Origin of the sequence: Kribbella sp. NPDC005582, from assembly GCF_040605415.1 — a bacterium.
In the GTDB taxonomy this organism is placed as follows: domain Bacteria; phylum Actinomycetota; class Actinomycetes; order Propionibacteriales; family Kribbellaceae; genus Kribbella.
Genome location: NZ_JBEXCU010000003.1, coordinates 626,719 through 684,389, shown reverse-complemented (window position 1 = coordinate 684,389; position 57,671 = coordinate 626,719). Strand labels below are relative to the sequence as shown.

41 protein-coding genes (2 of these 41 only partly in view) are annotated in these 57,671 nt (G+C 68.5%); 21 read left to right on the top strand and 20 right to left on the bottom strand.

Translation table 11 applies throughout. From position 1 onward, the window contains the following. The 6 genes in view from ABZS29_RS20850 to ABZS29_RS20825 are tightly spaced (each overlapping or abutting the next) and all read right to left on the bottom strand, a layout consistent with a single transcriptional unit that may run on beyond the window. Positions 1-170, bottom strand: the start of a protein-coding gene (locus tag ABZS29_RS20850; protein ID WP_355463916.1) for a DUF1702 family protein. The gene continues 784 nt to the left of window position 1, outside the view; the window shows 170 of its 954 coding nt (coding positions 1-170); the start codon lies at positions 168-170; its stop codon lies beyond the left edge, outside the window. Beyond that, entirely contained in the window at positions 154-5,688 is a 5,535-nt protein-coding gene (locus tag ABZS29_RS20845) for a type I polyketide synthase (RefSeq protein WP_355463915.1), read from the bottom strand. The genes ABZS29_RS20850 and ABZS29_RS20845 overlap by 17 nt, the downstream gene beginning before the upstream one ends. After that, a complete protein-coding gene (locus ABZS29_RS20840; RefSeq protein WP_355463914.1) occupies positions 5,681-6,565 on the bottom strand; it encodes an alpha/beta fold hydrolase in 885 nt (294 codons plus the stop codon). The genes ABZS29_RS20845 and ABZS29_RS20840 overlap by 8 nt, the downstream gene beginning before the upstream one ends. Beyond that, positions 6,562-8,274, bottom strand: coding sequence for a tryptophan 7-halogenase (locus ABZS29_RS20835; protein WP_355463913.1), 1,713 nt, complete (start codon positions 8,272-8,274; stop codon positions 6,562-6,564). The genes ABZS29_RS20840 and ABZS29_RS20835 overlap by 4 nt, the downstream gene beginning before the upstream one ends. Beyond that, positions 8,271-9,953: an FAD-dependent oxidoreductase gene (locus tag ABZS29_RS20830; protein ID WP_355463912.1), complete on the bottom strand. Its 1,683-nt coding sequence runs from the start codon at positions 9,951-9,953 to the stop codon at positions 8,271-8,273. Before ABZS29_RS20830 ends, ABZS29_RS20835 begins: the two co-directional genes overlap by 4 nt. Next, positions 9,946-11,757, bottom strand: a complete 1,812-nt coding sequence (locus ABZS29_RS20825; RefSeq protein ID WP_355463911.1) for a tryptophan 7-halogenase — start codon at positions 11,755-11,757, stop codon at positions 9,946-9,948. The genes ABZS29_RS20830 and ABZS29_RS20825 overlap by 8 nt, the downstream gene beginning before the upstream one ends. 188 nt (positions 11,758-11,945) lie before the next feature. Between ABZS29_RS20825 and ABZS29_RS20820 the strand changes: the two genes are divergently transcribed. Continuing rightward, entirely contained in the window at positions 11,946-12,755 is an 810-nt protein-coding gene (locus tag ABZS29_RS20820; protein ID WP_355463910.1) for a BTAD domain-containing putative transcriptional regulator, read from the top strand. Positions 12,756-12,771: 16 nt separating this feature from the next. Here ABZS29_RS20820 and ABZS29_RS20815 read toward each other — a convergent pair whose 3' ends face one another. Further along, a complete protein-coding gene (locus ABZS29_RS20815; protein ID WP_355463909.1) occupies positions 12,772-16,833 on the bottom strand; it encodes a carboxyl transferase domain-containing protein in 4,062 nt (1,353 codons plus the stop codon). Positions 16,834-17,153: 320 nt separating this feature from the next. On the opposite strand from ABZS29_RS20815, the gene ABZS29_RS20810 reads away from it, so the two are divergent. The 4 genes from ABZS29_RS20810 (at position 17,154) to ABZS29_RS20795 (ending at position 20,914) form a co-directional block, all read left to right on the top strand. Continuing rightward, positions 17,154-18,896, top strand: coding sequence for a DUF222 domain-containing protein (locus ABZS29_RS20810; protein WP_355463908.1), 1,743 nt, complete (start codon positions 17,154-17,156; stop codon positions 18,894-18,896). Positions 18,897-19,199: 303 nt separating this feature from the next. Beyond that, entirely contained in the window at positions 19,200-19,535 is a 336-nt protein-coding gene (locus tag ABZS29_RS20805) for a metalloregulator ArsR/SmtB family transcription factor (RefSeq protein WP_355463907.1), read from the top strand. Between the two features lies 1 nt (position 19,536). After that, positions 19,537-20,043 (top strand): SRPBCC family protein, encoded by a 507-nt coding sequence (locus ABZS29_RS20800; protein WP_355463906.1) that lies wholly within the window; start codon positions 19,537-19,539, stop codon positions 20,041-20,043. A gap of 43 nt (positions 20,044-20,086) precedes the next feature. Then, positions 20,087-20,914, top strand: a complete 828-nt coding sequence (locus tag ABZS29_RS20795; protein WP_355463905.1) for an alpha/beta fold hydrolase — start codon at positions 20,087-20,089, stop codon at positions 20,912-20,914. A gap of 36 nt (positions 20,915-20,950) precedes the next feature. Here ABZS29_RS20795 and ABZS29_RS20790 read toward each other — a convergent pair whose 3' ends face one another. Beyond that, positions 20,951-21,820, bottom strand: coding sequence for a hypothetical protein (locus ABZS29_RS20790; protein WP_355463904.1), 870 nt, complete (start codon positions 21,818-21,820; stop codon positions 20,951-20,953). Between the two features lie 168 nt (positions 21,821-21,988). Here ABZS29_RS20790 and ABZS29_RS20785 point away from each other — a divergent pair, with 168 nt between their 5' ends. The 4 genes from ABZS29_RS20785 (at position 21,989) to recD (ending at position 31,302) form a co-directional block, all read left to right on the top strand. Then, positions 21,989-22,882, top strand: a complete 894-nt coding sequence (locus tag ABZS29_RS20785; RefSeq protein ID WP_355463903.1) for a BTAD domain-containing putative transcriptional regulator — start codon at positions 21,989-21,991, stop codon at positions 22,880-22,882. Positions 22,883-22,949: 67 nt separating this feature from the next. After that, complete coding sequence (gene recC / locus ABZS29_RS20780) at positions 22,950-26,258, top strand: exodeoxyribonuclease V subunit gamma (protein ID WP_355463902.1); 3,309 nt, start codon at positions 22,950-22,952, stop codon at positions 26,256-26,258. After that, positions 26,258-29,545 carry an exodeoxyribonuclease V subunit beta gene (gene recB / locus ABZS29_RS20775; protein WP_355463901.1) on the top strand — a complete coding sequence of 1,096 codons (3,288 nt, stop codon included), beginning with the start codon at positions 26,258-26,260 and terminating at the stop codon, positions 29,543-29,545. Before recC ends, recB begins: the two co-directional genes overlap by 1 nt. Further along, on the top strand, positions 29,542-31,302 hold the full coding sequence (gene recD / locus ABZS29_RS20770; protein ID WP_355463900.1) for an exodeoxyribonuclease V subunit alpha: 1,761 nt from the start codon (positions 29,542-29,544) through the stop codon (positions 31,300-31,302). The genes recB and recD overlap by 4 nt, the downstream gene beginning before the upstream one ends. Positions 31,303-31,348: 46 nt before the next feature. Here recD and ABZS29_RS20765 read toward each other — a convergent pair whose 3' ends face one another. The 4 genes from ABZS29_RS20765 to ABZS29_RS20750 form a co-directional block, all read right to left on the bottom strand. Then, positions 31,349-32,140 (bottom strand): inositol monophosphatase family protein, encoded by a 792-nt coding sequence (locus ABZS29_RS20765; RefSeq protein ID WP_355463899.1) that lies wholly within the window; start codon positions 32,138-32,140, stop codon positions 31,349-31,351. Positions 32,141-32,194: 54 nt separating this feature from the next. Continuing rightward, the gene (locus tag ABZS29_RS20760) at positions 32,195-32,737 is read right to left on the bottom strand and encodes a hypothetical protein (RefSeq protein ID WP_355463898.1); all 543 of its coding nucleotides are present in this window, start codon (positions 32,735-32,737) and stop codon (positions 32,195-32,197) included. Between the two features lie 226 nt (positions 32,738-32,963). Further along, a complete protein-coding gene (locus tag ABZS29_RS20755) occupies positions 32,964-33,479 on the bottom strand; it encodes a GAF domain-containing protein (RefSeq protein WP_355463897.1) in 516 nt (171 codons plus the stop codon). 16 nt (positions 33,480-33,495) lie between these two features. Beyond that, entirely contained in the window at positions 33,496-35,181 is a 1,686-nt protein-coding gene (locus ABZS29_RS20750) for a SulP family inorganic anion transporter (RefSeq protein WP_355463896.1), read from the bottom strand. Between the two features lie 84 nt (positions 35,182-35,265). On the opposite strand from ABZS29_RS20750, the gene ABZS29_RS20745 reads away from it, so the two are divergent. After that, on the top strand, positions 35,266-37,008 hold the full coding sequence (locus tag ABZS29_RS20745; RefSeq protein WP_355463895.1) for a GAF domain-containing sensor histidine kinase: 1,743 nt from the start codon (positions 35,266-35,268) through the stop codon (positions 37,006-37,008). 93 nt (positions 37,009-37,101) lie between these two features. Next, positions 37,102-38,061, top strand: coding sequence for a hypothetical protein (locus ABZS29_RS20740; protein WP_355463894.1), 960 nt, complete (start codon positions 37,102-37,104; stop codon positions 38,059-38,061). Here the strand turns inward: ABZS29_RS20740 and ABZS29_RS20735 are convergent. Then, complete coding sequence (locus ABZS29_RS20735; protein WP_355463893.1) at positions 38,058-39,023, bottom strand: hypothetical protein; 966 nt, start codon at positions 39,021-39,023, stop codon at positions 38,058-38,060. The genes ABZS29_RS20740 and ABZS29_RS20735 overlap by 4 nt on opposite strands. A 108-nt stretch (positions 39,024-39,131) precedes the next feature. Between ABZS29_RS20735 and pta the strand changes: the two genes are divergently transcribed. Together pta and ABZS29_RS20725 are read left to right on the top strand one after the other, a co-directional pair. Next, the gene (pta, locus tag ABZS29_RS20730) at positions 39,132-41,216 is read left to right on the top strand and encodes a phosphate acetyltransferase (protein ID WP_355463892.1); all 2,085 of its coding nucleotides are present in this window, start codon (positions 39,132-39,134) and stop codon (positions 41,214-41,216) included. Next, entirely contained in the window at positions 41,209-42,402 is a 1,194-nt protein-coding gene (locus ABZS29_RS20725; protein WP_355463891.1) for an acetate kinase, read from the top strand. The genes pta and ABZS29_RS20725 overlap by 8 nt, the downstream gene beginning before the upstream one ends. Here the strand turns inward: ABZS29_RS20725 and ABZS29_RS20720 are convergent. Next, the gene (locus ABZS29_RS20720) at positions 42,392-43,051 is read right to left on the bottom strand and encodes a response regulator transcription factor (protein WP_355463890.1); all 660 of its coding nucleotides are present in this window, start codon (positions 43,049-43,051) and stop codon (positions 42,392-42,394) included. The genes ABZS29_RS20725 and ABZS29_RS20720 overlap by 11 nt on opposite strands. A 502-nt stretch (positions 43,052-43,553) precedes the next feature. Between ABZS29_RS20720 and ABZS29_RS20715 the strand changes: the two genes are divergently transcribed. From ABZS29_RS20715 to ABZS29_RS20705, 3 genes are read left to right on the top strand one after another with little or no spacing between them, the layout of a single operon-like run. Then, positions 43,554-47,183, top strand: coding sequence for a discoidin domain-containing protein (locus ABZS29_RS20715; RefSeq protein WP_355463889.1), 3,630 nt, complete (start codon positions 43,554-43,556; stop codon positions 47,181-47,183). A 45-nt stretch (positions 47,184-47,228) separates the two neighbouring features. Continuing rightward, positions 47,229-47,558, top strand: a complete 330-nt coding sequence (locus ABZS29_RS20710) for a helix-turn-helix domain-containing protein (protein WP_355463888.1) — start codon at positions 47,229-47,231, stop codon at positions 47,556-47,558. Positions 47,559-47,609: 51 nt separating this feature from the next. Next, positions 47,610-48,233 carry an NAD(P)-binding domain-containing protein gene (locus tag ABZS29_RS20705; RefSeq protein WP_355463887.1) on the top strand — a complete coding sequence of 208 codons (624 nt, stop codon included), beginning with the start codon at positions 47,610-47,612 and terminating at the stop codon, positions 48,231-48,233. On the opposite strand, the gene ABZS29_RS20700 is transcribed toward ABZS29_RS20705, so the two are convergent. Next, a complete protein-coding gene (locus ABZS29_RS20700; RefSeq protein ID WP_355463886.1) occupies positions 48,230-48,766 on the bottom strand; it encodes a CGNR zinc finger domain-containing protein in 537 nt (178 codons plus the stop codon). The genes ABZS29_RS20705 and ABZS29_RS20700 overlap by 4 nt on opposite strands. A 67-nt stretch (positions 48,767-48,833) precedes the next feature. On the opposite strand from ABZS29_RS20700, the gene ABZS29_RS20695 reads away from it, so the two are divergent. Further along, entirely contained in the window at positions 48,834-49,985 is a 1,152-nt protein-coding gene (locus ABZS29_RS20695; protein ID WP_355463885.1) for an MFS transporter, read from the top strand. Here ABZS29_RS20695 and ABZS29_RS20690 read toward each other — a convergent pair. From ABZS29_RS20690 to ABZS29_RS20680, 3 genes are read right to left on the bottom strand one after another with little or no spacing between them, the layout of a single operon-like run. Continuing rightward, positions 49,982-50,641 (bottom strand): response regulator transcription factor, encoded by a 660-nt coding sequence (locus ABZS29_RS20690; protein WP_355463884.1) that lies wholly within the window; start codon positions 50,639-50,641, stop codon positions 49,982-49,984. The genes ABZS29_RS20695 and ABZS29_RS20690 overlap by 4 nt on opposite strands. Beyond that, positions 50,638-51,777, bottom strand: a complete 1,140-nt coding sequence (locus ABZS29_RS20685; protein WP_355464411.1) for a histidine kinase — start codon at positions 51,775-51,777, stop codon at positions 50,638-50,640. Before ABZS29_RS20685 ends, ABZS29_RS20690 begins: the two co-directional genes overlap by 4 nt. Further along, entirely contained in the window at positions 51,777-52,604 is an 828-nt protein-coding gene (locus ABZS29_RS20680) for a CPBP family intramembrane glutamic endopeptidase (protein ID WP_355463883.1), read from the bottom strand. The genes ABZS29_RS20685 and ABZS29_RS20680 overlap by 1 nt, the downstream gene beginning before the upstream one ends. Positions 52,605-52,719: 115 nt before the next feature. On the opposite strand from ABZS29_RS20680, the gene ABZS29_RS20675 reads away from it, so the two are divergent. Together ABZS29_RS20675 and ABZS29_RS20670 are read left to right on the top strand one after the other, a co-directional pair. Further along, on the top strand, positions 52,720-53,736 hold the full coding sequence (locus ABZS29_RS20675) for a LacI family DNA-binding transcriptional regulator (protein ID WP_355463882.1): 1,017 nt from the start codon (positions 52,720-52,722) through the stop codon (positions 53,734-53,736). 101 nt (positions 53,737-53,837) lie between these two features. Next, positions 53,838-54,824, top strand: coding sequence for a glycosyl hydrolase family 18 protein (locus ABZS29_RS20670; RefSeq protein WP_355463881.1), 987 nt, complete (start codon positions 53,838-53,840; stop codon positions 54,822-54,824). An 82-nt stretch (positions 54,825-54,906) separates the two neighbouring features. Here the strand turns inward: ABZS29_RS20670 and ABZS29_RS20665 are convergent, their stop codons facing one another. Further along, entirely contained in the window at positions 54,907-55,713 is an 807-nt protein-coding gene (locus tag ABZS29_RS20665) for a LysR family transcriptional regulator (protein ID WP_355463880.1), read from the bottom strand. Between the two features lie 69 nt (positions 55,714-55,782). On the opposite strand from ABZS29_RS20665, the gene ABZS29_RS20660 reads away from it, so the two are divergent. Together ABZS29_RS20660 and ABZS29_RS20655 are read left to right on the top strand one after the other, a co-directional pair. After that, positions 55,783-56,673: an NAD(P)H-binding protein gene (locus ABZS29_RS20660; RefSeq protein ID WP_355463879.1), complete on the top strand. Its 891-nt coding sequence runs from the start codon at positions 55,783-55,785 to the stop codon at positions 56,671-56,673. Positions 56,674-56,687: 14 nt separating this feature from the next. Further along, positions 56,688-57,374, top strand: a complete 687-nt coding sequence (locus ABZS29_RS20655) for an SDR family NAD(P)-dependent oxidoreductase (protein ID WP_355463878.1) — start codon at positions 56,688-56,690, stop codon at positions 57,372-57,374. A gap of 4 nt (positions 57,375-57,378) precedes the next feature. On the opposite strand, the gene ABZS29_RS20650 is transcribed toward ABZS29_RS20655, so the two are convergent. Next, a protein-coding gene (locus ABZS29_RS20650; protein WP_355463877.1) for a ricin-type beta-trefoil lectin domain protein crosses the window boundary here: on the bottom strand, positions 57,379-57,671 show its 3' portion. The gene runs 1,000 nt beyond the window's last position; the window shows 293 of its 1,293 coding nt (coding positions 1,001-1,293); the start codon falls outside the window, past its right edge — the gene reads right to left on this strand; its stop codon occupies positions 57,379-57,381.

The window sequence follows — 57,671 nt, the reverse complement described above, 5'->3', positions numbered from 1 at the left end:
AGGTCGTCCAGCCGATGGCCGTCGAGCACCGCGTGGTACCCGCCGACGGCCGACCGGACAACGGTCTTGAGGTGGTTCCAGTTCGGCGTGTCACCGCGGCAGAACCCGGTGGCCTCGCGGTCCGGTACGCCCATCACCGCCCGGCGCAACCGGCTAAGAAGCTGGCTCATGATCCATCCCTTCTTCGCGCTCGAGCTCGGCGAGCAACGCGTCGAGCTCCTCGGGTGAGGCGTTGGCGAGAAGCTGCTCGAGCTCGTCGTCGCTCGGTGCCGCCGGGGCGGCAGTAGCGTCGGGGGCGTCCGGCTGCTCGTCCGGGGTCGCCGCGAGATCGAGCCGCGGCAGGATCCGGGCCGCCAGGTCGACGACGCTGACGCCCTGGAGGAGATCGAGGACCGGGATGTCGACGCGGAGCATGAGGTCGATCCGGGCCTTCACCTCGACGGCCATCATCGAGTCGATGCCGAGGGTGCTGAGGTTCTCCTCGTCGCCGAGCTCGGCGGCGTCGAGATTCAGCACGGTGGCGGCGATGTCGCGCAACAGGTCCCGGACCAGGCCGGCTCGTTCGCCGTCAGGGGCTTGGCGGATGCCGTCCAGGATCGAGTCCGCATCGACGGCCGACTCCGACGGCTGTTCCGCACCACTGCTGACTCCGAGCTCGGCGAACATCGGCGGGAGCTGTCCGGCGACCGACGCTGCCCGGGCGGCCGGCCAGTCGACCGTGATCGCCACCAAGTGCGCCGGCCGTTGGCTGAGAACCCGGGCCAGGATCTGGGTGCCCGACTCCGGCGTGATCAGCTCGATGCCTCGCCGCGCGTACATCTGCTCGAGGCCGAGCTTCTCCACCATGCCGACCGACCACGGTCCCCAACCGATCGTCAGTCCTGGCAGGCCTTGCGCACGCCGGTGCGCGGCCAAGGCGTCGAGGAACGCGTTCGCGGCGGCATAGTTCGCCTGGCCCGCCGACGCGATCACGGAGCCGGTGGAGCCGAACAGCACGAAGAAGTCCAGCGGTACGTCGGCCAGCAGCTGGTGCAGCAGCCACCCGGCGCGCAGTTTCGGCCGCATGACCCGGTCGAACGACTCGCGCGTCATCCGGACCATCAGCTCGTCCTCGACCACACCCGCGGTGTGCACGAGGCCGCTGATCGGCGGTCTGTGGTTGCGGCGATGGTCGTCGTACCAGGCTTGCAGCTGTTCCTCGTCGGCCGAATCGACCGCGGCGCATGTCACCGTGGCGCCGCTCGTCTCGAGCGACAGCAACTGATCGATCAGCCCGCGCTGCGGGTGGTCGGCCGGCAGATCGCGCCAGGTGTCGCGCGCCGGTACGGCGGTCCGTGCCATCAGGACCAGGTACCGTGCGCCGCGATCGACCAGGAAGCGGGCGACCAGAAGTCCGAGCGTCCCGAGCCCGCCGGTGATCACGTAGGCGCCGTGCGGACGCAGCCGGACCGGGAACGGCGGGGTCAGGTTGGTACTCGGCGCGAGCCGGGCCACGAATCGCCGGTCGTTGCGGTAGGCAACTTGGTCTTCACCGGTGCCCGCGTCGATCTCGTCGATCACTCGCCCGGCGTCGTCGTCCGGTCCGAGGTCCACGAGCCCGCCCCACAGGCTCGGGAACTCCTGGTGGCCGACGAGCCGGCCGATCCCCCACAGCGGCGCCCGCGAGACGGCCACCGGTCCCCCGTCGATCGCCTGCGCCTCGCGGGTGACCAGCCAGACCTGCGCGAGTTGATGATTGAGCTCGGACGCCAGGGCCTGCATGAGGTTGAGCACCGAGACCGCGCCGAGCAGCTGGCTGCGCTCCAGCTCGTCCGCCGAGATGTCAGCTTGCGAAGGCGCGTCCAGGCTCCAGAGGTGGAGTACCTTGCCGACGGACAGTTCCTGACCCAGCTTGCGGAACAGCTCCTTGTACTGCTCGGCATCCGCGGGATTCACGATGTAGTCACCAGGCCCGGTCTCGACCAGCTTCGACACATCGCCGTGCCCGACCCTGATCACCTGCCGGCCTGCGCCGCGCAAGCGCCGTACGGCGTCGCCGGAGGAGTCGGTGAAGACGACCCAGGCGGCATCGTCCGGCTCCGCGGCCTCGACGGCGTCGAGCGGCTGCTCGCGCCAGAACAGCTCGTGCAGGTTCCGGTCGATGCGGTCGAGGCTCTGGTTCGACGCCGCCTGGAGGGACTGGGCGCGGAAGCCACGGATCTCGGCCAGCACCGTCCCGTCCGCGGCACACAGCGCGAGATCACTGACGACCACGCGGGCGTCGGCCTGCACCACCTCGGCGACGACGAACATCTCGTCGCGCGGCGACTCGTGGACCGTGATGCTGTCCACGCCGACCGGAAGGTACGGCGTACCGAAGCCGTTGCCGGTCTGCGGCGTGGCAGCGGTCAGCAGGACCTGGAACGCCGCGTCGATCAACGCCGGGTGGAACCGGTACGACGCGAGGTCGCCGCGAATCTCCTCCGGAACGGTGACCCGGCCGACCGCCGAGCCCGGCCCACTGACGATGTCCTGCACCGCCTGAAACACCGGCCCGTACTCGAACCCCATCTGGCGAGATCGATCGTAGAAGTCGTCGCGGGACACACTCTGCTCGCAGCTCGCCCGGGCGGCCTCCAGATCCCGCCGAGCAGGCCCGGTCGTCCGCCGCCCGAGCTGGGCGGTGGCGTGGATCGTCCAGGTCCGATCGCCCGCGGGCGTGGCCGTGTAGCCGGCGATCTCGACCCGCCCCGACTCCTGGTGCAGAGTCGTCCGCAACCTCGGGTCAGCCGTCTCCGGCAGTACGACGGCCTTGCGGAACTCGAGGTCCTCAACCGTGTAGCAGTCGTCGCCGTACACCTCGTGGGCGGCCGCCATCGCCATCTCGATCATCGCGGCGCCCGGGACGAGCGTGGTGCCCTGGATCCGGTGATCGGCGAGATACGGCAGGACGCCGACGCCGAGCTCACGTTCCCAGGCCGGCTGGCTGCCGCTGATCCGCTGACCGAGCAGCGGGTGGACCTGCGTGTAGTGACGGTCCTCGCGCGCTTCGACCGACTCGTTCCAGTACCGCTTCTTCTGCCACGGGTACGTCGGCAGCTGGACATGCCGGCCGTCGCCGTAGAAGGCCTCCCACCGCACAACCTGCCCGTGCGCGTAGAGCGAGCCGAGCGATCCGAGCAGGACCGCGTCGTCGGCCTCGTCGCGGCGTAGTGACGGCACCACCAGTACGTCGGCCTGCTGCTCGGCGGCGAGCTCCCGCATCGAACCGGCCAGCACCGGGTGCGGACCGACCTCGACGAAGTGGGTGTAGCCGTCGGCAAGCATCTCCCGGAAGGCAGAGGCGAAAAGCACCGTCGCCCGGACGTTCTGCCACCAGTAGTGTCCGTTCACCCCGGCGCCGTCGATCCGGGTCCCGGTCACCGTCGAGTACAGCGGAACGGTGGCCGACTCACCCTTCAGGTCGGCGAGCCCGGCCAGCAGATCGTCGCGCAGCGGATCCATGCAGTGGCTGTGGTACGGCACCTTCACGGTCAAGAACTTGTGGAAGACACCGAAGGTCTCCAGTTGCGCGGCCATGCTCTCCAAGATGGCGGCGTCGCCGGACAGCGTGACCGCGGACGGACTGTTGACCGCGGCAACCGATACCAGTGGGCCCGCGTCCGCGACGGCCTTGTCGAGCGTCTCCGGAGTGAGCCCGACCGCGAGCATCCGGCCGGTGCCGGTCGCGCGCTGCTGCAGGCTGCTGCGGTAGTAGTTCACCTTCACGGCGTCCTCGAACGACAGGACCCCGGACAGGTACTGCGCCGCGACCTCGCCGGTGCTGTGACCGACGATGCCGTCGGGCTCGATGCCCCAGGTGCGCCACAGTTCGGCCAGGCCGACCTGGACGGCGAAGTTCGCCGTCTGCGCGATCCTGGTCTCCGCCATCTGCGACGCGTCCTCAGTGGCGAGCATCTCCTCGAGCAACGACCAGCCGGTGTACTTGCGCAGCTCTTCGTCGCACCGCTCGACCGCCGCCCGGAAGACCGGTTCCGTGGTCAGCAGCTGCCGCGCCATCGCCCACCACTGCGGGCCCATGCCGGAGAAGACGAACGCGAGCTTGGGCCGGCCGCCGGCCGGCGCCCGACCGGAGGTGACCGCCTTGGTGGCACGACCCGCACTGAAGTCACGCAGATACTTCGTGACGTCGGCCGGCGTCGATGCGACGACGGCGAGCCGGTGCTCGTGATGACTGCGTCGGAGGCCGGTCGTGTACCCGACATCCACCAGGTGCAAGGCGTTCTCGGACAGATGCTCGGCCGTCGAAGCGGCTGCGGCGGTGAGTGCCTCGGGCGATCGAGCCGACAGTGGTACGACGTACCGCCGGTCGTGCGGGCGCCGTACCGGGTGCTCCTGCTCAGGCGGTCCTTCGAGAACAACGTGAGCGTTGGTACCGCCGAACCCGAACGAGTTCACGCCCGCCAACCGAGGCCCCGACACGGCCGGCCAGTCGCCGAGCCCGGTCTGCACCCGGACCCCGAGCCGGTCGAAGTCGATCGCCGGGTTGGGATCGTCGAAGTGCAGCTGGCCAGGGATCTGGCCGTGCTTCAGGGAGAGGGCGGTCTTGATCAGCCCGGCCACACCGGCGGCGGCCTCGAGGTGGCCGATGTTCGTCTTGACCGATCCGATGACGACGCGGTCGGTGTCGGCCCGGCCCTCACTGAGCACGCGTCCGATCGCGCCTGCCTCGATCGGGTCGCCGACGGGCGTCCCGGTTCCGTGGGCTTCGACGTACTGGACTTCGCGCGGTGCGACACCAGCGCGCAGGTACGCCGCGCGCATGGCGGCGGCTTGCGCATCGCCGTTCGGGACGGTGATGCCGTTGGTGTGCCCGTCTTGCGAGACCGCGCTTCCGCGGATCAGCGCGTAGATCGGGTCGCCGTCGCGCTGCGCGTCGCTCAGCGGCTTGAGGACCACCACACCGGCGCCCTCGCCCCGGGCGTAGCCGTTCGCGGAGGCACTGAACGCCTTCGAGCGCCCGTCGGGCGCGAGGAATCCGCCCTTGGACTCGGCGATCGTCATGTTCGGCGCGATCATGACGTTCACCCCGCCGGCCAGTGCCATCGAGCACTCGCCGTTCGCGATCGCCTGCGCCGCCAGGTGGACGGCGACCAGCGAACCGGAGCAGGCGGTGTCCACGGCGAGGCTCGGGCCCCGGAAGTCGAACGAGTACGACAGCCGGTTGGCCAGCATCGTCATCATCATGCCGGTGGCCGAGTGGGTCTGAAGCTCGTAACGGCTGTAGACGCCGTAGTTCTGGAGCAGCTGGTAGTCGAGGGTGAAGCCGCCCATGAAGACGCCGACGTCGGTTCCGGCCAGCTGGTCCGGGACCTGGCCGCCGTCCTCCATGGCCTCCCAGGCGACCTGCAACAGCAAGCGCTGCTGCGGATCGAGCCAGATGGCTTCCCGTGGTGAGATGCCGAAGAACTGGGCGTCGAACTCGTCGATGCGGTCGAGGAATCCGCCGTGGAACGTGCTCATCTTGCCGAGCTTGCCGCCGGCCGGGTCGTAGAACTTGCCGGTCTCCCACCGGTCGGCCGGCAGGTCCCGGGTCGCGTCGACCTCGTTGCACAGCAGGTCCCAGAAGGCACCCGGGCTGGTCGCGCCGCCGGGAAAATGGCAGCCGATGCCTACGATCGCGACCGGTTCGCGGGATCGGTCAGTCATGAACCTCTGTCCCTTCTGTGATGAGCGACGCGGCCCCGAGGTCGCTGACGAGTTCGGTGAGCAGCAGGTCCTGGGCGCTGTGCAGGAAGAAGTGCGAGCCGGGGATCATCGCGAGCCGGAACGGACCGGCGGCCTGGTCGCGCCACGGCTCCAGATCGCTGCGGCCGACCCGCACGTCCTGGTGACCGCCGAAGACAGACACCGGCATCCGCAGTGGCGGCTCGGCGGCGTACTGGTAGGTGTCGCAGAGCTCGAAGTCGGCGCGCAGGGTGGGCAGCAACGCCCGCATCAGCTCGTCGTTCTCGAGAACCTGTTGCGGTGTCCCCTCCTTGAGCAGGACGGTCTTCAGCACCTCGTCCGGCAGGTGGTAGATCTTGATGTTCGGGTTGGCCAGCTGCGGTGCCCGGAACGCCGCCAGGAACAGGTGCGCAGGCTCCGGTAGGCCGGCCGCCCGCAACCGCCGGGCGAGCTCGAACGCGACCAGCGCGCCCATGCTGTGTCCGAAGAAGACGTACGGCAGGTCCAGCTGCGGCCGGATCGCGGCTTCGAGTGCGTCGATGACCGGAGTCATCCGGCGTACCGGCTGCTCTCCCACGCGCGTCTCGCGGCCAGGCAGCTGTGCCGCCCACACGTCGACATCGGCCGGCAGCCCATCGGTCCAGCCGCGAAAGATCGAGGCGCCGCTCCCGGCGTACGAGAAGCAGAACAGCCGAACCGTCGCTGCGTCGCTGCGCGAGAACCGGACGAGCCATGGCGACTCCGGACGGGCAGGTTCGGCCCGCAGCCGGGTGAGGAGCTGTGCGCGCTTGTCGGCAGTCAGGCGGGTGATCCGCTCCTGCAGCTGGGTGCTCTCGGGGATTGTCGTGTTGGCGGTCATCTACCGTCTCCGATACTGGTGTCGACGGTCGGCCTGAGGGTGATCCAGTGGTCGTCGACCGGGTTCGCCGGTTGTTCCTCGGTGTAGACCTGGACCAGGGACATCAGCAGCTCGTCCGCGCGCCAGCGCTTCGCCTGTTCCTGCTTCGCAGCGTTGCCGGCGTCGGCTTCGAACTCCGCGAGTACGGTCGCGATCAGCTGACCGGACAGCTGATCGATGAACCGGACATTCGCGTCGAACCGCTCCTGCAGATCGGTCTCACCCAGATCGGCGGTCATGCCGATGTGCAGCCGGGGCATGAAGTCGAAGTCGTAGAAGCGCGTGAACGGCGCCTGGTCCGGCGACTGCTCGTCGACCGCACCCCACTCACGGAAGAAGCGCTGGACTTCCTTGCTGGTGGTGCCGAACCGGGCCAGCCCCTCCAGCAGCCCGGGCCGATCTGCCAGCACCCGCCACTTGTCCTGGAAGTAGAGCAAACCAGGGACAGCCCAGTAGACGGCCGTGTCCCAGACCACCTTGCACGTCATCACCCGCGCGTTGCCCATCAGCGGGTACTGGTTCTCGTAGATGGTCAGCCAGCCGTCGGTGAGCAGGAAGAACACCGTGTTGTGGATCGCGGCCAGCTCCTCGACGTCCTCGCCGTCGAGCGCCCGGCCGACCAGGTCCACGATCAGACCGTTGCTGATGGCAATCAGGTCCAGGCCGGGCGAGTAGAACGGGTCCAGGAAGACGCCGGCCTCGCCCGCGAGGCACCAGCGGTCACCGGAGAACACCTGTTCGCTGCTGTAGGCGTAGTCCCGCATGATCCGGAAGTCCTGCAGCTTGTCGCGGTGCTCCTCGATCATCCGGGCGCACTGCGGCTCGTGCTCCGTCAGCCACTCCATCGCACGGTCGAACGTGTTCATCTCGCCGAAGGCGTGCGCCTCGGCGTCGGTGACGATGCCGATGCTGATTCCGCCGGAGCCGAGCCGGATCAGCCAGACCCAGTAGCCGGGCCCCATCAGGTGATTGGTCGACAGCTCGCGGCGACCTTCGACAACCCGGCCGCGCCACTCCGGGTCGTCGGACCACCGGTCGATGTCGATCGGGTGCGCGATCCGGAACCAGACCGCGTTCGCCCGGTGCCCGACCTTCTTCGCCAGGCCGAGCTTGCGCTTCAGCAGCGCACTCCGCCCGGTGCCGTCCACGACCCACTTCGCCTGGATCTCGCCGGTCACGTTGTCGGCGTCGCGAACCGTCACCCGGTGGTGCTCGGACTCCGGCTCGAGGTCCACCGCCTCGACCTTGACCCCGGACAGGAACTGAACGCCGTCCGCCACGAGCATCCGGCCGAGCGCGTTCTCCAGCCGGCCGCGGTCGAGCTGGTAGGTGCCGACCGCACCGGGCGGCCGCACGGAGTGGCCGAGCTCGACCCGGCGGGTGATGTCGTCGTTGCCCTCGTGCGAGAAGAAGACCCGGAGCCCGAACTTGTCCAGCTGCTCGGTCTTCAGGTGCTCCTGCAACCCCAGCACCTGGCGCAGGTAGTACCCGGCGATCTCGACGGTGGACTCCCCCACCTTGTGCGTCGTCTCCGGTACCGGGTGCTGCTGTCGCTCCAGTACGGCGATCCGCGTGCCCGGCCGTTGCCGATGCAGCTGCAGTGCCAGGGTCAGTCCGGCCACGCCTCCGCCGAGGATCGCGATGTCGACCTCGGTTGGCAGGGCCGTCACGACGCCACCGCCGCGGGCTCGCTGCCCAGCGTGATCCAGGCGCTGTCGATCGGGTTGATCGGGTCGTACTCCCGGAACCGCTCGACGACCTCCTGGAGCAACTCGTCGCTGCGCCACTTCTCGATCTGCTCCTGCGCGACACCGCGCGCCGAGAGTTGGTCGATGACCGTCGTGACCAGCTGACCGGCGAGCTGTTCGAGCAGGATCACGTTCTTTGTGAACTGGTCCTCGAGCTCCTCGTCGGGCAGGCCGGCCGCCATCCCGTTGTGCAGGTCGACGATCCAGTCCAGCAGGCTGTACGGGTCGGCGAAGGTATCCGAGGCCGGCTCACAGTCGACGGCATGCCACTCGCGCAGGAACTGCTGAACCCTGGTGTGCAGCTCCCAGGTCCGCTGCAGGTTCCCGAACGCGCGCGGGCTCTCGCCGAGCCGGCGGAGCTTGTCGTGGAAGAACAGCAGTCCGGGGACCGCCCAGTAGATGATCGTGTCCCAGATGACCTTGGCGACCATCACCTTCGGGTTGCCCATCAGCGGGTACTGGTTCTCGTACGCGACCAGCCAGATGTCGCTCAGCACGAGATACACCTGGTTGTGCGCGGCAGCGATGTCCTCGATCTCCTCACCGCGGCGATCCCGGACGACCAGATCGGTGATCAGCCCGTTGCTGATCGCCATCAGATCGCCGCCCGAGGAGTACAACGGGTCGATCGAGACTCCCGCCTCGCCGGTCAGGCACCAGCGGTTCTCCGAATACACCTGCTGGCAGCTGTAGGCGTAGTCCTTCATCACCCGGAAGTCCTGGATCTTGTCGCTGTTCCGCCGGACCTCCGCGGCGACCTGCGGCTCGTGGGCATCGAGCCATTCCAGGGCTCGTTCGAGCTTGTTGAAGTCCTGGAACGAGTGCGCGCTGTCCTCGGCCACGATCCCGACGCTGGTCGATCCGGACGCGAGCGGAATCAGCCAAACCCAGTAGCCGGGACCCATCAGGTGGTTCGTGGACAGCCGCCGCTGGCCGTCGCACACCCGCTCCTGCCAGGCCTCATCGGCCGACCAGGCCTGAACGTCCACGGGATGAGCGATCCGGAACCAGACCGAGTTCGCCCGGTGGCCGACCGGTTTCGCCAGGTCCAGCTTGCGTTTCAGCAGCCCGGCCCGGCCGGTCGCGTCCACGACCCAGCGCGCCGCGATCCGGCGTACGCCGTCGTCGTCCTGGACCTCGACGACGTGATCGGACCCGTCCTCGGCGAGCTCGGCGCCGAGAACCTTGCCGTGGGCAAAGGTCACCCCGTGCTCGGCGATCAGCTCGCCGAGGTGGTTCTCCAGCCGCCCGCGGTCCAGCTGGTACGACGGCAGCGGAGCGGCCTCGACCTGCCCGTACTCGACCCGGCGCGCGATGTCGGTGTTGTCGCCATGACTGAAGAACATCCGCAGACCGAACTTGTGCAGCTGGTCGTGGGTCAGGTGCTCCTCGAGTCCGAGGACGTCGCGCAGGTAGTGCGCCTGCACCTCGACGCTGGACTCACCGACCTTGTGCGCGGCCTCGGGAACGGGATGCTGCTTGCGCTCGATCACGGTGACCTCGAGGCCGGGATCGGTCCGCTTGAGCTGCAGTGCCAGCGTCAGGCCGGTGATCCCGCCACCGAGGATGGCGACGTCGTAGTGGCCGGCGATGTCAGGCATAGGTCACCTCTTCGATCTTCGGGTCAGGGTTGTTCACGCCGCCGGCGCCGAGCACCAGCCAGCCCTCGCTGGTCGGGTTGCGGTGCCGTTCGCGGCGGTACACGGCGACCAGCTCGCCGATCAGCGGATCGCGTTGCCAGGCCTGGATCTGGGCGACCACGTGGTCGTCGGCGTAGCGGTCGCCATGGGTGTCGATGACGGAGCTGATCAGCTGGCCGGCCAGCTGCTCGAACAGCCGGGTGTTGGCGGCGAACCGCTCGGCGAACTGCGCGGTGGACAGCTCGTCGGCCATCCCGGCGTGCAGCTTCACCATGAAGTTCAGCGGGGAGTACAGGTCCACGAACCGCGGTTCGAGCTCGCGGTCGTCGATCCCGGCCCACTCCCGGAAGAAGGCCTGGACCCGGTTGCTGACCTCGGTGAGCCGGGCCAGGTCGTTCGCGACCGACGGACTGGTCGCGACCTGGCGGAACTGGTCCTGGAAGAACAGCAGCCCGAACACACCCCAGTAGAAGGCGGTGTCCCAGATCACCTTCGAGCTCATCACCCGGGCGTTGCCCATCAGGGCGTACTGGTTCTCGTAGATCGCCAGCCAGATCTCGGTCACCCGCCGGAACAGCGAGTCGTGAATCGCGGCCGCGGCGGTGACGTCCTCGCCGTCCAGCGACCGTCCGACCAGGTCGGCGACCAGACTGTTGCCGATCGCGATCAGGTCCAGTCCGGGCGAGTACAACGGGTCGAGGAAGATCCCCGACTCGCCGGTCAGGCACCACCGGGCGTTGCCGTCGAACACCTTGTCGCAGCTGTACGAGTAGTCCTTCATGACGCGGAAGTCCTGCACCTTGTCGAGGTGCTGCTTGATCTCTGCGTGACACTGCGGTTCGTGCTCGGCCAGCCAGCTGAGCGCGCGATCCAAGGTGTTGAAGCCGTCGAAGCTGTGCCGCTTCGCGTCGGCGACGATGCCGATGCTGATCGACCCAGAGGCCAGCCGGATCAGCCAGACCCAGTACCCCGGACCCATCAGGTGGTTGGTCGACAGCTCACGCTTGCCCTCGACCCGCTGCTGCCAGTCCGCGTCGTCGGTCCAGGTACTGACGTCGATCGGGTGCGCGACCCGGAACCAGGCCGCGTTCGCCGCGTGCCCGACCTCCTTCTGCAGACCGAGCTTGCGCTGCAGCAGGTGGTTGCGGCCGGTCGCATCGACCACCCAGCTCGCCGTGACGTCCCGCTCGCTGTCACCGGTCGCCACCCGCAGGTGGTGATGCGTCCGCTCACCGTCGAGATCGACCTGCTGGACTCTGCTTCCGGTGACCAGCTCGACGCCCTCGTCCGCACAGCGGCGGCCGAGCTCGTTCTCCAGCCGGCCGCGGTCGAGCTGGTACGTCGCGTGCGGCGGGAAGACCGAACTGCCGAGCTCCACGCGCTTGGTGATGTCGGTGTTGTCGTGGTTCGAGAAGAACATCCGGAGGCCGAACTTGCGGATCTGCCGGGTCTCCAGGTGTTCACCCAGCCCGAGGACGTCCCGGAGGTAGTGCGCGGCGATCTCGACCGTCGACTCACCCACCTTGTGCGTGGTCTCGGGCACCGGATGCTCCAGCCGCTCCACCACGAGCAGGCGGGCCGCCGGACGCTCCCTGCGCAACTGGAGCGCCAGCGTCAGGCCGGCCACGCCGCCGCCCATGATCACCACGTCGTAGTGGTTCGGGCCGGCGCTCTCGGCGGCGGGCCTGGCCTTCAGCGCCTCGAGGAGCTGGGCCCGTTTCGCGGCCGGCAGATCGGCAATCCGGACTCGGGTCTGTTGCGTCATCGCATCCCCCTTGTCGTCATCCTGGTAACAGGCTGACGACCGGTGATTACGCATGACTTACCTGATTTGGAAGGTATTCGGAGGAAGGCCACGAAAATGACCCCGGGACCGTAGTAGGCTCGTCGCCGGGAGTAACTCGTTCGACCGGGCGCGAATACTTCGTCACCCCTTGTCATAAGGAGGCCACGGTGAGTGCCCGGTCCGAGAATCAAACGTTCGTGCCGCAGGAGCCCTTCCGGGCTTGGCTTTTCGGCCCTTTCCGCGTCGTGCGTGGCAGCACCGAGATCGCCGATCAGGCGTGGACCCGGAAAAGCGCCCGAACCCTTTTGAAATGGTTTCTGCTCAATCCCGGTCAGCCGTTCTCCGCCGCCGAACTGTGTGACGTTCTGTGGCCGAACGGAAACGGAAAGTCGAACACCAAGAATCTGCACGTGACGCTGCACTATTTGCGTCGCGTCCTCGACCCGGATTCACCCAGCCGAAGTCCGTCCCGGTTCGTCCGCAGCGACGACGGCGGGCGCTACTGGTTCGACGAGCGCGACTGGTGGACCGACGTCGGCGAGGTCGAGTGGCTGTGGCGATCGGTCCAGGCCAGCGCCGAGCGCGACGACCACGACGCCGCGATCGCGACCCTGCTGCAGCTCGTCGACCACTACCAGCGCGGTTTCCTCCCCGAGGAGCTGTACGAGGACGCCTTCGCGCAGTTCCGCGACCTGCACGAGCGCAAGCACGACGAAGCGCTCCACGCCCTCCTCAAGCTGTACGGCGATCTCGGCCGCCGCTACGAGGTGCTGGCGTTCGCGCAGCGCATCCTGGACCGCGATCCGTACTCCGAGTGCGCGGTCATGGCGCTCGCCGAGGTGCACCTGGCTCAGGGCAACCTGTCGACCGCGATGTCGGAGCTCGACCGCTTCGTGCGCACGCTCAACGACGACCTCGGTACCGCGCCGAGCCCCCGCGTCGTGGCGCTGCGCCGGCGGTTGTCCTCATCCGGCTGAGCGGGACCGGCCCGTCTCAACCACCGCGTCGCCATCCGGCGAAGCGGGCCAAAGCTCCTTCGACAGCCGCGATGACGGCGGGCCGGAGCTCGTGCGGCGGGATCACCGCGTCGACGGACCCCACTGCCACCGCGCGATCGACATCGTGGACCCGGTCGAACTCGTGCGCCAGCTCCTCCAGCTTCTGCGCCTGCACGGCGTCCCGGACATCCGCGAGGTCCAACCCGATCCGCAACCGCTCAGGCCCGCTGATCGACTGCAGATCCGCCTCCAGCGCCGCGACCCGGCCATCGGTTCGGGCCCGCCGTCTGGCTTCGCCGGACAGCACCACATTGGCCGCCGGAGCGCCGCCGATCACGGATGCCCGCGCCCCGGCAACCGCGAGTACGGTGAGGTCCGGGTTCAGCCGTTTGGAGAACACCACGAACGCACCACCGTGGTACCGGCCGACCACGCAGAACACGATCGGCCCCTGGAAGTTCACGACCGCGCGGCCGATCTCAGCGCCGTACTCGAGCTGCAGATTGCGCAGCGACTCCGGTGAACCGTCGAAGCCGGCCAGATTGGCGAGCACCACCAGCGGACGGTTGCCGGACGCGGAGTTGATGGCGCGGGCGAGCTTCTTCGACGCCTGCGGGAACAACGTCGCCGCGCTGTACATCGGCGGACCGTCCGCCGGCGCGACGCCGTGGCGACGAGTCGGCCGCGACTCGACGCCGAGCAAGCACACCGCATGCCCGCCCAGGCGCGCGTCGAAGACGACCGCGTTCTGCGCGTCGGCCATGTCGGCCCACCGCTCGAGCGGCGGGCGGTCCTGGTCGATCACCGCTCGCATGACGGTCCGGATGTCGAAAGCCTTCTTGCGCTCAGGATTGTGGTCGACGGAGAAGATCTCGCCGACCGTCCGGAAGTCGCATCCGTCCACGACATGCGGGTAGTCGCTGATCTCGCGGTCTACCGGGTCGGCCGTGGGTAGCCGTCGCGGAGTGTTCTCGCCAGGAGCGACGTACGTGTGCTCGTAGTGCCGCATCAGCAGACGCGCCGCGGCGGCCAGATCCGGGGCCCAGTACTGACCTTGGCCGTTCGGACCCATGACGCGCTCGTACCCGCCGATGCCGAGCTCGTTGTCCGCCGACACCGCCCCGGAGAAGTCGAGCGACCGCTTGCCGGTCAGCACCATCGCACTCGCCGGCGTCATGATCAGCACGCCTTTGGTGTGCATCAGCATCGTCGCCTCGGCGTTCCAGTACGGCTGCGCGCCAACGTTGATCCCCGCGGCCACGACGTTGATCTCGCCACCGGCCTGCGTGAACTCGATGATCCGACGCAAGGCGGCAGCGACCCAGTCCATGTTCTCGGTGCCGGAGTCCATCGAGATCCGCGCCCCGGACGACAACGCAAACCACTCCACCGGAATCCGCAGCTGTTCGGCCAAGTCGATCGCCGCAATGATCCGACGGCACTCCGGCTCGGCCACCGCTCCGAGCGCCCGCGTCGGATCCCCACACAGCAACACCCGCCGCATCCCCTCGGGGTAGGCCGCGGTGACCGTCGTGACCATCCCGACGACGATCCCCGCACCGCGACGCGGAGAGCCGTTCTCGACAGGCCCGAGGCGCCCTTCCCCATCAAGCTCGAGCTCCACGTACGAGCCGCCTGCTTTCGCTAGGAAGGATCCAAGGTGGCGCGGACTGGGATAACCACGCGCACTCGCCTGGAGAACCTTCAGCTCGTCGGCGGTGAACGGCTGCAGCCGCTGGTCCGGAGCCGGCGGCTCAGACACCACCGGCTCCCGACTCAGCGGATCGAGGGTCAGCCGCCGGCCCGGCCGCCCGTACAGGACGAGCTCCTCCAAGTCTGGATCGTCAATAAGCGCAGCCAACTCCTCAACCGGGACCGGATTGTGGTCGACGCCGTGGATCCACAGGTGGACCCGGCCAGGCCGGGCTTGTGCTGAGGCCCGGGCGACCCGGACCGCGGCCATGCACTCGGTGACAACTCGGACGACGGCGCGCGGATCGGTAGCCTCGCCGATCGCGACGAGCCGGCGATCCGACGGATTGGCGACCGCCTGGCATTCGTACAGCAGAACATCGGACGGCACGCGCTTGATCTGAAACAAGCTCAGCCGCGCCGTGTCCGTCAGCCGAACAACGTCTGGTTCGCGCGCTGGCCGCTCGCACCAGAGGTGGCGCACTGCTAGTGCGAGATCGCGCAGCTCCCGCGACCGGCCTCGCTCGGACAGCCGTTCCAGGACTGCCTGCGCGTCGCTCGCAGTCGACGGTCGCTCGCGGAGCCATCGCTGCAACACCGCCACTACCACCTCCTGCGCCGTCGAATCATGCCGACGCTGCGCCCTGCAGATCCGCAGCAGCGCATCGTCCGGCGGCAGCTGGTACCACGCCGACGCGCGCTTCAGCCGGCGCCGAAGCCCGTCATCCAGACTGCGGGCTCGCAGGTAGCGCTGAAACAAGTCGTACGGCGCCCGTCCACACTCCGCGGCCTCACGCCGAAACAGATCGTCCAGATCGACGTACGCGGTCAGCAGCTCCACCTCGCCGGAACAAGGCGCCCCACCCGACGTCATCCGGTACGCCGCGAGCTCGGCTCTCGCAATCGCCTCATCAGCATCGAACCCGAGGATCAGCGCCAGCATCTCGCCGTACCGGTCGAGCCGCCGACTCGGACGCAACTCTCCACGCAGCACATCGTCAGTCGTCGGCTGCCGAGCCTCCAGCAGCACCGACCCGACCCGCACCAACGGAGCGCCGTACGCGACCTGCGCGCCCGGCCGCACCAGCCACTCCCCCACCTCACAGTCGAACGGCGCCCGAACCACCGACTCGAGCTTCATCGACTCGAGCACGGCGAGCGGCGTACCGGCGACAGCACGCTTGCCCTCAGCAACGGACTGCTGAACCACGATCGCCGGGATCGGCGAGCGCAGGATCGACCCGTCCCGATGCTCGATCCGGTGCGAACGACCACCGACCTCCACAAGCTCGAAGCCGGCATGCCCCGACGTGATGACGGTCATCGCCGGGCCGTCGATAGTGAGCCGCCGCCGGTCCTCGTCCACCTTCTCGACGCAGACCTCCAGCTCAGCCGTAGCACCGGCTTCGCTGCGCAGGCTCAATTGGTAGATCTCGTCACCACGCTGAAGCACCTTCGCCCGGTACGTCATCCCGTCCAGCCCGAGATGAAAGGTCCGTCCGTCATCCGGCCCAAGCGCGGGCAGCCCGCGCGCCGCCGTATCCACGAACGTCATGACATCGTCCGCGAGCGCACGGGTATACGCCTCAACCGCCGCGACGATCAGGGCGACCCGACCGGCCGGCTCCGGACGTCGGCCGGTGAGCTCCGCCAGCAGCTCGCCTTTGCTGGCCGTTGCCCCGTCCACAATCACAGTCGTAGCCATCAGCGCGCGCTCCAAGCGAGTCACCGCCTCCCGCTCGGTCACCCCGTACGCCGTAATCCGCGCCAGTACCGGGCTGCCCACAGCACAGATGACATCGCCTTGGGACACACCGGCGTCCACCTGAATCCCCGTACCGGCAGGCAACTCCAGCAACCGGATCCGACGGCCGGCTTCCGAACCGTTGTCGAGATCAACCATCCGCAACTGCGCCGCGGCCGCGAACGGCGCTGTTGCGGTTGGGACTGCCGCCTGCAGGTTCAAAGCGCTCCTGAGGTCCGCCACCAGACGATCGATGCCACCGGCAACTTCCGTGCCAGGCCCGACCCAGCAGTCGGGCCCGCGGATAGCACCGAGCAGCGGGAGGTCGAGAGTTCGGCACACCTGCCGCACACTGTCGTGCGCCTCGGGCCAGCCGCCGGTCCAGACCGCATCCGCGCCCAACTCCGTCAACACTCGCTCCAGAACGGAAGCATCGCCGTACAGGTGGTTCTTGACGCTGCCCAACTCAACCGCGACGTCAGCATCGCGGACAAACCGTGTAGACCGGTCCTCGCTGAGATGCAGCACCGCGAGGCGCACGTCTGCTGCCAGATCGCGGACGGCATGGATCGCCTGCAGGGCGGGTGCTCCCCGCCCCACGATCACGAGGCACCTGAGCACGTGGCCTCCTCACGACGGACTGTCCCGTCCAACCATCCGCCCGGCGACTTACCGCCCGCCTATCACCGCCGTAAGTGGGCCCGGGCAGCCGCAGACAACCGCTGATAGGAACGACCAGGCCTGCGGCGCGCAGCCGATCGCCCCGGGACTCAACAACGTCGGCAGCATTGATCAGCGAGTCGACCACACGGTGGCCCGGGTGACGCGCGAGTGTCGGCAAGTTGAGTGTGCAATCAGCCCACGGAATTGCCCACAAGTCCTTTGCAGATAAGGGCTTCCTGGCTCGGAAACTGTCGGTGGCCGTGTCTAGGCTATTGGGTATGGAGATCGTGGCGATGCCCCCGGTGTGGTCGCAGAGCGGCAGCGAACTGCTGTCGACTCTCGACACCCTCAAGGCCGCCCAGGCACTGCTCAAAACCTACGAACTCCAGCTCATCGGCCGGCTCGACGAAATGGGCACCGCCCAAGAACTCGGTGCCCGCGACACTGTCGAGCTGGTCTCGTTGCGCTACCGCCTCGACCCGGCCGAGGTCCGTAAAGACCTCACCTTCGCAGGGTGCCTGCACAAGTACCCCGCCATCACCGCCGCCCTGCCCGACCCCGCCGACCCTTCCCGCCCGGCGGTCCTGTCTCCCGAGCAGGCCAAGGTCATCGTCACAGCCTTGGAGAAAGCCCCCGCGAGCGTCCCGGTCGAGGTGCTGACCGTCGCCGAAGAACAAATGGTCGAAGCCTCCCGCGTCGCCAACCCCCGCGAGCTCACCCGCTTCGCCCACAAAGTCCTCGCCACGCTGGACACCGACGGCCCCGAACCCGCCGAAGACGAAGCCCGCGCCAAAGAATCCCTCCGACTGCGCCGAACCGACGGCGGCGTGAAGTTCACCGGGTTCCTGGCCGGCGACAGCGCCGAACTGCTCGAGACCCAGATCCACAAGCTCTCCAAGCCCCACAAAACCATCGACGGCGAGCTGGATCCCCGTCCCCGCGACAAGCGCCAAGCCGACGCACTCAGGACGATCCTCGACGCCGCTGCCGGCAACCCCGACCACCCCGGCGTCCCGCACCTGACGGTCACCATCGACTTCAACGACCTCAAAACCGCCCTCGACGCCGCCACCGGCCTACCCGCCACCGGGAACCCGGGCCCTGGTCCCGGCACTGGCCCGCACCCTGCTCCTGGCCCTGGCCCTGGTCTTGGCGCTGACCCGCGCGCCGGTGGCGCTCACCACGGTGCTGGTCTCGATGCTGACCCACGCGCAGGCGCTGGTCTTGGTTCTGGTGCGGTGGGTGAGTTGGTGTTCGGCGGCAACCTGTCCGCCTCGGCGGTGCGCCTAATGGCCTGCGACGCAGCCGTCCTGCCGATCGTGCTCGGCGGCGACTCCCAACCCCTCGACATCGGCACCGAACAACGCTTCGTCAACCGCTACCTCCGCCGAGCCCTCAACAAACGAGACAAAGGCTGCGTCGTCTGCAACGCACCACCCTGGATGTGCCACGCCCACCACCTCACCCACTGGGCCGACGGAGGACCCACCAGCCTGAACAACCTCGCCCTCCTCTGCGCCCTCCACCACCGCGCCGCCCACACCGGCCAATGGACCATCACCATCACCGACGGCATCGTCCACGTCACCCGCCCCACCTGGGCAGACCCACCGCGCACCACCCCCGCCGCTTTGGCCAGCCTTGTCGCATGGGACACCCCTGCCCACAACACCGCTGTCAGCCGCACCGGCAGCACCAGCAACAGCACCACCGCCGCCCGCAACTGCAGCGCCAGCGCCACGCCCAGCGCCACGCCCAGTGCCATCGCCACCGCCAGTGCCAGTGCCAGCGCCAGTGAGGGCAGCGCGGTATCGAGGTCGGCGGGCAGGTCGGGGGCCGGCTGGGCGGGTGTCGGCAGCAACCCAACTCACGAACAGTCGACGCGCCTCCCCGCAGCCAGCACCATCCCCAACCCGACACTGGCCGCTACCCGCGAAGCCCTCCGAACCCGGCTGACCGCACTGGTCCCCAACCACTCTGACCCCTGGGGCGCCGACCTCACCTCAGCAGCCGGACCGTAGTACCCGTTCACTGCACCAACCCCACCGCACCAGCCAACCATCCGGCCGGCAGGGGGCTTGGGCCAGTCTGCGTAGCCGCAGCCACTGCGGCGGCCCAGGCAGTGCGAGCGACCTGTTGTGACGGACATCCGAGATCGGGAGCTTGTGCTCCGGTGGGATGTTCGCGCCGACTTCCGGAGTCGGCTGCACGGATGCCCGAACTCGTCTGCGCGTGCCGGTCGCAGCTTGGCCAGTCACCAGGCTGTAGGGGAACAACGCACGCTCCAGCCTTGACACATTCCCATATGGGTATACGATCCTGGTGTGGCACGAGCGGCAACGACAACGGACGCGTTCAACGCGGTGGCCGAACCGAGGCGTCGGCAGATCCTCGATGTCCTCATCGAGGGGGAACGGCCGGTCAACGACTTGGTGCGTGCACTGGGGCTGGCCCAGCCGCAGGTGTCCAAGCATTTGCGGGTTCTGCGCGAGGTGGGGGTGGTGGAGGTGCGCGATGACGGGCGGCAGCGGCTGTACCGGCTCAACGGGCATGCGCTGAAACCGATCCATGACTGGGTCACGCGATACGAACGCACCTGGTCGGAGCGGTTCGAGCGGTTGGACGCCGTACTGGAAGAACTCAAAGACGAGGAGATGTGAGATGGCCAGCACCACAAGCAGCAAGGGGACCGCGGTAGTGAGCCTGCCGGCGGACGATCAGATCCTGATCACCCGGGAGTTCAACGCGCCCAAGCATCTGGTGTACCGGGCGTGGACCACGCCGGAGCTGGTCGCACAGTTCTGGAGCGGTCAGCGCGGCACCATGCGCAGTGTCGAGATCGACCTGCGGGTCGGCGGCAGGTGGCGGTATGTGATGACCGCCGGCCACGGCGAGATCGCCTTCCACGGCGAGTTCCTGGAGATCGTGCCCAACGAACGGATCGTCAACACCGAAGTGTTCGAAACGCCGGACGCCCCCGCGTCCGACGCCGGCGCGCCGGTCACCACCGCCACATTCAGCGAACACAACGGGCGCACCACGCTCACCCTGCTGATGCAGTGCGGTACCAAGCAACTGCGCGACACGATCATGCAGTCCGGTATGGAGATCGGCATGCAAGAGCAGCTGAACCTGCTCGAGGAACTCGCCATCTCCCTGATGAGCTGAACCAGACACCGCTGCAGGCCTGCCATGCGATAAGGAGGATGGGATGCATCGGGTTACGTCGAAAGACGGCACGTCGATCGCGTATGACCGGTTCGGGGAAGGTCCGGCAGTGATCCTGGTGGGCGGCGGCATCGTCGACCGGTCGGAGAATGCCCCGCTGGCTCCGGTGCTGGCCGAGCATTTCACTGTGTACAACTACGACCGTCGGGGCCGCGGCGACAGCACAGACACAACGCCCTACGCCCTGGAACGCGAGTTCGAGGACATCGCGGCCCTGATCGACGAAGCCGGCGGCACGGCGTACCTCTACGGCGTATCCTCGGGCGCGGCGCTGGCTCTGGAGGCCGCGGCTGCAGGCCTGCCGATCGCCAAGGTCGCCGCCTACGAGGTGCCCTACGACGTGTCCGAGGGTGCCAAGCAGCGGCACCTCGAGTACACCGAGAAGGTGCAGTCGCTGCTGGCCGACGACCGCCGGGACGACGCCATGCGGTTGTTCATGCGGTTGGCCGGCGCGCCTGAGGAGGCCGTCGCGCAGGCGCACAACTCGCCGATGTGGGCCGGTTCGATCACCGTCGCGCACACCCTGGCCTACGACGCGGTCTGTCTCGGCGACGGCACCCCGCCGACCGAGCGGCTGTCGACCATCACGCAGCCGGTACTGGTGGCCACCGGCGGCACCACCGACGACACGATGGCCGGGCTGGGCACCGGATTCTTCGACACGGCTGCGGACGCGGTCACGGCCGCCATCCCCGGGGCCGAGCGCGCGATCATTTCCAACCAGGCACACGTCGCCGACCCGGAGGCTGTCGTCCCGGTCATCACCCGCTTCTTCAACGCCAAGCCAAGTCCCTGGGTCCTCCCAGGGTGAACCAACCCGTGCCGATTCGCAGAAACCGCCGATCGGCTATTCGATGCCGGCTCGCTGGCGTGCGCGGCGCTCGGCGACTGCTTGGCTGACGCCGATCAGGCGGTCCCAGTCGTCGGCCATGCCGACGCGGCTGCCGATCTCGCGCATCTGGGCGCGGAACAGGACGCCGGACTTGATCAGCTGCGGGCGGATGTGGCCGTAGACCTCCAGCGTCACGATCGCGAACAACTGCGCCCAGGCGAACTCGAACAGCCAGACCATGCCCAGGGCGTTCTTGCCGAGCAGGGAGGCCAGCTCGGACTGGGCGCCGGAGGCGTGGCTGTGTACGGCGATGAAGTCCGGATCGAGGTCTTCGGGCGCGGGAACCGGGAAGGGGCGCTGCTTCGACAGCCTCGCCAGGGCGCCGCCGAAGTGGTCGGCGAACAGTTCGACGCCGTGGGTGTTGCCGGTACCGCTGACTCCGCGCGAGAGCGGGTGTGTGGCGCTCTCCGCGTCGGCCCGGATGGTCCGCTCGCCGGACAGTGAGTTGGTGACGAAGACGAGCTGGAACTCTGACTTGTTGTCGAGCGCCCAGTCCCGGAACGCCGTCGCGGCCGCCACGATCTGGGCGGCGGGGTCCTCGTCGCCGTAGACCTCGCCGGCTTCGACCATCTCGCGGACGACGTCGGCAAAGATCGCGTCGGACAGCAGTTCGTTGAGGGCTGCCGGGTTCTTGACGTAGCGGTAGAGCGCCGGCGGCGTCAGGCCCATCTCGGTCGCCAGGGCCCGCAGCGTCACCTCCCGGCCGTCGCGCAACATCGACCGGCCGATCTCGACGATCTCGTCGAAGGTCGCGAGCCGTTGCCGTTCCCGGCGGGTGAGAACGGGTCGGTCAGGCCCCTCTCCCCTGGATTCACGCTGTGTCATTGCCAACCTCCGGCCAGGCGGCTGCGACAGGGAGGCGCAGCCCACGAGACCAACAGTAACGCTTGACAACTACAGTGAACAAGATTCACCCTAAACAGGGTTAACAAGCCGTACACCTATAGACTGGGGTTACGGAGGGGAACAAGAGTGAATAGTGTTAACTCTAGGGTGGGAACGCTCCTCGAACCGCTGGGCTGGGTTCATCCCAGGGAGCGCGAGCACAAGGCGGTGTACCGCGCGTACTTGTTCGGCCCGTTCCGGGTGTTCCGGGGCGGGGAGGCGCTGGGTCAGCGCAGCCAGCGCCGTGAGAAGGCTCAACTGTTGCTGAAGTGGTTCCTGCTCAATCCGGGTCAGCCGCGGTCGATCGACGAACTGATCGACCTGGCGTTCCCGGCTGCCGCGCCGGACAAGGCCACGAGCAGTTTCCACGTCGCGATGCACTGCCTGCGCCGGATGCTCGAGCCGGACCTCCGTCCCGGCGAGGAGTCGTCGTACATCCGGCGGAGCAGCAACAACTTCTACCGTTTCGAGGCCGACGACCAGTGGTGGACCGACACCGCCGAGGTCGACCGCCTCTTCGATCAGGGCCGGATGAGCGACAGCCGGGGCGACGCTCAACGGGCTTGCTTCTATTACGGCCAGGTCGTCGGCCATATGAACAGACGGCTCCTCGAGGACGACAACACCGACGAGCAGTGGCTCGCGCCGTACCGGCGTCGCTATCAGGCGCTGCACCGTGAGGCGTTGCTCCGGCTCGTCCAGATTCACGGTGAACGTGGCCAGATCGACGAGTCGCTCGAGTACGCCCATCAGATGCTGATCGACGACCCGTACAACGAGCTGGCCGTCATCACCATCGTCGAGGCCGATCTGGCGCACGGCCGCGTCGCCCACGCGCGGCACCGGATCAGTACCTTCCTCGACGACCTCACGCACGACCTGGGCATCGCACCCAGCCACGATCTTCTGACACTGAACACCCGTGTCCGCCAAGACCTCACGCACCCGCCACGCAGCGAGGCCCAACGGGCACTGGCCACCACGTCGAGCCGCGCCAGCTGACCGCCCCAATCCAGCCGTAGCGCCGCTCGGGTCAGACTCGGGCGGCGTCCCATGGCATGCTGCCTCGGTGGCCCTGTACCTGCATCGCGCCGAGCGAACCGATCTGCTCGCCGACGCGATGGGCGACGTGCTCGCCGTACCGCTTGCCGATCCGTTCGCCGAAGAGCTTGTCGTGGTGCCTGCGAAGGGCGTCGAGCGGTGGTTGTCCCAACGCCTCGCGCATCGGTTGGGCGCCGCGCCGGGCAAAAGCGACGGCGTGTGTGCCGGCGTTCGGTTCTCGACGCCGCGCTCGCTGGTCGCCACGATCCTTGGGCTCGCAGATGACGACCCCTGGGCGGCCGACGCGATGGTGTGGCCGCTGCTCGCCGTACTCGACGCCTCGCTGGACGAGCCTTGGTGCGAGCCGGTCGCGCGGCACCTCGGTCACTTCGACACCGGTGCCGAGGCGGAGCTCAGGCAAGGACGCCGGTACGCCGTCGCAGCGCGGCTGTCGAGGCTTTTCGCGGCGTACGCCGTCCAGCGGCCCACCGTGCTGGCCGACTGGAGCCGGGGTGACGACAGCGACGGTCGCGGAGCGCGGGTCGACGACGACCTGAGCTGGCAGCCGGAGCTCTGGCGGCGCCTCGCCGCCCGGATCGACGCGCCGACTCCGAACGTGCGCCACGCCGAAACGCTTGCCCAGTTGCGTGATCGGCCGACCTCGCTCGACCTGCCTGCGCGACTCTCGCTGTTCGGGCACACGCGGCTCCCGGTCACCGAGATCGAGCTGCTGTCCGCGCTGGCCGAGCACCGCGACGTACACCTCTGGCTCCCCCACCCCAGCAACGCGCTGTGGGAACGCCTCGCCGCAGCCCGCATCGGCATGGGCGACCGTGCGTCCGACTTCAGCCACCAAGAAGCGGACCATCCCCTCCTGGCCACGCTCGGACGGGACAGTCGTGAGCTGCAACTGGCTCTCGCAGCCGCGCCGGCTACCGATCGGCATCTTCCATCGCCTCCGCTGCCGGAGACGCTGCTCGGCTGGCTGCAGGACGATCTGCGGAGCAACGCCATCGCGTCCCAAGGCCGACGGCTCGCCACCCACGACCGCAGCGTGCGGGTGCACGCCTGCCACGGTGCGGCACGGCAGGTCGACGTTCTGCGTGACGTGCTACTCGGGATGCTCGATGCCGACCCGACGCTCGAACCTCGCGACATCCTGGTGATGTGCCCCGACATCGAGACGTACGCGCCGTTGATCAGTGCGCGCTTCGGCCTCGGTGACCTCCGTACCGACGGTCATCCGGCCCATCGGTTGCGGGTCCAGCTGGCTGACCGGTCACTCGTGCAGACCAATCCCCTGCTGGGCGTCGCCACCCAACTGCTCGGTGTCGCCGGGAGCCGGGCCACCGCCAGCCAGTTGCTCGATCTCGCCCAGACCGAGCCGGTACGGCGGCGCTTCCGCTTCACCGACGACGACCTGGACACGATCACCGGCTGGGTCCGCGAATCGGGAGTGCGGTGGGCGTTCGATCAGGACCACCGAGCGCCGTACGGGCTGGCGGCGTACCCGCAGAACACCTGGCGCTTCGGCCTCGACCGCGTTCTGGCCGGCGTCTCGATGTCCGCCGACGCCCATGCTTGGATCGACACGACGCTGCCGCTCGACGACGTCGGCAGCACCCGGATCGAGCTGGCCGGGCGATTCGCGGAGTACGTCGATCGGTTGCAGAAGGCAACGGAACGGCTGGACGGCACGCGTCCGCTGACCGAGTGGCTCGATGCGTTGCGGACGGGGATCGATCAGCTGACGAAGGTCGTTCCGGATGACAACTGGCAGCTCAGCCAGGTGCATCGTGAGTTCGCCGCGGTCACCGCCGATGCCGGGCCGCTGGCGGAGATCGCTCTGAAGCTGCCCGATGTTCGCGCGCTGCTGTCGAGTCATCTGGCCGGACGCCCGAGCCGGGCCAGCTTCCGGACCGGCACGCTGACCGTCTGCACGATGGTGCCGATGCGCTCGGTTCCGCATCGGGTCGTCTGTTTGCTGGGACTCGACGACGGGGTCTTCCCGCGGTTCGGCCTGGCCGACGGGGACGACTTGCTGGCCCGGAACCCGCTGACCGGTGAGCGTGATGTGCGGAGCGAGGACCGGCAACTCCTGCTGGATGCGATTCTGGCCGCGACCGAGAGTCTCGTGATCACCTACACCGGCGCCAACGAGTACTCCGGACAGCGGCGACCGCCCGCTGTACCCCTGGGCGAACTCCTCGATGTCCTGGATCGCACCACCGAGGCGAGCGTCCGGGACGCCATCCTGATCAAGCATCCGCTCCAGCCCTTCGACCGGAAGAACCTCGAAGCCGGCCGCCTCGGCACCTCGGGACCGTTCACCTACGACCCGACCGCTCTCGTTGCGGCGCGCGCCGCCGCGGGCTCCCGGCCGTCCCGCCCGGAGTTCCTGGACGGGCAGCTGACAGTCCCCGTCAACGAGGACATCGCGCTGGCCGACCTGCTGACGTTCTTTCGGCATCCCGTGCGGGGCTACTTCCGGGCGCTCGATCTGACGCTGCCCTGGGAGGTCGACGGGGTTTCGGACGAGATGCCGGTCGAGATCGACAACCTGCAGAAGTGGTCGGTCGGCGACCGGCTGCTCCGCGACATGCTGGCTGGCGTGCATCCGAACGACGCATTGCAGGCTGAGTGGCGTCGAGGCACGTTGCCACCGGGCCGACTCGGCTGGCGGACGGCGACCGACGTACGGGACGAGGCGAAGCAGCTCGCGATCACCGCGCATCCGCACCGGCAGGCGACACCACGGGCCTTCGATCTGGACATCGATCTCGGCGGCGGCCGGCGTCTCACCGGCACGGTGCCGAGCGTGCACGGCTATCGGCTGGTCTCGGTCGGATTCTCCCGGCTCGACGCCAAACAGTTGCTGGAGTGCTGGATCCAACTGCTCGCGCTCTCCGCCAACGACGACGACCACAACTGGACTGCGGTGGCCATCGGCCGCTCCCGCACCGGCCCGGTAAGCCGGCTCTTCGGCCCGGTCGGCCACGAAGCGCGGGATCTCCTTGCTGACTTGGCCGCGATCTATGACAGCGGAAGGCGGGAACCAATTCCGCTTCCGCTCAAGACTTCGTTCGCCTGGCACCAGGCCCGCCGTACGGGCGATGATCCGGCGGTCGCGGCCGAACGGCGCTGGCGGCCAGCCACGTATGACGGCGAGAACGCCGACAAGGCACACGCAAAGGTCTGGGGCCCCTATAGCCGGTTGGACGAGCTGCTGGTGCCGACGCGGCCCGGTGAGGAGCACCCCGGTGAGCCGACCCGGCTCGGCGCGTACGCCGCCCGGCTCTGGGAACCGATGCTCCGCTACGAGCAGGGAGCATCGTGATGGAACCGTTCGACCTGCTCGGTGAGCTCCCGACCGGAACCGTCGTACTGGAGGCGAGCGCCGGCACGGGCAAGACCTACGCGCTGGCGGGGTTGGTCACGCGGTTCGTGGCCGAGGGCCGCGCCAAGCTCGACGAGATGCTGCTGATCACCTTCGGCCGCGCGGCCAGCCAGGAACTGCGTGAGCGGGTGCGCGCGCAGTTGCTCGAAGCCGAGCTCGCCCTCGCCGACCCCGCTCGCTGGGAGACCGACGGCGGCCTGCTCGGTCATCTCGTCAAGGCCGACCCCGAAGAGATCGCGGAGCGGCATCTGCGGCTTCGGGATGCACTGGCCAACTTCGACGCGGCGACCATCGCCACCACGCATCAGTTCTGCCAGCTCGTACTGCGTTCGCTCGGCGTAGCGGGTGACACCGACACCGGCGTCACCTTGGTCGACGACTTGAGCGACCTCGTCACCGAGGTGGTGGACGACCTCTACCTCAATCGCTTCGGCAGCTCGGCGGACCAACCGCCGATCAGTCGAGCCACCGCGCTCGAGATCGCACTCAAGGCGGTCAGCAATCCGCACACCAAGCTCGTTCCCGACAAGTACGCCGAGGCGTCGCCGGAGGGCGTCCGGATCGAGTTCGCGCACGCCGTACTGGACGAGATGGAGCGGCGGAAGCGGCGCCTCGGCATCCTTGGGTACGACGATCTGCTGACCAGGCTCGCGGCCGCGCTCTTAGATCCGAATGCGCCGGCCCGCAAGCAGTTGCAGCGCCGGTGGTCGGTCGTGATGGTCGACGAATTCCAGGACACCGACCCGGTGCAGTGGAAGGTCATCGACGCGGCCTTCAACGGGCCCAGCACGCTGGTCCTGATCGGCGACCCCAAGCAGGCCATCTACGCCTTCCGCGGCGGCGACATCGCGACGTACCTCAAGGCCGCGGCCACCGCCGGGCAGCGGCGTACGCTCGACACGAACTGGCGCAGCGACCAACCGCTGGTCGACTGTCTCCAGGTCGTCCTCGGTGGCGCGCAGCTCGGCCACCCCGACATCGTCGTCCATCCAGTCGCCGCTCATCACCAGGGTGGCCGGCTCGCCGGGGCGCCGTCCGACGCGCCCTTCCGGCTGCGGGTCGCGCGCCGGGAGCAGTTCGGCTCGGCTCGGCGCAAGAACATCCCGATGGACCTGCTCCGCGATCACATCGCCCGCGATCTCGCGGCCGACATCGGTCGCCTGCTGGCCTCCGGTGCGACGTACGACGGGCAACCGGTGCGCGCGGGTGATGTCGCGGTGATCGTCGAGACGCACAAGGACGCGCGGGTCTGCCGGGAGGAGCTGGCCCGGGCCGGCATCCCGGCCGTGTACTCGGGTGACCTCGACATCTTCGCGTCCCAGGCGGCGCAGGACTGGCTTTGTCTGCTGGAGGCGTTCGACCAACCGCATCGCTCCGGCCTGGTCCGTGCAGCGGCGACGACGATGTTCTTCGGCGAGACCGCGGCGAGCCTGCGGGCCGGTGGCGAGGAACTGACCGACCGAATCGGTCAGACAGTGCGGGCCTGGGCGGACCGGCTGCGCACCAGTGGTGTCGCGGCGGTCTTCGAAGCCGCGCAGGCACACGGTACGACGCAGCGGGTGCTCGGCTGGCGGGGCGGCGAGCGCGACATGACCGACCTCGCGCATCTGGCCGAGTTGCTGCACGAGACCGCTCACCGTGAGGGTTACAAACTGCCCGCCTTGCTCGACTGGTTACGTGCCGAGTGCACCGGCCGCGGACGAGCGGCTGAACGAACTCGGCGGCTCGACAGCGACGCGGCCGCCGTACAGATCATGACGGTGTGGGTCAGCAAGGGCTTGCAGTATCCCGTTGTGTACTTGCCGTTCGCCTTCACTCGGCATGTGGTCGAGGAGACCGAGCTGCTGGTCTTTCACCAGGACGGCGAGCGGTGCCTGGACCTCGGCGGTAAGAGGCACCGCGGGCACCGCGCCAACCAGAAGCTCTGGCGCGCCGAAGAGGCCGGTGACGACATCCGTCTCACCTATGTCGCGTTGACTCGGGCGCAGTCACAGGTCGTGGCGTGGTGGGCCCCCTCGTGGGACGAGGTCAACGGCGGGATCTCGCGGCTGCTGCGCGGCCGCAAACAGGGCGACGCGATCGTGCCCGACACCTTGCCGCGGTCCGCGTCCGACGACGACGTACTGAACTGGCTGCGGCGCTGGCAGCAGGCCGGTGGGCCGATGATCGAGGACTCGGTCATCGCGGAGCACGCCGAGCCTGTCCCGGCCGAACTCCCCGGCGGACTTGCGGCCGGCGTCTTCACCCGCGAGGTCGACCTCGCATGGCGGCGTACGTCGTACTCGGGGCTGATCCGGGCGGCCGACCAGCAGGTGGGCGGTGTCGCCAGCGAGCACGAGGAGAGTCAACTCGAGGACGAGTCCGTCGATTCGGTACCGACGCCGGACGTGGCGCCGGCCGACGCGCTGCCGTCACCGATGGACGGGCTGCCAGCGGGGGCGACGTTCGGGTCGCTGGTGCATGCGGTGCTGGAAGAGGCGGATCCGCAGGCGCCCGATCTGCAGGCTGAGCTCACTCTTCAGGTGCGCGAGCAGTTGCGATTCTGGCGAGTCGATGTGACGGCTGAGGTGCTGGCTACCGCGATGCTGCCGATGCACGCGACGCCACTTGGTCCGCTGGTTCCCGGGCTGACGCTCGCTGACCTGGGTCGGGCCGATCGGCTTCGCGAGCTCGACTTCGAGATCCCGCTCGCCGGTGGCGACGACGCTGTTGCGACGGATGTTCGGCTGCATCAGTTGGCACCGCTGCTGCGTGCCCATTTGCCGGCCGACGATCCACTGCTTCCGTACGCCGATCGGCTCGAACAACCGTTGCTCGGGCAACAGAGTCTGCGCGGCTACCTCACGGGCTCGATCGACGTCGTACTGCGGGTGCCGGGGAACCGCTTTGTCGTGGTCGACTACAAGACGAACCGGCTCGGCGATCCTGATCAGCCCGCGACGTCGTCGGACTACCTCCCGGACCAACTGGGTGCCGCGATGCTGCACTCCGACTATCCGTTGCAGGCAATGCTTTACTCGGTGGTGCTGCATCGGTACCTTCGCTGGCGGCTGCCGGACTACGATCCCGCCGTACATCTTGGTGGGGTGGTTTACCTGTATCTGCGCGGGATGTGCGGACCGGAGACGCCGGTCGTCGATGGGCATCCGGCCGGGGTGTTCAGCTGGCCGATGCCGGCGACCCTCGTGCTCGCCCTCTCCGAACTGCTCGACGGGAGCACCTCATGACCGCGCTCATCGACGAGTTCGACTCGACCCTCGCGCTGGGCGCCACCGGGATCCTGCGCGACTTCAACGCGGCGGGCGTGCTCGTGGCGGCGGACGTCCACGTGGCCTCCCGGCTCACGGCGATGCTTGCTGAGCGCAACGAATCGGTGGCGCTCGCGTGCGCCCTGGTGGCGCGAGCTGTTCGAGCCGGTTCGGTCTGTCTTGACCTCGCCGCGGTCCAGGACGAGGTCGGTGAAGACGGCAACGATCTGACCTGGCCTTCGGTGACCGAATGGGTCACCGCGGTCAAGGCGAGTCCGTTGCTTGCCGCCCCCTTTCCCCTCCGGCTCGAGGACACTCGCCTGTACTTCGATCGCTACTGGCGTGAGGAGGAACAGGTCGATCAGGACCTCCGCCGTCGGGCTTCTCGTCCCGCGCCGTCTATCGCCAACGAGCAGGCGCTGACCGCGGGACTCGACCGCCTCTTCCCCGGTACGTCGTACGTCGAGCAGCGGACAGCCGCCGAAACAGCGGCCCGCCAGTGGACGACCGTGCTGACAGGCGGCCCGGGCACCGGCAAGACCACCACAGTCGCAGGTCTCCTAGCCCTCCTCGCGGAACAAGCCGAACTGGCCGGCGACCGCCTCCCCCGGATCGCGCTCACCGCACCGACCGGCAAGGCAGCCGGCCGCCTCGAAGAGGCCGTACGGCGAGAGCTGGCCGAGCGCCTCACCCCAGTCGACCGGGACCGGCTCGGCGAGTTCCACGCCCGAACCCTGCACATGCTGCTCGGTCGGCGGCCCGATTCGTCGACCCGCTTCCGCCACGACCGGGACAACCGGCTGCCGCACGACATCATCGTGGTCGACGAAACCTCGATGGTCTCGCTGACGATGATGGCGCGACTCCTCGAGGCGGTCCGCCCGGAGACCCGCCTGGTCCTGGTGGGCGACCCTGACCAGCTCGCGTCGATCGAGGCAGGCGCCGTACTGGCTGATCTCGTTGAGGGGTTGGTTGCCGGGGGCCACATTCGGGCAGCTGAGCTTCGCACGTCGCACCGGTTCGGCGGTGAGATCGGCACGCTGGCGTTGGCCGTTCGGGACGGTGAGCCGGAGTCCGTTCTCGACGTACTGCGTCAGGGCGGCGACCGGGTGCAGTTCGTCGATGAGGACGATCCGCTCGACACGCTGCGGTCCGCCGTACTGCCCGACGTACTGGCAATTCGGGCGGCTGCTGAAGCCGGCGACACCGACGCTGCGCTGGCTGCGCTGGATCGCCACCGCCTTCTGTGTGCCCACCGCGAAGGCCCCTGGGGCGTCAGCCACTGGAACCGGACCGTCGAACGCTGGATCACCGAAGAAACCGAAGACCCGCTCTGGGACACCTGGTACGTCGGCCGGCCGGTGCTCGTCACCGCCAACGACTACGCCCTCGGCATCTACAACGGCGACGTCGGCGTCACCATCCGCCGCCCCGACGGCACCCTCCGAGTCTGCATCGACAGCTCCCGCGGTCGCCTCGACCTCGCCCCCAGCCGGCTCGGCAACATCGAAACCCTGCACGCCATGACCATCCACAAAGCCCAAGGCAGCCAAGCAGGAGAGGTCACCGTCCTGATGCCCGGCGAAGAGTCCCGCCTCCTCACCCGCGAACTCTTCTACACCGCGATCACCCGAGCCCAGGACCGAGTCCGAGTCGTAGGCACCGAGTCCGCCATCCGCTCCGCCCTGAGCCGCCGCGCCCTCCGAGCCACCGGCCTCCGCCAACGCCTCGCCTGAAGGCCTAGGTCGTGATCGTCGCCACCCTCGACCGAGAGCTCGGCAACTAGAACGGCCAAGTGCCGCGGGCCAACTCCCACACCTCCGAGCTTGCCGCGGCAAGCGTGCCATCGCCGACGGCGTTCGCTTCGTACGCCGATCCGTCGAGACGGCGGTTCACGCCACCGGCCTCGGTGAGCAGCAGCGTTCCCGGCGCGTGGTCCCACGGCAGAATCCGGCCCCAGCAAATGAAGTCCACCGCTCCCTCGATCAACGCCGGGTAGTCACACGCCGACGTCAGAGCGCCCGGCGTCCGCACGTACTCGACCGGCTGCCCTTCCACCGCCTCCCGTTGCTCCGGCGGAAAGAAGCGCGTGTGAAACACCCCGCGCAACTCCGGCAGCGTCGTCGCGCGCGCCGACACCGTCATCCGCTCCCCGTTGCGAAACGTCCCCGCCTTGAGCTCCGCCTCCCAAGCAACCCCGAACTCGGGCTGCCAGATCCAGCTGGCCACCGCCCGCCCACCCTCAACCAGCGCAACAGCCATCCCGTACGACGGATCCCCGCTGACGAAGTTGTTCGTCCCGTCCACCGGATCGACCAACCAGCACGACCCCTCGGGATACAGCACGTCCAGCACCGAAGGATCAGCCGCGACCGCCTCCTCCCCCACCACCGGCAACCCGGGCCGCAACAACCCCAACCCCGCCGCCAAGAACACCTCAGCCTCCCGATCGGCGACGGTCACCACCTCCCCCGGCGACTTCTCCGTCACCTCACCGTCGGCCAGCGCCCGAAACCGCGGCCGAACAAACCGCTCCCCCGCCTCCCGCAACAACTCCAGCACCCGCTCGTCCACCTGATGGTCCCCCAGAGTCGCAGTCGAAGGTGTAGCCCCGAACACCCTAGGCGTTCAGGCTTCGGCGTACCGCTGGATGGCAGCCACAGCATCGATCGCAACGTTGGGATCGCCCGAATAGTCGAACACGACGTCCTTGGGGCCGGCAGCAGCGCCGGGAAGCGTCGCCGCATAATCGCGAACCTGAACGGTCGCCACTGCCAGCGAGCCACTGCGCTGGAAGAGGCTGACGGTCTTCGCGCCTGTGTAGACCCATCGGATGTAGGTGCTCTTCCGCGGTACCGACGGCCGCCATCCCATTCCCTTCAGGGCATCATGGACGACACGAGCGTCGGACGAGCCGGAGTACCGCTCGAAGCGGCTCAGCATCGACTCCACCGCCTCAGTGCTATCGCGGCCGATGCCATGCGCCTCCAAGGTGTCCTCGAACGTCTCAGCGATCTCCTCGCGAGCAGCCGAATCGGTTGCCGCAGCAACCTCGCGGATCGCTTCCAGGGCGGCTCTGGCAACCCAGATCTCATTGCCGCCCACCTTGAAGCGCACCGGTACCAATCCGAAGATGGCCATGGCCAGGAAGGCCGCGCCGGCGACGAGCAAAGCCCCTGTTCCAACTTCGTTCTCAGTTCTGAAGACGGCCAGGGTGCCGGCAGCTGTCGTCGCCAGCCCGGCGATCCCGATCAGTGCTCGCTCGACGGGAGTTGCTGACGGCTTGTGGGGAGATCCGTCTGGCTCGGCGCCATCGGCTTCTGGTGAGTCTGTCATCCAAGACATGATGCTTGCGCCGGAGCCGTTCGTCTGTAGCCCGGCGGAAGTCCCCGGAGTCTTACTTCGTCGGGTTGAAGTTGGGGGCCCAGGGGGCGTTGGTGAGGCCTACTCGGGTGATGGCTTCGGCGGCTTGGGTGGCTAGGGAGTGGAGGACGGTCAGGGCGGCGCGCGAGGGTTGGCGGGTGGTGGACCAGTAGGCGCCGATGGCGGCTACCGGGGTTGGGGAGCCTACGGGGACCATGGCGAGGCTGCGGACGAAGGTGGGGCGGTAGGCGGCTTGGGGGATTCTCGGGTCGATGGTGATGTCGGGGACGACGGCGGTTTCGTTGTGGAGCATGGCCCAGCCGCTGATGCAGGCGGTGAGGGGAAAGCGCTGGCCCTTCCAGAGGGGGGCGATGGCGTCTTCGTCGACGTAGAAGCAGTTGTTTGCTTCACGGACGACGAAGGTCGCGCCCTGGGCGCCGGTGAGGCGGCGGGCGGCGACGCGGATGATGTCGGCGACCGCGGCGATGTCGGGGGCCGCGGCGATGTCGGGGGCCGCGGCCAGCCGCGGATCGCAATTGTGCTGGTTCATCGCCGGCCTCCTGCCCTTATCGTGGCGGCTGGTTGGGCTGGTGTCCATCGCCGGAACGGTGGAAGGCTTCGACTGCCGTGGGCAGGGTGTAGAAGACGTGGTCGGCGCCGACACGGTCCAGGAAGCCGGTGGCGTCGAGGACCGTGCGGAGGTCCTGTTTGACGCGAGCCAGGGCGAGGACGATGCCGCGGTCGGCGAGTTCTTCGCGCAGCGTGTCGAGGGCGTCGACGGCGGTGATGTCGATCTCGACGTTGGCTTCGGTGTTGAGGAGCAACCAACGGACCGGGGTCTTGGCGTCGTCGACGGCGGCGAGGGCGCGGCGGCGGAAGTCTTCGGCGTTGGCGAAGAACAGCGGCGCGTCGTAGCGGTAGACGACGAGACCGGGCACGGGCCGCGCGTCCGGGTAGTCGTCGACGTCGTGCATGCCGGCGATACCGGGGACGTAGCCGAGGATGCCGTCGTGCGGGCGAGCCACCCGACGCAGTACGTCGAGCACCGACAACGCAACCGCGATCAGTACGCCGTTCAGTACGTCGAGGGCGACCACGCCGATCGTGGTCGCGATCGCGAGCACGAACTCGCTCCGCCGGAACGCCGCGATCCGGCGGAACTCCGGCAACTCGATCAGCCGGATCGCGGCGTACACGACCAAGGCGCCGAGCGCGGGAATCGGGAAGGTCGCGAGCAGCGGGCCGGCAAACAGAAGCGTCGCCACGATGACGAGTGCGGCCACCAGCGAGTAGACCTGGCTTTTCGCGCCAGAGACCTCGGCCAAAGCCGTCCGGCTGCCGCTGCTGCTGATCGGAAAGCCGCGGACGAGCCCGGCCGACACGTTGGCCAGCCCGAGCACCAGAAGCTCGCGATCCGGATCCACGGCCTCCTGACCTCGGGTCGCGAACGCTCGTCCAGTAAGAACCGTGTCGGTGTAGCCGACCAACGCGACGCCCAACGCCGGCAACGCGAGCAGGCCGAGGTCGCTCACCGACAGAGCGGGCAGGTGCGGCACGGGCAGCCCGCGCGGTACGTCGCCGACCAGCGTCACGCCCCGGTCGGTCAGATTCGCGGCCCACGTCACCACGGCCGCCAGACCCACGACGATCAACGGCCCCGGCCACCGCCTTGCCCAACGCGCCATCACGAACAGCAACCCCAGCACGGCCAAGGACAACGTCAGCGGAGCAACGCGCCAGTCAGGAACAAGACGGCCAGCCGACAAGATCTCGGCCAGTGGCGTATCCCCGTGCACCGGCGCGCCAGTCATCCGCCCGAGCTGACCGGTGATCATGATGACCGCGATACCAGCCAGGTAGCCGACCAGCACCGGCCGCGACAACAGGTTGGCCAAGAACCCCAGCCGGGCAAGCCATCCGACGATGCAGATCGCTCCCACGATCAACGCCAGTACGGCGGCCAATCCGGCGTACCGAACCGGGTCTCCCGCAGCGAGCGGGCCGATCGCAGTCGCGGTCAGCAGCGCGGTCGTCGACTCCGGCCCGAGCGAAAGCAGCCGCGACGATCCCAGCAGGAAGTACAGCACCAACGGAGCAAGCGCGGCCCACAGTCCAGTCACGGCAGGCAGCCCTGCAAGCTGTGCGTACGCCATCACCTGCGGCACGAAGTACGCGGCCACGGTGACGCCGGCCAGTACGTCGGCCCGCAACCACCCGCGTTCGTACCGGCGAAGGAGCCCAAGACCGGCCATTGCGGGAGCGTACCCGCCGCACCGGGGACAGCGGCGACTCGCCGCCCGTTCCCAACCCCCGGTGACCTTCCGTAGGCTGGATCGGTGGTTGACGGTTCACCTGCAGGACGCGGTACCTGGGACGAAGGGGCGCTCGAGTACGCCGGCTTGTCGCGGGTGCGTCTCGATGCGCTGTTGCAGGAACTGCTCGGCCGGGTCAACGAGATCATGGACTACCAGGAGCGCCTGCGCGCCCTCCTCGACGCGGTGGTCGGGATCGGCGCCGACCTCGACCTGAACAGCACCCTGGACCGCATCGTCCGGGCGGCCTGTGAGCTCGCCGGCGCCCGGTACGGCGCCCTCGGTGTTGTCGGTCGCGACGGCAAACGGCTGGCCAGGTTCATCACCCACGGCGTCTCCGCCGACGAGATCGCTGCGATCGGCCCGTATCCCGAAGGACACGGCCTGCTCGGCCTGCTCATCGAGCACCCCGAACCGATCCGCATGCACGACCTGGCCGAGCATCCGCGGTCGTACGGCTTCCCGCCGAACCACCCGCCGATGCAGAGCTTCCTCGGCGTCCCGATCCGCACCAGAGAACATGCCTACGGCAACCTTTATCTGACCGAGAAGACCGGCGGCGCCGACTTCACCGAGGACGACGAGCGCAACGTGACCGCGCTCGCCGCGGCCGCCGGCGTGGTGATCGACAACGCCCGGCTGTACGCCGACACGGAGCGCCGCCGGCGCTGGCACGAGGTCACCGCCGAGATCACCCAGCTGATGCTCGGCGAGTTCGACCCCGAACAAGTGCTGCAACTGATCGCCGGGCGATCCCGCGAGGTCTCCGGTGCGGAGGCCGCCGCGGTCCTGTTGGCCGAGGACGATCACCTGGTCGTTCGCGCGGTCGACGGGCCGGCCGGCTTCCGGCAGTACCTCGGGCACCGGGTGCCCGCGGATCTGCCGGTGGTCGGCCGGATCGCCGGCAGCAGTGAACAGGTGGTGATCGAGGATCTGGCCGAGCTCCTCAAGGATGCCGGCGGGCTGACTGCTTTTCCGGAAGGCGCCGGCCTCCGGCGGACGACGATCGCGCCGCTGCCCAGCGGCACGATCGGCACCGGTGGACTGCTCGTCGTCGCCGGCCTGCAGGGCTCGGACACGCGAGGCAGTGACGGCGCCGATCTGGTGCGGATGTTCGCCGGCCAGGCCACGCTGGCCCTGGAGCGAGCCCAGGCGCAACGCGACCGTGGCATGCTCGCGGTCCTCGAGGACCGCGACCGGATCGCCCGCGACCTGCACGATCTGGTCATCCAGCGGCTGTTCGCCACCGGCCTGCAGCTGCAGGGGATGCACCGGCTCGTCCGGCCCGAGCACCAGCAACGGCTCAGCCGGGCGGTCGAGGACATCGACTCGACGATCCGCGATCTGCGCGCGGCCATCTTCGAGCTGCAGCAGACCCCGGAGGCGAGCTCGCTGCGCGGAGACCTGTCGGCGCTGATCGCGGAGTACACCGAGCCGCTCGGCTTCCGGCCGACCCTGAACGGCGTCGGCCCGATCGACACGGTGGTGCCGGCGGCGGTCCGGCCGCAGATCCTGGCCACGATCCGCGAGTCGCTGTCGAACGTCGTACGGCATGCACAGGCGTCACAGGTCACCGTCGACGTGATCGTCGATGGCAGCCAGGTGACGACCCGGATTACCGACGACGGTGTCGGCATCGGCGAGACCGCCCGGCGCAGCGGCCTGCAGAACCTGACCGACCGCGCCCAGATGCTGGGCGGCACCGTGCGCATCGCCGACAACCAGCCGCACGGAACCATCATCGAGCTCACCGCGCCGACCGACTGACCAACGGCCCCCCACAGTCGGGACTCTTGCCCGCAGCGCGATCCACCGCCACCGGCGAGGCTGAGGTGAGAGACCCCGTGGGAGGAGCGCCCGATGACCTATCAGCTGCCGGAAGCACATATCCGGGCCCTGCTGGAGGCCGCCATCGCGGCACCCAGCATGCACAACACGCAACCGTGGCGGTTCGAGGTCGAGGGCCACGTCATCGACGTCTACCTCGACGGCTCCCGGATGCTGCCGGCCGAGGACCCGACCGGCCGCGCGATGCGGATCGCCGCCGGCGCCGCGACCTTCAACCTGCGCTGCACGGCCGAGTCGCTCGGCTACAGCACCTGGTTCGGTCTCGCCCCGTACGCCGAGGAGCCGGACCTGCTCGCGCGGATCGTCGTCGAACCCACCGGAACGTCGAACGAGGAGCTCAGCCGGCTCGCCCGCCAGGTCCAGTACCGGCACACCGATCGGCACCCGTCCGACGCCACTCCCCTGGCCCACGGCCTACGCGTCGGGCTGACGCTGGCAGCCCACGCCGAGGGAGCCCAGCTCAACTGGCTCACCGGCGAGGACGTCGAGGCCGTCCGCGACCTGATCCGGGAGGCCGACCTCCTCGAGATCCACGACTGGCACCGACGCACCGAACGGGCCCACTGGGTCGGCGGCACGCGCGCGGCCGACGGCATCCCGAGCGCTGCGCTGGGGCCTCGCTCGAGCACCTACCCTGCCGTCGTTCGCGACATGGCCAGCAGCCCGACCGACCGGATGCGCCCCGAGACCGTCTTCGAGGACCACGCCGAGATCGCGGTCCTGTCGACCGAGCACGACGATCCAGCCGACCAGGTCGTCGCCGGTATCGCACTGGAGCGAGTCCTGCTCACAGCCACCGGTGAGGGCGTCAGCGCGTCCTTCCTCAATCAGCCACTCGAGTTCGAGGACCTGCGCCGGCGCGTCCAGCGATTGTCCGGCCTGCCCGGCTTCGCCCACATGATCATCCGCTTCAGCCATTCCCGGCCGCCGACGACCACCGGCCGCCGCCCGATCGGCGAGTTCCTCGGCTAGCCCGGTACGACGACGTCCGCGATCGGGCGCCGCGGTGTCGGCGGCACGGGTGGTCCGTAGCCGAAGCGGATGACGGCTTGGGGATGCTGCCACGGACCGAGCGGGTCGTGGATCAGCCAGCGCAGGTCCGAGTGTTCGATCACCTGGTTGAGCAGTGAGGTCGCCACTCCGTGCCGGGTGGCCTCGAGCAGCACGCGCTCCATCGCTTGACCGGCCCGCAGCCACTCGCCGGGACCGTCGAACCGGGTCGCCAGCACGGCCAGCTGCGGTTCGAGCTCGAAGGCGCCGGGCGGACGCTCGAGGTCGGTTGCTGTCGCGGCCAGGTCGCGAACCACCGCTCTGTTGTGCGCATCGCGCGGCCCCAGCGCACTCGTCGGGACGCCGTCGACCGACCGGCTGCCGCCGACCCACTTCCGGCGTTCGGCGGTCCGGGCCGGGTTCTCGTCGTCGGCGGCCATCGCGTCACTCGTTGCCATCCGCAACCACCAGCGCCGGCTCAGTCTGTCGAGCCACTGCAGATCGGACCGCTCGCTGCGGGCGGCGAAGGCCAGCCCGGTCCGCACCTCGGCAGGCACTCTGTCGTTCCGGAACGGCCGCCGGTTCGTCCGGCGAAGGACCAGGTACGGACCGAGCTCGGCCAGCCGTGCGTCGGCCGGTCCCCCGAGCTCGACGAGCGCGACCAGGTCCGGCCGTAGCTCGTCGGCCAGCTGCCGAACGCGCGTACCGTAACCCCGCGCGGCGGCGCCGACCCGCAGGTTGAAGATCGCGGCCCCGAGGGAGACGAACAGCATCCGCCGCTCCGGATCCTCGGCCGGCAGTTCGCGGGCGCGGTCGCGGTACACCTCGACCGTCGTACCGGCGAACCGGAACCGCCAGGGCTGTGTGTTGTGCATCGACGGCGCCGCCACCGCGGCTCGGAGCAGATGCTCGTGATCGTCGTCGGTAAGCGCCAAGGCCGTCATGCACACAGCCTCGTCCGCGCGGAGCGGGATCGCCCAGGGCCCGAGGTCCCGTCCGGTCCCGGCGGAAGTCCTGCTCGCGGCCGCCGGCGTACTGGTTAGGGTTCAGGTATGGCCAACAGCGTCTATGTCGCATCGGTGGAGGGGTCGACCGGCAAATCGACCGTGGCTCTCGGGGTTCTGCAGCAGTTGTCGCGCCGTGTGGAGCGGGTCGCCGTCTTCCGGCCGATCGTTCGCCCCGACCCGACCGGCCGCGGCGGCCGCGACTACGTCCTGGACCTGCTGACCGCTCACGACGCCGTCGAACTGAGCTACGAGGAGTGCGTCGGCGTTACGTACGCCGAGGTGCACGCGGATCCCGACGCCGCGCTCGCAGCGATCGTGCAGCGCTATCACGAGGTCGCCGAGCAGGCCGACGCCGTGCTCGTGCTCGGCAGCGACTACACCGATGTCGGGACACCGACCGAGTTCTCGTTCAACGCCAAGATCGCCGCGAACCTCGGTACGCCGGTCCTGCTGGTACTGAACGGGTTCCGGCGCAGCGCACCGGACCTCCGGGCGATCGCCGACATGGCGGCCGGTGAGCTGCGCGTCCACCACGGCACGCTGGCGGCCGTGGTCGTCAACCGCGTGACGCCGGGCCGCCTTTCCGATGCGGTGGACGCGCTGGCCGGCATCGGCGTACCGGCGTTCGCGCTGCCGGAGGATCCGCTGCTGTCGCAACCGACCGTGGCCGACCTGTTGCCGGCTGTCGACGGCCGGCTGCTCAGCGGCGATCCCGCCCTGCTCACCCGCGAGACGACCGGTCTGGTGGTCGCGGGGATGACGATGCCGAACGTGCTCGACCGGCTGTTCGACGGTGCTGCAGTCGTGACCGCCGGCGATCGGCCCGAGGTCGTCCTCGGCGTACTGATGGCGCATGCCTCCCGGAACTTCCCGCAAATCTCCGCAGTCGTCCTGAACGGCGGCTTCACCCTGCCCGATCAGGTTCAGCGGCTCATCGACGGGCTCGGTGTCACGCTGCCGATCGTCGACACGACCCTCGACACGCAGGCCGCCTCGGCCGCCCTGACCGCTGTCCGCGGCCGGCTGGCCAAGGACTCGCCGCGCAAGATCGACGCCGCGCTGGCCCTGTTCGAGAAGAACGTGGACAGCGATGCTCTGCTCGACCAGCTCGAGGTCGCACGGAGCAGCGCGGTCACGCCGCTGATGTTCGAGCACCAGCTGATCGACGATGCCGTTGCCCACCGCAAGAACATCGTCCTGCCCGAAGGCGACGAGGAACGGATCCTGCGTGCCGCCGACATCCTGCTCCGCCGCGGCGTCGCCGATCTGACGCTGCTCGGCGATCCGGTGGCGATCAGTGCGAAGGCCGCCGCGCTCGGCGTCGACGTGACCGCCGCGCGGGTGATCGACCCCGAGCACGACGAGCTCGCCGAGCAGTTCGCCGCGGAGCTGCATCGACTGCGGCAGCATCGGGGCGTCGACCTCGATCGGGCTCGCGAGCTCGTCCGCGACGTCTCCTACTTCGGGACCATGATGGTCCAGCTCGGCCTCGCCGACGGCATGGTCTCCGGCGCGGTCCACACCACCGCGCACACCATCCGGCCGGCGCTCGAGATCGTCAAGACCGTGCCCGGCGTCTCGGTCGTCTCGTCGGTGTTCTTCATGTGCCTGCAGAACCAGGTCCTCGTGTACGGCGATTGTGCGGTCAACCCGGATCCGACCGCCGAGCAGCTCGCGGACATCGCGCTCTCGTCGGCGAAGACAGCAGTTGCCTTCGGCATCGAGCCGCGAGTGGCGATGCTGTCCTACTCGACCGGCGCCTCCGGGGCCGGCGACGAGGTCGAGAAGGTGCTCAAGGCAACCGGTATCGTCCGGGAGCGGGCGCCGGAGCTGCTGGTCGAAGGCCCGATCCAGTACGACGCCGCGATCGACGCCGCCGTCGCCCGGACCAAGCTGCCGGACTCACCGGTCGCCGGCCGCGCGACCGTGTTCATCTTCCCCGACCTGAACACCGGCAACAACACGTACAAGGCCGTCCAGCGATCCGCGAACGCCGTCGCGGTCGGCCCGGTCCTCCAGGGACTGCGCCGCCCGGTCAACGACCTCTCCCGCGGCGCGACCGTCCGCGACATCGTCAACACGGTCGCGATCACCGCCGTCCAGGCCGAGCAGGAGGCACGCAATGACTGACCACGTGCTGGTGATCAACGCCGGCTCTTCGTCGTTGAAGTACAGCCTGATCGACGCCAAGTCCGGTACGGCGGCCGCCTCCGGCCTCGTCGAGCGGATCGGCGAGGACGAGAGCCGGCACGTCCACCACGGTCCGGACGGAGACGCCGAGACCACCCGCCCGATCGCCGACCACGAGGACGCCCTGCGCGGTGCGCTCGACGCCTTCGAATCCCACGGACCCTCGCTCGACGGACTCGAGCTCGCGGCAGTCGGACACCGGGTTGTCCACGGCGGCTCGTTGTTCGGCGCACCGGCGCTGATCGACGACAAGCTGATCGCAGCGGTGACCGACCTGGTACCGCTGGCTCCGCTGCACAACCCCGCGAACCTTGAGGGCATCGAGGTCGCTCGCCGACTGTTCCCGGACCTGCCGCAAGTTGCCGTGTTCGACACTGCCTTCCACCAGACACTCCCCGAGCATGCGTATACCTACGCCGTACCGCTTGCTTGGCGTGACGAGCACGGGGTTCGGCGGTACGGGTTCCACGGCACGTCGCACGCGTTCGTCTCCGCAGAGGCGGCGCGGCTGCTCGGCCGGGAGCCGGCCGAGGTGAACGTGATCGTTCTGCACCTCGGCAACGGGTGCTCGGTGTCAGCCGTCCGGGGTGGGCAGTCGGTCGAGACGTCGATGGGGCTGACGCCGCTCGAAGGTCTCGTGATGGGTACGCGCTCCGGCGACCTCGATCCCGCCGTACCGGCTTATCTGGAGCGCGAGCTCGGGCTGACCGCGACCGAGGTCGACAAGCAGCTCAATTCCGCCTCCGGCCTGAAGGGCCTGGCGGGTGCGAACGACTTCCGCGAGGTCACCCGGCGCCGCGACGCCGGTGATCCGGGTGCCGTGCTGGCATTCGATGTCTACTGTCACCGCATCCGCAAGTACGTCGGCGCCTACTACGCCGTACTCGGAACGGTCGACGCGATCGTCTTCACAGCGGGGGTCGGCGAGCATTCCGCAGTGGTTCGGGCGGCTGCGCTCAGTGGGCTCGAGCAGCTCGGGATCACCGTCGATGACGACCTCAACAGCTCCTCGTCGACAGACGCTCGGCGGATCTCGCCCGACGGCAGCCGGGTCGCCGTACTCGTCGTACCGACGAATGAGGAGTGGCAGATCGCTCGCGAGGCGCTCGCCGTCGTCAGGACCTGATCGGTCCCTGCTTCTTCGCGTGCTCGATCGCGAAGACGGCAGCCTCGGTACGGCGTTCGAGGTTGAGCTTGCGCAGCAGCGAGGAGACGTAGTTCTTGACCGTCTTCTCGGCCAGGAACAGCGACTGGGCGATCTGCCGGTTGGTCTTGCCCTCGGCGATCTCCGCGAGGATCTTGCGTTCCTGATCGGTCAGCGTCGAGTACCGCGGGTCCTCCTCGGCGACCGGGTGCCGCAGCCTCTCCAGCACCTTGGCCGTCATCGCGGGATCGAGCAGCGACTCACCGGCCGCGAGCCTCCGGACGGCACCGACCAGGTCGCCGCCGTTCACCTGCTTCAGCAAATAGCCCGAGGCGCCGGCCATGATCGCGGTGAACAACGCCTCGTCGTCGGAGAACGACGTCAGCATCAAGCACGCCGGCGGCTCGTCCATGATGGACCGGACCTCGCGGCAGACCGAGATCCCGTCCCCGTCCGGAAGACGAACATCCAGTACGGCGACATCCGGCCGGACAGCGGGAATCCGCGCGATCCCCTCCGCGGCGGTCGCGCCGTCACCGACGACCACGATGTCGGGCTCGGACTCGAGCAGCTGGCGCAGCCCCAGCCGAACCACCTCGTGGTCGTCGAGCAGGAACACCTTGATCGTCATGCACGCATCATCGCGCCCCTGGTGCGAGTGCGCCAGGGGCCTAGGTCCCTGGTCATCCGGGACCTTCGGATGCCCGCGATCACCGGCGGAGCAACTTGAGTCCGCTCCACCAGCGGCCGAGACCCCCGACGTTGCCCGCAGCAACGAGCGCCAGGACAACCACGGTGATCGCGCCGCCTGGTTGCAGGGGACCGACTCGTCGGAGGTGTCCCTAGGTGACAGCGACCCCTGACCTGGTCCCTGCCCCAACCCCTCTTCCGACGAGCCGGTGCCTCCCCTGCCCCACCATGTTGCCCCCGGATCCACCCCGACCAGCAGGGCCGAAAGTCCCGAAATCTGCACCACCTCGTTGTCAGCAAGGGCTTCAGGCATCAGTCGATGATGTGGAGATTCCCCCTCGGTAAGCCCTTGCCGAGCCTTGCGGCGCGGTCTACGCTCCTTTCAATCGTTAAGAAAGTTTCCTAATAGTTGTCCTCCCATCGCCCCTTCAGGAGGTCTCCGCATGTCATCCACCAACTACCGAAGGCGACGTCGATTCGGTGCGGCCGCAGTGGTCTGCGGCCTGCTGAGTACCGCGGTCGTCACCCTGCAGATCCAGGCATCGCCGGCTGCCGTAGCGGCCGGCATCCCTGATCTGAGCAGTGCTAATCGGCGGGCACCCATCGCGGGCCTGCCGGACTGGAGCAAGGCGGGCTATCGAGGTGGCGCGCCGCTGCCCGGCCCGGCAGACATCAACCCGGACGCCACCTGTCAGGTCACCGCGTCTGAGCTTGCGACCCAGTACGGCGTACGCGCGGACGGCAGCGACGCGACCGCCGGACTGCAAGCGGCGATCGACGCGGTCCGCACCCAGTGCACACCGTCAGCCGGGTACAACAAGCTCTCGCAGATCGCCTTGCCGGAGGGACGAATCACCGTCACTCGGCAGCTCGGGCTCGACGCCAGCTACCTGCTGCTCAAGGGTGCAGGTGAAGGCCGGACCGTGCTGGTGTTTCGCCCGGACGTCAACACGCGCTACGACAAGCTCACCACCGATGGTGGTGATTGGGATGAGGACGGGATGACGTACGGCTCGTCCGGCAAGGGCGGATGGATGTGGCCCGGGCGTGGGTTGCTGCGGGTCCAGACGCGTGAGGTCGCCCCTCGGTACGCCGCCGACTACGCCGCGGCACCGCTGAATCGCAAGGACATCTTCGAGGGCAGCATCAACCAGCACTGGGCCAGCGGCATCCCGCTGCGCGAGGGATCGGCGATCGGTACGACGCAGATCAAGCTGGCGACCAACGCGAACATGACGCTCTTCCAGCCCGGCAGTTATCTGTGGGTCGGGGCGGCGAACACCGCGAAGTTCTACCAGCAGCAGACCGTCACCGACACGTCGAAGTACCAGAACCTGCACATGCGGCAGCAGATCTTCCAGATCACCGCGGTCGATGCCGCCGGGCGCAACCTGACGATCGACAAGCCGCTCGAGTACGACCTGCCGCTGAACTCGACGTCGGACGGTTCAGCAGCGATCGGCGGCACCGTCTACCCGAGCCGGGTGACGCCGCTGAAGCCGATCGTCGGGGTCGGGATCGAGGACCTCAGCATCACCCAGGACATGACCAACATGCCGAAGCTGGCCGGCGGAACCTACAATCTCGACAAGGCCGACGCCGTGCACAACTACGGCAACATGGCGCCGGAGTACCAGATGCACGGCATCGTTCTGAAGTGGGCGGTGAACAGCTGGGTCCGTCGGGTCGGTACAGAGATGACCGGCTCGCACCCGATCGTCACCGAGAGCGCGAAGAACATCCAGGTCCAGGAGTCGCACCTGGACGGCTCGTGGAACAAGGGCAAGGGCGGCAACGGCTACCTGCGCGGATCCCGGGTCTGGGACTCGCTCTACGCCTACAACACCACGCGGAACCTGCGGCACTTCACCTTCCAGTGGTCCGCGTCGGACAACGTGGCCATCGGCAACGACTTCGACTCCGACCTGAATGTGCACGGCGGGTGGGAGCGCCGCAACCTGTTCGAGAACAACAAGGTCAAGGTCCCGTTCGAGCACTCGTCGAAGAACTGCCGGAGCAACTGCGGTGACGAGGGCGGCGACGTACCGGACGACTCGACCTGGTGGCCGATCTGGTGGGCCGCCGGCCCGAAGGCGGTCAAGTGGTCGGGCTCGAGCGGTCCGCAGAACGTTGTCTACAACAACGATCTCAGCAAGCAAACGACCGCGGGTGGCGCCTACCAGAGCTTCTACCCAGACCGGCAGCGGCTGTACCAGTTCGGCAGCAGCTCGGCCGACGCGACCAAGTTCCAGCACCTGGCCGTCAACGGAGTGCCGATTCCCGACTGGGCGAGCCGGGAGACGGCCGACTACACCCTGCCGAACGGCGGCGTCAACGCATCTCGCACCGACGCTTCCGGCTCACTGTTCCTGCGAACCCCGGACAGCGGGAGCAACGACACCACCGCACCCAGCACGCCGTCCAGCCTGCGCGTCACCGCGACGACGTCGAGCAGCGCGACGCTGGCCTGGAACGCATCGACGGACAACGTCGGCGTGACCCGGTACGACGTACTCCGCAACGGCGCCGTGGCCGGAACCAGCACGGGCACCACGTACACCGACACCGGCCTGACCGCTGCCACGACGTACACGTACACAGTCCGCGCAGTTGATGCCGCAGGCAACCAGTCGGCGGCGAGCAACACCGCGAGCGCCACCACGCAGCCCGGCGGCGGTGGATCAGAGACGCTCCTGTCCCGCGGGAAGACCGCGACCGCGTCGTCGACCGAGGGCGCTGGTTTCGAGGCCGGCAAAGCAGTCGACGGCAACGCGACGACTCGCTGGGCCTCGAAGGAGGGCGTCGATCCCCAGTGGATCCGGGTCGACCTCGGCGCTGCGGCGAACCTGACTCGAGTGAAGCTGAACTGGGAGGCCGCCTACGGCAAGGCCTATCAGGTCCAGCTCTCCACAGATGGCTCCACCTGGTCGACCGCCTACTCCACGACCACCGCGGACGGCGGCGTCGACGAGATCCCGGTCACCGGAACAGCGCGGTACGTGCGGATCAACGGGACCGCGCGCGGGACGGCGTACGGGTACTCACTGTTCGAGTTCGAGGTGTACGGGACGAGCGGTGGCGGCAGTGGAGGCGGCGGCGGGACCGCGGTTGACGTCTCGACGGCTGCCCAGCTGCAGGCTGCGCTGACGAACGCGCAACCCGGTCAGACCATCCGGCTCGCGGCCGGGCAGTACCACGGTTCGTTCGTCACCCAGCGCGCCGGTTCCGCGTCGGCGCCGATCACGCTGACGGGCCCGGCGTCCGCCGTACTGATCAATGACGGGCCGACCGGAGACGCACCGTCGTGCCCGGCGCCGACGGCCGGCTGGGACTCCGGCTACGGGCTCTGGCTGTTCGGGGCGCCGTACTGGAAGTTGACCGGCTTCACCGTGCAGGACTCGAAGAAAGGCATCGTACTGGACAACTCGCACCACGTGACCATCGACGGTGTCTCGGTCCACCAAACCGACGAAGAGGGTGTGCACTTCCGCCGGTCGTCGGCCGACGGCGTGATCAAGAACTCCAAGGTCACCGATGCCGGACTCGTCCAGAAGGGGTACGGCGAGGGCGTCTACATCGGCTCGGCGGGCTCGAACTGGGGCTGTCACGGCAACTCCGGCGGCGTCGACAAGTCCGACCGCGTCCAGGTACTCGACAACCAACTGGGCCCGAACATCGCCGCCGAGCCCATCGACGTGAAGGAAGGCACGACCGGCGGCATCATCCGCGGCAACACCTTCAACGGCACCGGAATCTCCGGCGAGAACTCGGCCGACTCCTGGGTCGACGTCAAAGGCATCGGCTACCTGATCGAGAACAACACCGGCACCTTCTCCTCCCCCGGCGTTTTCGCAAACGGCTACGAGACTCACAACCCGTCCACCACTCCGTCGTTCCCGAACGGCTGCGGCAACATCTGGCGCAACAACGCCTCCAACCTCGGCGGCGCCGGTCAGTACGCCATCAACATCAGCTCAGCGTCCAAGTGCTCCGCCGACCCCAACGTCGTCTACTCCTCCAACACCGTCCAGAACGCCCAAACCGGCCTGACCAACATCCCCGTCACTCCCTGAGGGCGCCGGTGATGCCGCCCTTCAGCGCCGCTTAGGATGTGCGGGATGGCTGCCAACGACGTGTTTCTCGCGGACTGCCCGGCCCGCACGACGCTCGACCTGGTCGCGGACACCTGGTCGGTTGTCGTGGTCTTCGGGCTGGGGCGCGGGCCGATGCGCTACAGCGACCTGCGCGAGCGGATCGGCGGCATCAGCGACAAGATGCTCACGCAGACGCTGCGGAAGCTCGAGCGCAGCAACCTGGTGGAGCGACGCGAGCTGGCAACCGCGCCACCGGGGACCGAGTACCGGCTGACCGGCCTCGGCCAGAGCCTGCTCGAACCGGTCTCCGTGCTGGCCCGCTGGGCCGAGGACCACGCCGACGAGCTCGCCTGATTCCACCGCAGGGCACCAGTTGGTTCCTCACGGCCTCCTAGCGTTTCCGGCATGAGAATTGGAATCTTCGGGGCCGGCGCGATGGCCGACGCACTCGGTACGCGCTGGGCCGCCGCAGGGCACGACATCATGATCACCGGCCGGACGCCCGGCAAAGCGAAGGCGCTCGCCGACAAGTGGGACGCAGGCGCCGGCACCTTCCAGGAAGTCGCGGACTTCTGCGACGTCGCACTGATCGCAGTCCTGTACCAAGGCCTGGAATCCACGCTGGCCGAGATCGGCGACGCACTCCGCGGCAAGCCCATCCTCGACTGCAACAACGCGGTCGAGATCGACCACTTCACCTTGGTCACTCCGCCGGGCAGGTCGACCGCACAACAGATCCAGGAGGTGACCGGCGGCAAGGTCGTCAAGGCGTTCAACCAATGCCACGCCAAGGTCTGGGAGCTGCAGCCGCCGGTCTTCGACGGCCGCGCACTCGTCGTACCGTACTGCGGCGATCACTCCGACGCGCTGGAAGCAGCAAGTCGACTGATCACCGACCTCGGCGCCGAACCACTACTGGTCGGCGACCTCCGCCACGCCCTCCACCTGGAAGCGATGGCCGCAATCGTGATCTCGCTCCTGTTCGGCGGCCGAGACCAGCACACGGTCTTCAACCTGGTCGCGTCCTAGCCGCCGGCGCGGCGGGCTCGGTGGGTGGCTACGCGGGTGCGGGTGGAGCAGGTGGGGGTGCAGAAGCGGCGGGGGCGGTTGGCGGCGGGGTTGACGAAGACTCGCTCGCAGTCGGGGGCGGCGCAGGTGTCGAGTGCAGTGAAGCCGTGGGTGGCGGCGAAACCGGAGAGGGCGAGGGCGGCGTTGGCGGCGAGCCATTCGGCCCAGGTCGCGTCGGGTTTGGCGACGTGGAGGTGCCACGGTGCGCCGTCGTGGTCGGAGAGATACGGCTGTACGGCGTAGTCGGCGAGCAGGCCGTTCAGAATCTGCACCGCGTCCCGTGCTTCGGCGTGGAAGACCGGGCGGATCCGCTCGCGGACGGCCTGTACGGCGGCGAGGTCGTCGTCGGTCACGTCTGCCGTCGGCTCGCCGTGGTCGATCAGGAACTCGGCCAAGGCCGCGGGCGAGACCAGCTTCTCGGGCTCCAGCGTCCGGGTGTTCACCAGGTCCACGGCCATCCGGAGGAAGCGATCCGGTGCGGTCAGGCTCTCCACTCGACCCAGCGTAACGCATTTGTTAACGTAACGCGTAACGGCAGCTATCGCGTTACGAGGAGGATCGATGCTCGGCCTGCGGTCGTACTACGGAGCGGCGACACTCGCCCGGCTCAGTGACGAGATGGTCGCGTTCACGATCGTCCTGCTCGTTCTGGAACGCACGGACAGTCCGGGCCTCGCCGGGCTGACCGGAGCGGCGTACGCATTGCCTGCGATCGCTACCGGGCCGCTGCTCGGCGCCTGGCTGGACCGCACCGCCTACCGTCGGGCAGCACTCTGCGCGAACCAGGCGATCCTCGCAGTGGTGATGCTGGTGCTGGTGGTCGTCGTCGGACACACGCCGCACTGGATCACGCCGGTCCTGGCCGCAGTAGCCGGTACGACGTTGCCGATGGTGAGCGGCGGTTTCACCAGCATGCTCCCCAGCCTGGTACCGCAGCCAAAGCTCGCCCGGGCGAACTCACTGGAGGCCGCTAGCTTCGGCGCCGCGAGCATGATCGGACCGGCGGCCGCGGCGACGATCTCGGCCACCGTCTCGGTCGACGCTGCTGCGGCGGTGATCGCGGTGACGGCCGTCCTCAGCATCGTCGCGATCACCCGGCTCCCCGCCCTACCACCGGCGAGCACCACCCCAGAACCCTTCCTGGCAACAGTTTCCGGCGGAATCGCCCACCTTCTCGGGACGCCGCGACTTCGCGCATCCACGGTCACCAGCACAGCGCTGATGGGCGCGACCGGCTTCCTCCTGATCACCCTGCCGCTCCACATGCCGTTGCTGGGAGCACCTAAAGCCGCAGCCGGTTATCTCTGGACCGCACTCGAGGTGGGCAGCGTCGCGGCCGCGATCCTGGTCGCGCGCTGGCAGAACCGGTGGCGGCCCGAACTGGTGGTGATCGTCGCCGTCGCTGCCTACGGGCTGGCGATCGCCAGCTGGCCGCTGGCCGGAAGTCTGGCCGCGCTGCTCGTCCTGGCCGTCGTCTCGGGGCTCTTCGAAGGACCGATGATTCCGGCGATGTTCGCCGCTCGCCAGCAGTACAGCCCGCTCGCGCTGCAAGGACGAGTGAGTACGACGGCTGCGAGCCTCCGGGTTGGCGCATCCGCGCTCGGCCAAGCCGCCGGTGGGCTCCTCGTGCCCTTGGTCGGTACGCCGACCGCCCTGCTACTGGTAGCGGCAGGACTGCTCGTCGCCTCTGGTCTCGGCCTCCTGACCGGCTAGCTGACCAGGCCGTGCCGGTAGGCGTGGACGACGGCCTGCACGCGGTCGCGGAGGTCGAGTTTGGTGAGGATGCGGGAGACGTAGGTCTTGACGGTCTCGGGACTGATCACGAGCGCGGCGGCGATCTCGCTGTTCGACAGGCCTTCGGCGATGAGGCGGAGGACTTCCAGCTCGCGCGCGGTCAGCGGGGAGTCTTCGGGGGTCTGCTGGGCGGGACGGATCCGGGCGGCGTAGCGCCCGACGAGCTGGCGGGTGACTTCGGGAGCGAGCAGTGCGGCGCCGGTCGCGACGGTGCGGATGCCGTTGAGGAGCTGGGCCGGCGGGGCGTCCTTCAAGAGGAAGCCGCTGGCCCCGGCGCGGAGCGCCTCGTACACGTACTCGTCGAGGTTGAACGTCGTCACCACGAGGACCTTCACGGGATGCTCGACGCCGTCGCCGGCCAGCAGCCGCGTCGCTTCGATGCCGTCGAGGACCGGCATCCGCACGTCCATCACGACGACGTCGGGACGCAGTTGCGCGGCGAGCTCGACCGCGGCGCGACCGTCACCGCACTCGCCGACGATCTCGAGGTCGGGCTGGGCATCGATGATCGTCGCGAACCCGGTCCGGATCAGCGCCTGGTCGTCGCAGACCAGCACGCGGATCGGCGCCGTCACGCCGCTCCCCCGGCCGGAATCCGAGCCTGTACGACGAAATCGCCGTCCCGATCCCCTGCGGTGAAGTCACCGCCGAGCACCTCGACGCGCTCTCGCAGACCGGCCAGCCCGCGACCGCTTCCACCCAACGACGCCGGCTGCGCGGTCGTGCGCTCGGTCCGGATCTCCACTGCGATCTCCCGTTCACCATGCCGCACCTGGACCGCCGTACGGGCGCCGTGCGCGTGCTTGAGTGCGTTGGTCAGAGCCTCCTGCACCACCCGGTACGTCGTCACTTCCGCACTACCGGCGGTCGCCACCTGCTCGCCCTCTTCGCTGAACTCGACCGGCTGACCGGCTTGCCGGGCCTGCTCGACCAGCGCACTCAACTCACCGATCGACGGCGACCGCGGTTCGCTCCCGTGGTCCGGGTTGAGCACGTCGAGCAGATGCCGGAGGTCGGAGATCGCTCGGCGGCCGGTATCGCTGATCGCGGTCAAGGTGTCGTCGAGGCGCTCCGGCGCGGCGGTCAGATAACGCGCTGCCTCGGCCTGAACCACCATCGCGGTGACGTGATGGGTGACGATGTCGTGCAGGTCGCGGGCGATCAGGCTGCGTTCGGTACTGCGGGTGATCTCCGCGACGTGCCGGCGCCGCTCGGCCTCGGCGGCCCGGTTCAGCCGGAGCCACGAACCGATGCCCCAGGCAACCACCAGTGCGAGGTAGAAGAGCACGTTCCCGGCAGTGCCCTCGGTCGAACCTTGCCGATCCAGCGCCGCCGCGAAGAGTACGAACGCGCCAGTTCCGGCGACCATCGTCGTACGCCGGTGATGGTCGAGGTGGAGCGCGGTACTGATGATTGCGATCGGCAACGCTGTCCCGGACGCCGTGTGATAGCCCAGCAGTTGGTCGACCGCGAAGCCGATCGCCACCAGCGCGAAAGAGGCGAGCGGCCAGCGGCGGCGGCCGATCAACGGGATGCACTCGAGCGCGATCACCGCGAGAGCCAACGCGTCCTGTGGTCGCGTGGGCAGATTGCCGATCTGCGTGCCATGACCGTCCATGGCCGGGATGAGCGAGACGAGCGCGAGAGCCAGAGGCAGCGGCAGATCCCGAACCATCACGCTGGAACGACGCCACAGCTCGGGGATCCGCATCACGGGACGAGGGTAGCGGCCGCCGTACGGCGACGGCGGGGCGCCACGATCGTGCCGCGCCGCCGGGCCAGCCAGAGGAAGGCCATGGTCGCGATCAGGCCTGCGGTCACGGAGTACACGCTGCCCTCGGGTCCGAACGCGCCGCCGGTCACCATCGACGGCCCGGACAGTACGCCGTCCAGCAGGCCCTGCGGGGTGTTGGTCCCGGAGACATCCGTACCGAAGATGCCGCCCTCGGCGAAGTTCCAGGCGAAGTGAATGCCGATCGGCAGCCAGAGACTGCGCGTGGCGACATATGCGGCGCCCAGCATTCCGCCGGCCTCGACCGCGATCGCCAGCGCACCCCACAGTGTCGCGTTCGGATTGAGCAGGTGGGACAGTCCGAACAGCAACGCCGTCAGCCCCAATGCCGCCCAGGTGCCGAGCCGGCCCTCGATGATCCGGAACAGCACTCCGCGGTACATCAACTCCTCGGTCACCGCCGCCGCCGCAGTGAATCCGAAGAGCGCGAGGGCGCCGCTCACCGAACCCCAACCGGCCACGTGGTAGTCCCCCAGCAGAGCGATGTTTCCGATGACGGCCGCGAACATCCCGAGACCGATCAGCAACCCGCGCCCGACCGCAGCGGCGGCACCCGGCCGCCCAACCTCGGTCACCTCACGGCGCTCGGTCCGCCCGACTACCCAGCGGTATCCGAACAGCGCGGCGACGGCTGTCCCGAAACCGATGACCAGTGCGAGCGGGGTGTTCCAGTCCGCGGCGGCCATCAGCTGGCCGCCGATCAACGAGATCAACAGGACGACGGCGAGTTGCTTGATCAGTCTCATGTCCCCAACGCTAGGGATTCGCCGCCCGCGAAACGTCACCGTGGAGCGGGCACTTCGCGGTAGCTCTCGCGGGGGACAAACCACTGGAAGAGCCGCCGAAGGCTAGGCTGCGGATATGCCCACGCGCGCGCCAGGTGATGGCAAGCCCACCATCGGTACGGTCGCCGCTGAGGCTGGCGTGTCCCGGGCGACGGTGTCGCGGGCGTTCAGTCAGCCGCACCGGCTCAAGGCCGAAACGGTCGAGCGCGTGCTCGCGGTCGCTCAGCGCCTCGGATACTCGATGAACCCGATGGCCAAGGCGTTGTCGACCGGCCGGTCGGGCAATCTCGCGCTGGTGGTTCCCGATATCGCGAACCCGTTCTTCCCGCCGATGATCCGGGCGATCGAGCAACGCGCCGACCAGGCCGGGTACGCCGTTTTTCTCGCGAACACCAACGAGGATCCGGCCCGGGAGGACCTGCTGCTGACTCGGCTGGCCATGCAGGTGGACGGTTTCGTGATCGCGTCGAGCCGGATGACCGAGAACGCGATCAAGGCGCACGCCGAGCGGCATCCCGTCGTACTGGTCAATCGCGAGGTCGCCGACATCGCACGGGTGCTGATCGACACCACTGCCGGGGTCACGCAGGCCGTGGAGCACCTTGCCGGGCTCGGGCATCGCGAGATCGCGTATCTCGGCGGACCGCATCGCTCGTGGTCGAACAGTCAGCGCAAGCGGACGGTCAAGCGAGTCGGCGAGCGGGCCGGACTGACCGTGACGATGCTGCCCGGCCGGCTGTCGTCGTACGAGCTGGGGCGTCACGCGGTGGCGGATCTGCTGGCGACCAGCGCGACCGCGGTGATCGCGTTCGACGATCTGCTGGCCCACGGCATCCTCACCGGGCTGACCGAGCGCGGACTCGTCGTACCGCGTGATTTCAGTGTGATCGGTTGCGACGACGTCCTGGCGGCGCAGACCTATCCCCCGCTCACCACGGTCTCCTCGCGGTCGGCCGAGGCCGGCGCCGCAGCCATCGATCTGCTGGCTGGCCGGCTCGGCAACGACGGTACGAGCTCGAACGACCGGCTGCTGCTGGACACCTCGCTGGTGGTGCGCGCCACCACCGGGCCCGCGCCGCGCAAGCGCCGCTGACCCCTTACTTTCTCGCGAAAGAGAACTCGGCGGTCTTGACGTGCAACCGGTTGCACGCTTAGCTCCCGACAACGACTCCGTCCCTCCCCGCTAGGAGTGTCATGCAGATTCGACGCCATTGGGCCTGTGCAGCCCTTGCTCTCGCGACTCTCGCCACCGGGCTCATCGCCACCGTGGCACCCGCGCCCTCCGCCACCGCCGACGCCACCTACTACCCCTCACTGCCGAACGGGTTCCGCAGTGTCGGCTACCTGACGTCCGGCGCCGGCACCGTGAGCAGCATCCAGTTCAGCAAGCTCACCCACGTCAACTACGCGTTCGTCCACCCGAACGCCGACGGCACCTTGCAGGCCGTGCCGAACCCCTCGAAGCTCTCGTCACTGGTCAGCAGCGGCCACAGCAAGGGCGTCAAGGTTCTGCTCGCCGCCGGCGGCTGGAACAACGGCGATGACTCCGCCTTCGAGGCGCTCGCCGCCAGCAGTTCCCGGCGGACCACGTTCGTCAACGCCTTGGTCGGCCTCGTCAACCAGTACGGCCTGGACGGGATCGACATGGACTGGGAGTACCCCGACCCCGGAACGTCGGCCTCGAACTTCGCGACGCTGATGCAGCAGTTGAGCAGCGCGCTCCACTCGAAGGGCAAGCTGCTGACCGCGGCCGTGACGGCCCGGGCCACCACCGCCGAAGGTGTTCCGACCGCTGTCTTCGGCTACGTGGACTTCCTCAACATCATGGCCTACGACTCGGGTACGCCGCACGCCAACTACCAGTGGTCGATCGACGCGGCCAACATGTGGAAGGCGCGCGGCCTACCGGCCGGCAAGACCGTGCTGGGAGTGCCGTTCTACAGCCGCCCGGGCCAGAAGAGCTACGCCGAGCTGATCGCGATCGATCCGGCGTACGCGTGGGAGGACTGCGTGCAGGTTAGCGGCACCTGGGAGTGCTACAACGGCATTCCCACCATCCGGAAGAAGACCAAGTGGGCGATGGCCAACGCCGGCGGCGTCATGTACTGGCAGCTGGCACAGGACACCACCGACAGCACGTCCCTGGTGAACGCCATCTACCAGGTCGCCATCACGGGTTAGCTCGGAACCATTTCGTGCAATCGGTTGCACGGAGTCCGCAGGGTTTGCCTGCGGACTCCGCTCGACGGCGACCACGCTTGAGCTACGGACGCAGGGCGGTCGTTGCGAGGTCGAGGAAGTCCAGGGCGAGCTCGTTGCGCCGGTCGGTCGGCACGACCAGGTAGGTGCCGTCCGGTTCGTTGTCGGTGATCGGGAGGTAGACGAGGTCGGTGCGCGGGTAGATCTGGGCGACCGACTCGGGGACCAGCGCGATACCGTGGCCGGAGGCAACCAGTTCGAACTTCTCCTCGATCGACGCGGTCCGCCGCCCCTGAGCGTTCATCACCGGCTCGCCGTCGAGGTCGGCCCGCACCAGCGACTCCCGCTCGGCCAGCCGATGGCCCAGTGGCAGGCAGGCGACCCGCCGCTCGGTGCCGATCGGTACGACGCGCAGTCCGGTGCGATCGAAGCTGCCGCGAAGGTAGCCGATGTCGGCGCGTCCGTCGCGGAGCGGGCCGTCCTGCTCCCACCAGTTGAGGCGCCGCAAGTCGATCTCGACGTCCGGATACTTGGCGGTGAAGGCGACCACGACCTCAGAGACTCGCAGGCCGGAGGCGAACGCGACGACCAGTCGCTGAACGCCGCGATCCACTTCGTGGACGCGCCGGACAGCAGAGTCCACGAGAGCGAGCACCCCGGCCGCCTCTTGGCGTAGCTGCTCACCGGCCGGCGTGAGTTGCACGCTCCGAGTGGTGCGAACGAACAGCTCACAGCCCAGGTCGCGTTCCAGGGCACGGATCTGCCGGCTCAGCACGGGCTGCGCGATGTACAGCTCCTCGGCCGCTTTGCCGAAGTGCCGGTGCTCGGCGACGGCCGCGAAGTACCGGAGCTTGCGCAGATCCAGATCCATACCTCAACCGTATCAATAGTCACGGAGAGGTATTGGACCCGCGCGAGGCCGTCACGCAGAGTTGAAGTCATGATCGTCATCACCACGCCCACCGGCGATATCGGCAGCCAACTCCTCAACCTCCTGCTCCAGGACCCCGACGGCGAGCAGCTCCGCGTCATCGTCCGCGACCCCGGCAAACTTCCCGCCGCCGTCCGCGACCGCGTCGACATCGTGACCGGCTCCCACGGCGATCCCGAGGTCGTCGGCAAAGCCTTCGCCGGCGCCGACGCCGCCTTCTGGCTCGCCCCGCCGAACCAGCACGCACCGAGCCTCGAGGCCGCGTACGCCGGTTTCACCCGACCCGCCGCTGAAGCGCTCACGACGTACGGCGTGAGTCACGTGGTCGGCGTCTCAGCACTCGGCCGCAGTACGCCGTACGCCGGGCGGGCCGGCCTGGTCACCGCCACACTCGCGATGGACGACTTGATCGCGAACACCGGCGTCGCTTACCGGGCGCTCGCCAACCCGTCGTTCATGGACAACCTGCTGCGGCAGGTCGTCTCGATCCGCGACCACGGCGTCTTCACCTACAACGGCGACCCCGACCGTCGCACACCGTTCGCGGCCACCCGCGACATCGCCGGCGTCGCTGCCCGCCTCCTGCGTGACCGCTCGTGGACCGGAACGGACGAGGTGCCGGTCCTCGGGCCGGAGGATCTGTCGGCCAACGACCTCGCGCGCATCATGTCCGACGTACTGGGTCGGCCGATTCGGTACGAACGCGAGTCACTCGACGCCCTCGCGGCCCGGTTGAAGGGCTACGGCCTCGGCGATGCCTTCGTCGGCGGCATGGTCGACATGATGCGCGCCAAGGACGACGGGCTCGACGCCGGCATCCGGCGTACCGACGAGACCGCGACCCCGACCACCTTCCGGCAATGGTGCGAGCAAGTGCTCAAGCCCGCCGTCCTCGCCTGACTCAACGGAGAACCATGACCAGCACCGCCCTCATCGTCGGCGCCTCGCGCACTCTCGGCCTGGCCCTGGCCGCCGAGTACCTCCGCCTTGGCTGGAACGTCATTGGCACCGTCCGCGGCGCCGACCGCACCGAACTGCACGACCTGGCCGACAAGTCCGAGGGACGTCTCCTCGTCGAGACGGTCGACATCACCCAGCCCGACCAGATCGCCGCATTGCGCGACCGGCTGGGCGATCGAACGATCGACCTGCTGTTCGTGAACGCAGGCATCACCCGCGGGAACGTGCCGATCGCCGACGTCGCGACCGACACCTTCGCCGAAGTCCTGATCACCAACGCCCTCAGTCCCCTGCGCGTGATCGAAACCCTGCGCCCGCTCGTCCCGGCCAACGGCACGATCGGCATCATGTCCTCGCGCCAGGGCAGCCTCAGCCTCAACACCAACGGCGGCCAGGACGCCTACCGAGCCAGCAAATCCGCCCTCAACCAGCTGATGCGCTGCTACGCCGCCCGGTACGCCGACGACTCGCACACGCTCCTTCTCGTCAACCCAGGCTGGGTCCAGACCGACCTGGGCGGTCCGGGCGCACCGCTCACCATCGATGAAAGCATCCCCGGTGTCGTTGCGACCATCAACGCCCAAGCCGGCAAGCCTGGACTCCAGTTCCTCGATTACCAGGGCGAGACTGTGCCCTGGTAGCTGGTCAGGCCTTGGACCAGCGTTGGTTGGGAGCGCTGGTGCAGGTTGTGACGGTGGCGGGTGAGCCGTTGGTGGTGTTGCTCGCGGTCAGGCACAGGCCGCCTTGAGCACTGGTGATGGTGCCGTTGTCGTTGACGTTCCACTGCTGGTTGGCGCCGCCGTTGCAGTCCCAGATCCGGGACGCGGTCCCACTGCTCGCGTTGGCAGGCACTTCGAGGCATTTGCCCAGTACCTGCAGAGCTTGGCCGCTGCGGGTGAACTGCTGGTTGGCGTTGGTGTGGCAGTCCCAGACGATGG

Excerpts from the sequence above, each read along its gene's own strand:
- ABZS29_RS20845 (WP_355463915.1), bottom strand. The coding sequence starts at position 5,688 with ATGACTGACCGATCCCGCGAACCGGTCGCGATCGTAGGCATCGGCTGC.
- ABZS29_RS20840 (WP_355463914.1), bottom strand. The coding sequence starts at position 6,565 with ATGACCGCCAACACGACAATCCCCGAGAGCACCCAGCTGCAGGAGCGG.
- ABZS29_RS20830 (WP_355463912.1), bottom strand. The coding sequence starts at position 9,953 with ATGCCTGACATCGCCGGCCACTACGACGTCGCCATCCTCGGTGGCGGG.
- ABZS29_RS20825 (WP_355463911.1), bottom strand. The coding sequence starts at position 11,757 with ATGACGCAACAGACCCGAGTCCGGATTGCCGATCTGCCGGCCGCGAAA.
- ABZS29_RS20810 (WP_355463908.1), top strand. The coding sequence starts at position 17,154 with ATGGAGATCGTGGCGATGCCCCCGGTGTGGTCGCAGAGCGGCAGCGAA.
- ABZS29_RS20800 (WP_355463906.1), top strand. The coding sequence starts at position 19,537 with ATGGCCAGCACCACAAGCAGCAAGGGGACCGCGGTAGTGAGCCTGCCG.
- ABZS29_RS20795 (WP_355463905.1), top strand. The coding sequence starts at position 20,087 with ATGCATCGGGTTACGTCGAAAGACGGCACGTCGATCGCGTATGACCGG.
- ABZS29_RS20790 (WP_355463904.1), bottom strand. The coding sequence starts at position 21,820 with ATGACACAGCGTGAATCCAGGGGAGAGGGGCCTGACCGACCCGTTCTC.
- recB (WP_355463901.1), top strand. The coding sequence starts at position 26,258 with ATGGAACCGTTCGACCTGCTCGGTGAGCTCCCGACCGGAACCGTCGTA.
- recD (WP_355463900.1), top strand. The coding sequence starts at position 29,542 with ATGACCGCGCTCATCGACGAGTTCGACTCGACCCTCGCGCTGGGCGCC.
- ABZS29_RS20755 (WP_355463897.1), bottom strand. The coding sequence starts at position 33,479 with ATGAACCAGCACAATTGCGATCCGCGGCTGGCCGCGGCCCCCGACATC.
- ABZS29_RS20750 (WP_355463896.1), bottom strand. The coding sequence starts at position 35,181 with ATGGCCGGTCTTGGGCTCCTTCGCCGGTACGAACGCGGGTGGTTGCGG.
- ABZS29_RS20740 (WP_355463894.1), top strand. The coding sequence starts at position 37,102 with ATGACCTATCAGCTGCCGGAAGCACATATCCGGGCCCTGCTGGAGGCC.
- ABZS29_RS20735 (WP_355463893.1), bottom strand. The coding sequence starts at position 39,023 with ATGACGGCCTTGGCGCTTACCGACGACGATCACGAGCATCTGCTCCGA.
- pta (WP_355463892.1), top strand. The coding sequence starts at position 39,132 with ATGGCCAACAGCGTCTATGTCGCATCGGTGGAGGGGTCGACCGGCAAA.
- ABZS29_RS20725 (WP_355463891.1), top strand. The coding sequence starts at position 41,209 with ATGACTGACCACGTGCTGGTGATCAACGCCGGCTCTTCGTCGTTGAAG.
- ABZS29_RS20720 (WP_355463890.1), bottom strand. The coding sequence starts at position 43,051 with ATGACGATCAAGGTGTTCCTGCTCGACGACCACGAGGTGGTTCGGCTG.
- ABZS29_RS20715 (WP_355463889.1), top strand. The coding sequence starts at position 43,554 with ATGTCATCCACCAACTACCGAAGGCGACGTCGATTCGGTGCGGCCGCA.
- ABZS29_RS20710 (WP_355463888.1), top strand. The coding sequence starts at position 47,229 with ATGGCTGCCAACGACGTGTTTCTCGCGGACTGCCCGGCCCGCACGACG.
- ABZS29_RS20705 (WP_355463887.1), top strand. The coding sequence starts at position 47,610 with ATGAGAATTGGAATCTTCGGGGCCGGCGCGATGGCCGACGCACTCGGT.
- ABZS29_RS20695 (WP_355463885.1), top strand. The coding sequence starts at position 48,834 with ATGCTCGGCCTGCGGTCGTACTACGGAGCGGCGACACTCGCCCGGCTC.
- ABZS29_RS20685 (WP_355464411.1), bottom strand. The coding sequence starts at position 51,777 with ATGCGGATCCCCGAGCTGTGGCGTCGTTCCAGCGTGATGGTTCGGGAT.
- ABZS29_RS20680 (WP_355463883.1), bottom strand. The coding sequence starts at position 52,604 with ATGAGACTGATCAAGCAACTCGCCGTCGTCCTGTTGATCTCGTTGATC.
- ABZS29_RS20675 (WP_355463882.1), top strand. The coding sequence starts at position 52,720 with ATGCCCACGCGCGCGCCAGGTGATGGCAAGCCCACCATCGGTACGGTC.
- ABZS29_RS20670 (WP_355463881.1), top strand. The coding sequence starts at position 53,838 with ATGCAGATTCGACGCCATTGGGCCTGTGCAGCCCTTGCTCTCGCGACT.
- ABZS29_RS20665 (WP_355463880.1), bottom strand. The coding sequence starts at position 55,713 with ATGGATCTGGATCTGCGCAAGCTCCGGTACTTCGCGGCCGTCGCCGAG.
- ABZS29_RS20660 (WP_355463879.1), top strand. The coding sequence starts at position 55,783 with ATGATCGTCATCACCACGCCCACCGGCGATATCGGCAGCCAACTCCTC.
- ABZS29_RS20655 (WP_355463878.1), top strand. The coding sequence starts at position 56,688 with ATGACCAGCACCGCCCTCATCGTCGGCGCCTCGCGCACTCTCGGCCTG.